This window comes from Donghicola tyrosinivorans, assembly GCF_003003355.1.
GTDB classification, from domain to species: Bacteria; Pseudomonadota; Alphaproteobacteria; order Rhodobacterales; family Rhodobacteraceae; genus Donghicola; species Donghicola tyrosinivorans.
In genome coordinates this window covers 1-57,671 of record NZ_PVTQ01000004.1, presented here as the reverse complement: position 1 = coordinate 57,671, position 57,671 = coordinate 1, and the positions used below count along the sequence as shown (strand labels likewise).

The following is a 57,671-nucleotide window of genomic DNA, read 5'->3' as shown; positions in this document are numbered from 1 at the left end:
GGGCATGGTCGGCTATGGTGGCACGCCGCTGGCAGCCGAGGCCATGGAAGGCGCGGAATGGTGCTTTGACGCGGTCTACACGCCCACAGACACCCAGTTCCTGCAGGACGCCGAGAAGAACGGCTTACAGATCATCTCTGGATGGGAGTTGTTCTTCTATCAAGGCGTACATGCGTGGAAGTTCTTTTGTGGCAAACCTTTGGACGAAAGCGCCCTTCGTGCCTCACTTTTGTCCCAAGCGGCATAATATTACCCCGAAATTACCCCGCCAATACCTGTAAGTGAGATTGACGGGTCAGGGGTAATTTTCCCAACATACACGGACCAGAAGGCGCGGTGTCTGCCACATCGCGGCCTGCTTAAACGGGGTTCGTGTTATGAAGTTACGTTCTACTATTGCCTTGGGACTTGTGCTTTGCGCCGTCGGTCTAAGCGGTTGCGTCCGTATCAGCCACACCACGCAAGCGTCTGAACCTGTTAAACGGGTTTACCTTGCCTCCGAGCTTCCAAGCCAAACCGTTCAGCTTCCTCTGAATCTGGCCCGCGCGCAGGTTCTTAGCCTGATGAACATGCAGCGCATGGCCAATGGCCGCCCGCCGATGGTAATGGACTCGACCCTGACACGCGTCGCCCAGAACTATGCCAACGACATGGAGCGGCGGAACTTCTTCTCACACACCAACCCCGATGGTCTGGATTTCGGCCGCCGCATTCGCAAGGCCGGCGTTACCCAACGCAAGGTCTCGGAGAACCTTGGCAAAGGCCAGCGCACCCCCGAACGCATCGTCGAGGCATGGATGGAATCGGTCGGTCACCGGATGAACCTGCTGGCTCGCAACAACCGGATCGTCGGCATTGGCCGGTCAAATGACAATCGCTGGGTTGCAGTCTTTTCGGGCGGCTAATCCCCGCCCCACGGACCCCCAATGCAAAAACGCCCCGCCAAATGGCAGGGCGTTTTGTCGTTTCTAAGGGGTTAACGCCCGCCAACACTGTCCAGAAGCGCCGTGATATGTGCAGGCCCTTCGGGGCGGATGCCCTTGGGGTTCAGCGCCTTGATTGAATAGTAGCCACGGGTGATGTGATCCATATTCACCGTGTCCTTGATCCCCGGCAGATGGTAGATCCGCTCCATATAGGCTTGCAGGCGCGGATAATCGGCGATCTGGCGGCGGTTGGCTTTGAAAAGACCATGATAGGCCGCATCGAACCGGATCAGGGTCACAAAAGCGCGGATGTCCACTTCGGTCAGATGATCCCCAAGCAGGTAATCACCAGTCAGCCGATCCTCCAGCGCGTCCAGCATGTCAAAGACACCTGCGACAGCCTCGTCATGGGCCTCTTGGCTGCTGGCAAAGCCCGCCTTGTAGACCCCGTTGTTCAGATCATCGTAGATGCGGGGGCTTAACGCCTCGATCTCATCCGCCAGATCGGCAGGGAACAGGCGGACGTCCGAGGGAACCAGCCCTTCAAAAGCGGTATCCAACATGCGCAGAATATCGGCGCTTTCATTGTTCACCATGACGTTGCGCTTCATGTCCCAGAGCACCGGCACCGTGGCGCGGCCCGTGTAGTGAGGGTCGGCCTTGGTATAAAGCTGGTGCAGATACTTGAAGCCGAACAGCGGGTCTTCATCCGCACCGTCATAGCCCCCGAACTGCCAACCTTGATCCCCGATTGTCGGATTGACGATGGTGACAGGGATCACATCCTCCAACCCCTTCAGCTTGCGCGCCATCAGCGTACGCGAGGCCCAAGGGCAGATGAACGCCACATACAGGCGATAGCGGCCCGCTTCGGCGGGAAAGCCGCCCTCGCCCGTGGGGCCAGCGCTGCCGTCAGGGGTGATCCAGTTGCGAAAGCCTGACACCTGACGGACAAAGCGCCCTTTCTCATCAGCCTTCTGGACCGGCTGCCAGTTGTCGGACCATTTACCATCTACAAGCATTGTTGTTCTCCGAAATCAGGCGTGGAACACAAAGGACCGCATGGACACCGATCCCAGATCAATGCTGTCCGTCATCCACGTCAGTTTGTCCTTGGCGTCCGAGGCCCCTGCGATCGTCAGCGCAGGCAGGTAGTGATCCACCGTTGGATGAGCCACTTGCAGCAGCTTGCCCAGACCCCGACGGTCAGCCAGCGCGGCAAAGTTCCGATCCTCCAGCTTGTTCGCAAACAGGGCATCGAATTCCAGCGCGAAGTCCTGCGGTTTGCCGTTCCAGTCCAGACGGCGCAGGTTGTGCACCACGTTACCGGACCCAAGGATCAGCACGCCGCGATCGCGCAACTCGGACAGGATCTGGCCGATTTCCAGCTGGTAATCCAGATCGCGGGTCATATCGATCGAGACCTGAAACACCGGCACATCGGCGTTGGGATACAGGAACTTGAGGATCGTCCACGCACCGTGATCCAGACCCCAAGTGTCGTCTTCCTCGCCATGGTGGCTGGCCAACAGGCTGACCACTTCGCGGGCCAGTTCCGGCGCGCCTTCGGCGATATAGTGTTGGTCGAACAGCTCCTGCGGGAAGCCGTAGAAATCGTGGATCGTGCGCGGAAAGGCCGAGACATCCACCAGCGTGGTGCCTTTGGTCATCCAGTGGGCCGAGACCACAAGGATCGCCTTGGGATGCGGCAGGGTTTTGCCCAGTTCGGTCCACGCGCGGGAATATTGCGTGTCCTCAATGGCGTTCATCGGGCTGCCATGACCCAGAAAGACCAGCGGCATCCGGTCCGAGGGGCTAAGGCGGTCGCGCAGGGCGCTAAGGGATTGGACGGTACTCATAGGGTTTCTCCGGTCAGGCGGGACCGCAACAGGTGCGATCCCGATGGTTGGACAAGGGTTTATGCGAACTGGCCCAAGGCGCGGTTCAGGACAGGGATTTTGACAGCGTAGCGACCCGCACCGATCAGCGCGATAGTTGCTTGGGCTGCGGCCCAGAACAGGGGGAACTCCCACCCGCCGCCTTCATTCGAGAAGGTCCAGCCATTACCGCTATGGGCCCAAGTGGCCCCCAGCAGGACGGGGATCAGGGCAAGGCTGACAAGGCGGGTGCCAATACCTGCGATCAGCGCCAGACCACCGCCCAACTCGGCCAGAATGGTCAGGTAGGCCACAAAGCCCGGCAGGCCGAGGCTTTCGAAATAGCCGACAGTGCCGGGAATGGTGAACACGCTTACTTTCATCCAGCCGTGGGCAAGGAACAGGGCACCGCTGGCAACGCGCAGGATCAGGGCCGCAAGGTCAATCTGTTTGGTCGAGGTCATATCAGTCACTCCGGTCATCAAGTGGGGCGCCTTCTAAGGTCCGGCCCCGTTTGTTTATCTCTGCCACCGAACTTAGAGCTTGCAGCCTTTCCATAAAATGGAGACTTTATGGAATGACTTTCTCTGATTTGTTCGGAATAAGCGATGGACCTTGTCGATGAACTGCGGGCCTTTGTGGCGACGGCGCAAACGGGTTCCTTCACGGGGGCGGCGGACCAGCTTGGGGTTTCGAACCGGTTAACGTCGAAATACGTTGCTGAACTTGAGGCCCGTCTTGGGGTGCGCCTGTTCCAGCGCACCACGCGCAAAGTGGGCCTGACCCCCGCAGGCGAGGATCTGCTGGCCCGCGCCCCTGCCCTGCTGGATGATCTGGACGATCTGCTGACTGAGGTCTCGGAAGGCTCGCGCGGGTTTTCCGGTGTGATCCGCCTGTCCGCGCCGGTGACCTTCGGGGAAATCTACGTGGTCGGGATGCTAGAGCGGTTCGGACAGGCCAACCCTGACCTGACCTTTGATCTACGCCTGACGGACCATTTCACCGATTTGGCCAGCGAAGGCATTGATCTGGCGTTCCGCCTTGGCGCATCGGGCATGCAGTCGCTGAAGACGCGGAGGCTCGGGCAGTTCCAATCCTCGCTGGTAGCCAGTTCCGGCTATCTGGCAGCACGGGGCACACCGCAGATCGTCAAGGACTTGGAGGATCACGCCTGTATCGTAGACACCAACCGGCAAAGCCCCCGTCGCTGGGTCTTTCGCCGTGACGGGACCGAGACCGTGGCGCAGGTGCAGGGGCGGTTCCATGTGAACTCGGCCCGTGCGGCGGTGGAACTGGCACAACAAGGGGCGGGCATTGCTTATGTGCCGGACTTTGCCCTGCAGTGTGTGACAGGGGGCCGCGATCTGGTGCGCCTGCTGGCCGATCACACCTCGGACGGGCACCCGATCACCGCCGCCTATCTTGAAGGACGCACCCTGCCTCGCAAGGTCCGCGCCCTGATAGATTTCGCGGTCAAAGACATCAAAGCCAGCGGCGTAGTGCAAATGGCGCCCTGACCGACACACCACCCAAGATGCCCATAAAAAATGCACGGCGCCCATACCAATAAGAGGTGCGGCATTTCTGGGGCTACGCAAACGCTTGAAATGCGATTATGACGCAGGGGAACCTGCCATCCGTGCCGACAGGCAGACAAATGCGCAAAGCCCTTCTTTGCAACAGCCGCATCGCAGCATCTTGCATCGGAATCGCATTTGGTATACGACGGCATACAGCAAGCTTGTCGCGGCGCGCCAGAACATAGCCCGGCCGGGCGATCAAGCTTATTTCAACCCTCGAAGCGTCGGGATCATCATGAGCTTGTATACAGATTACCTAGCAGAAATCGAAACACGCAAAACCGAAGGCCTGCACCCCAAGCCGATCGATGACGGTGCGCTGGTTGCGGAACTGATCGCGCAGATCAAAGACACTGCCAACGAATACCGCGCGGATTCGCTGCAGTTCCTGATCTACAACACCCTGCCCGGCACCACGAGCGCCGCAGGCGTCAAAGCAGCCTTCCTGAAAGAGATCATTCTGGGCGAAGCCGACGTTGCCGAAATCACCCCCGATTTCGCATACGAGCTGCTGTCGCACATGAAGGGCGGCCCCTCGATCGCGGTTCTGCTGGATCTGGCACTGGGTGATGACGCTGCAACCGCTGCCAAAGCGGCTGAAGTTCTGAAAACTCAGGTCTTCCTCTACGAGGCCGACATGGCCCGTCTGGAAGAGGCCTACAAAGCAGGTAGCGCCATCGCGAAAGACATTCTGGCAAGCTACGCGCAGGCCGAATTCTTCACCAAGCTGCCCGAAGTTGAAGAAGTTGTCGAAGTCGTCACCTACATCGCTGCCGAAGGCGATATCTCGACCGACCTTCTGTCGCCCGGCAACCAGGCGCACTCGCGTTCGGACCGCGAACTGCACGGCAAGTGCATGATCGACGAAGCCGCCCAGAAGCACATCGAAGAGCTGAAGCTGCAGCACCCCGGCAAGCGCGTGATGCTGATCGCTGAAAAAGGCACCATGGGCGTTGGCTCGTCGCGTATGTCGGGTGTGAACAACGTGGCACTGTGGACCGGCAAGCAAGCAAGCCCCTACGTTCCCTTCGTGAACATCGCCCCCGTTGTGGCAGGCACCAACGGCATCTCGCCGATCTTCCTGACCACCGTTGGCGTGACCGGCGGCATCGGCATCGACCTGAAGAACTGGGTCAAGAAGCTGGATGACAACGGCAAACCGATCCTGAACAACGACGACAGCCCCGTGCTGGAGCAGAAGTACTCGGTCGAGACCGGTACCGTTCTGAAGATCAACACCAAAACCAAGAAACTGACCTCTGAGTCGGGCGAAGAACTGGCAGACGTCTCGTCGTCGTTCACCCCCCAGAAGGTCGAGTTCATGAAGGCCGGCGGTTCCTACGCTGTTGTCTTCGGCAAGAAGCTGCAGACATTCGCGGCTGAAACTCTGGGCGTCGAAGCCCCGCAGGTCTTCGCCCCCTCTAAAGAGATCAGCATCGAAGGTCAGGGCCTGACCGCTGTTGAGAAGATCTTCAACGCGAACGCTGTTGGTGTTGAAAAAGGCAAAGTGCTGCACGCCGGTTCCGACGTCCGCGTCGAAGTGAACATCGTCGGCTCGCAGGACACCACCGGCCTGATGACCAGCCAGGAACTGGAAGCCATGGCGGCGACCACCATTTCGCCTGTCGTTGACGGCGCGTACCAGTCGGGCTGTCACACTGCTTCGGTTTGGGACAAGAAGGCTCAGGACAACATCCCGCGCCTGATGAAGTTCATGAACGACTTCGGCCTGATCACCGCCCGTGATCCCAAGGGCGAATACCACGCGATGACCGACGTGATCCACAAAGTGCTGAACGACATCACTGTCAGCGACTGGGACATCATCATCGGCGGCGACAGCCACACCCGTATGTCCAAAGGCGTTGCCTTCGGTGCGGACTCGGGCACAGTTGCTCTGGCGCTGGCCACCGGCGAAGCCACCATGCCGATCCCTGACTCGGTCAAGGTGACCTTCAAAGGCACCATGAAAGACCACATGGACTTCCGTGACGTGGTTCACGCCACTCAGGCACAGATGCTGAAGCAGCACGGCGACAACGTCTTCCAAGGCCGCGTCATCGAAGTGCACATCGGCACCCTGCTGGCGGACCAAGCGTTCACCTTCACCGACTGGACCGCAGAAATGAAGGCGAAAGCCTCGATCTGTATCTCCAACGATGACACACTGATCGGCTCGCTGGAGCTGGCCAAGTCGCGCATTCAGGTGATGATCGACAAGGGCATGGACAACGCAGCCCAGACCCTGCAGGGCCTGATCGACAAGGCAGACAAGCGTATCGCGGAAATCAAGTCGGGCGAAAAGCCTGCCCTGACCCCCGATGACAACGCCAAGTACTACGCCGAAGTCGTCGTTGATCTGGACCTGATCGACGAGCCCATGATCGCTGACCCCGACGTCAACAACGATGACGTGTCCAAGCGTTACACCCACGACACCATCCGCCCCGTTTCCTACTACGGCGGCGAGAAGAAGGTGGATCTGGGCTTTGTTGGCTCGTGCATGGTGCACAAGGGCGACATCAAGATCGTGGCCCAGATGCTGAAGAATCTCGAGGAAGCCAACGGCAAGGTCGAGTTCAAGGCACCTCTGGTTGTCGCGGCACCGACCTACAACATCATCGACGAGCTGAAAGCCGAAGGTGACTGGGACATCCTGCAGAAGTACTCGGGCTTCGAGTTCGACGACATGTTCCCGAAAGCCAAGGCCCGCACCGAGTACGAGAACATCCTGTACCTCGAGCGTCCCGGCTGTAACCTCTGCATGGGCAACCAGGAAAAAGCGGAAAAAGGCGACACCGTTCTGGCGACCTCGACCCGTCTGTTCCAGGGCCGCGTTGTGGCTGACTCGGACACCAAGAAGGGTGAATCGCTGCTGGCCTCGACCCCGGTTGTGGTTCTGTCGGCCATCCTTGGCCGTACGCCCAACATGGAAGAGTACAAGAAGGCGGTTGAAGGCATCAACCTGACCAAGTTCGCGCCGCCGCTGGAAAAGCCCGCAGGCGCACGTTCGGTCCACTTCTAAGACGGCTGGGGCAGCAAACGCTGCCCCTACCCCGCTAAATCACAAAGGGCGCGATGGTCTGACCACCGCGCCCTTTTCTATTGGGTTAGAGGACTTCTGAAGATTTATTACGCTTGCTACCGCTGCTTTCAAATTCCAGCCCGAAGCATACCGACCTTTCCCGGATACTGGGCCTTATCGTTCTCACTCCATTGAAAGCGGACCTCGACAGCCACTCGGTGCTTTTGTGCAAGACGCTCAATCTCGCGCCAAGCATCTGGAGCCGACTGCCCTTGAATTGAAAGGCCAAGGTGAGAGTAGTATTTGTAACCTTCCTCATTAAATTCATAGGGCTTTGAGGGCACTTGCAGCTCTCGCGCAAGGCTATTTGCGTCCATCTTGTGCTTCTTCATAACGGCTGAGATCACTTGCAAGAGGACTACAGACCAGTTCGTTTTTTCTAGCCAGCAGCCATCAACCGAAGCCGCCCGCACCCGCGCGAAAGTCAGACCAGGCGCAGTTTTGAATTCTATTATACTCTCATCCAATGAGGCGCATGATGCCCCAGAAGGCATAATAATTTCATGTGGATCATCACGCTCAAGCCCGAGTTGCGCCATTTTATCTCTAACCAGTTGCTCAATTGTTAGAGCGGGCGTTTCAACGTCGAGCCAAGTAGCGATCGACTTTAAGTCCACGAATGTTGCGTCACTTATTCGAACGACCGGCATTCTATTTCTCCCAGAGTGGCTACACGGGAAATATGTTACATATTTCGCTACACTTCAAGGAAATATGTAACATATTTTCTGTGAATTGCCCTAGGGAGCGTACATTAACTGATGTGCGCCCACAGGCTTTGGCCGATGAGGGATTGAAGAGTTTCTACCGCCCCAAAGTAAAAGCGGCCCCGTTGGGGGCCGCTATGAACGTTAGACCAGTAGATCGACCGTCACATCAAAGGACTGGATCGGCGCATATTCATAGATGAACTCATCATCCAGAACCCGCCCGCTGGTGGGATCCAGCGCCACGTCCACCTCGGAATCCCGCAAGGTGGTACCGCCAAAGCCGTCCCCCGCACCAGGCGAGATAACATCGTCCGCCAGATCCTCGCTGTCGTTCCGGCCCAGATACAGCACGAAGGAATCCGTCAGGTCCTGATCTGCGGTGATCAACACCTGATTGGCACCGACGATCTCGACCGACGTAATGGCGGCCAAAGACCCCGAATAAGTGCCACTGGCATTCGCGATCGAGAAGCCGAAGTTTTCCGGCGGCACCAGCCCCACGCCTTCGCGGTAGGCCGAGTATGGATCATCCACCAACGATCCTTCCAGACCGCTGAAGGTCACCAGAATCTCGTTCCCGTTCTGAACGTCCACGCTAGATATCAGGATCGGGTCATCCCCCGTCCCTTCCAGCGCTTCATACAGTTTCAGGCCGATGGTGCTGCCCATCATGTAATAGCCCTCAGAGCTGAGGTGCGTGTAATCGCCGCCGACGCTGGCAGGCTCGCTGGCTTCGAACTGGAACTCCGGCGCACCGAAATAGGCCGAGGCGTTGTCCGTCACATAGCTGATCTGGTCGAATGCCACATCCTTGGCCGCATAGCCGCGGTGCTGCGACACGATCGAGATCGTCTCGACGTCATATCCAAAGAGGCTGTCCGCATAGTCGTCGGCATTGTCCATCAGGTTCTGCAACAGGAACCGGTAACCGTATTCATCATCGGTCTGGTTCGCATCAGACTGGCCTTGGATAAAGTTGATCACGATGCGGTCTTGCACCGTGTAGCCCTGCGAAATCGCCTCATTATAGGCCAGCTCAAGCTGAACCTTGAAGTTATCGAAGGCATAGGGATGGCTCTGGGTGCCGTAGCTGTAGGTCGTCCCCCCGCCCGAGTTCGCATAATAGCTGTAGGTGGTCCCGCTCTGGACGATGAACAGATCGCCCTCTTGGGTCGCAGCCAAGGCTGCCGACATCGAAGAATAAATCTGATCGCTTTCCGCCGAGAGCGACAGAATGGATTTCCCAGGAATGCCGACGTTAAAATGCAACAAGGTCGGAGCCTCTTGCCCGTTGGCCTCATACTGGGCAGTCAGGGTGTTCAGCATCGCCGAGGCATGAGTCTCGGTCTGGGTTTCGACCCAAGATGTCAGCCCTTGATAATCGGTGACATCCACCGCGCTTTCGCGCCAGCCCCAAGAGTTGTTCTGGCTGTTGCCGAAATCCAGACCCAAAACAGTGTCGGGATAGACGGCCTCGGTCGACAGGACCTCGCGGTTGGCCCAAGTGGTGGTGCCGACGCTCAGGGATTGGCCCATGGTGACAACCAACAGGATTTCCTTGCCAGTGCCGGGTAGGATGACCTCATCCACTCCGACGGTTGCGCTGGCCGTTGCCGTGCCACCGTTCCCGTCTGAGATGGTGTAGTCAAAGCTGTCGACCCCTGTGAAACCGGCATCCGGCGTATAGGTGACCGTGCCGTCACCGTTGTTCACCAAGGTGCCGTTCGCAACGCTGCCAAGGCTGCTGATCGACAAGCTATCGCCATCCACATCGCTGTCATTGGCCACAAGGCTAAAGGTCACCGACGCGCCCGCATCTGTGGTTGCCGTATCATCTACGGCCACAGGCGCATCGTTCACCGCAGCGACCGATACGCTGACAGTGACCGTATCGCTGTTGCCGTTGCCGTCCGCGGCAGAGACTTCAAAACTGTCCGTGCCGTTAAAGTTCGCGTCCGGCATGTAGCTATAGGTGCCATCGGTGTTCACCGTGACCGACCCGCTTGTGGCGTCCGAGACCAATGAGAATGTGACCGTATCCCCATCCGCATCAGTCGCCGTCACAGCGCCCGAGATCGTGGTGTCCTCATTCCCTGAAGGCGCATCCGCCACGGCCACGGGTGCATTGCCCACGGCAGTATAGTCAGCCTCGGTCAGGAAGTCGTCCGCGTCGATCAGGGTCGGGTCCATGTTGTAGAACATCAGACGGTCGCCGTTCGAAGTGCGGAACACCACCGTCGTCAGGCCCGTACCTGTGTAGGTGTCACGAGTTAGATCCGCGTAGGTCAGACCTCCAGCAAGGAAGATCTTGTCGACGCCGTCTTCCCAGTCCGCAATCTTGACCCCGTAATCGCCGACCGAGAACTGGAAGATATCCGCGCCCGAGCCGCCTTTGACCCACCAGTCACCACCCTTGCCCGCGATGATATAGTCATCGCCCGCTCCGGCATTCAGGTTGTCACGGCCATCGCCCGCATCGATCCAGTCGTTGCCAGAGGTCCCAACCAGCGGGTTGTCCCCCTCATCCCCGTAAATCACCGTGTCATACTGATCCGGCGTCGGAACGCCGGTTGACGGGGTGGTGGTTGCTTCGACCGTCACCGTCGCGGTGGCCGTCGCGGTGCCGCCGTTCCCGTCGGATACGGTATAGCTAAAACTATCCGTCCCGCTGAAACCGGAGGTCGGCGTGTAGGTCACCGTGCCGTCGCCGTTATTGACCACAGTGCCGTTGCCCGCAGCCCCCAAGGCGCTGAGGCTCAGGGTGTCGCCATCCGCATCGCTGTCGTTGGCCAAGAGGCTGATGATAACCGATGCGCCCTCGTCCGTCGCAGCGCTATCGTCCACAGCCACAGGCGCCGTGTTCACAGGCGCGGCCGAGACCGTCACCGTCGCAGTGGCCGTCGCAGTCCCGCCGTTCCCGTCCGAGACCGTGTAGCTAAAACTATCCGTCCCGCTGAAACCGGAGGTCGGCGTGTAGGTCACCGTGCCCTCACCGTTATCGACCACGGTGCCGTTGCCCACCGCGCCCAAGGCGCTGAGGCTCAGGGCGTCGCCATCCGCATCGCTGTCGTTGGCCAAGAGGCTGATGATAACCGATGCGCCCTCGTCCGTCGCAGCGCTATCGTCCACAGCCACAGGCGCGGTGTTCACGGGCGCGGCCGAGACTGTCACCGTCGCGGTGGCCGTCGCGGTGCCGCCGTTCCCGTCCGAGACCGTATAGCCAAAGCTATCCGTCCCGCTGAAGCCGGTGGTCGGCGTGTAGGTCACGGTGCCGTCGCCGTTATCGACCACGGTGCCGTTGCCCGCCGCGCCCAAGGCGCTGAGGCTCAGGGTGTCGCCATCCGCATCGCTGTCGTTGGCCAAGAGGCTGATGATAACCGATGCGCCCTCGTCCGTCGCAGCGCTGTCATCCACTGCCGCAGGCGCCGTGTTCACAGGCGCGGCCGAGACCGTCACCGTCGCGGTAGCCGTCGCGGTGCCGCCGTTCCCGTCCGAAACGGTGTAGCCAAAGCTATCCGTCCCGCTGAAGCCCGCGGTCGGCGTGTAGGTCACTGTCCCGTCGCCGTTATCGACCACTATGCCGTTGCCCGCAGCCCCCAAGGCGCTGAGGCTCAGGGTGTCGCCATCCGCATCGCTGTCATTCGCCAAGAGGCTGATGACAACCGACGCACCCTCGTCCGTCGCAGCACTATCGTCCACAGCCACAGGCGCCGTGTTCACAGGCGCCGCCGAGACCGTCACCGTCGCGGTAGCCGTCGCACTCCCGCCGTTCCCGTCCGAGACCGTGTAGCTAAAACTATCCGTCCCGCTGAAACCGGAGGTCGGCGTATAGGTCACCGTGCCGTCACCGTTATCGACCACGGTGCCGTTGCCCGCAGCCCCCAAGGCGCTGAGGCTCAAGGCGTCGCCATCCGCATCGCTGTCGTTGGCCAAGAGGCTGATGACCACCGACGCACCCTCGTCCGTCGCAGCGCTATCGTCCACCGCCACAGGTGCATCGTTCACCCCGTTGACCGTCACGCTAACCGTCACCGTGTCCGTGCCGCCGTTGCCGTCGTCTGCAAGCACCTCAAAACTGTCCGTGCCGTTGAAATCGGCACCGGGGGTATAGGTGTAGGTGCCATCGGCGTTCACCGTGACCACGCCGCTTGTCGCGTCCGAGGCCAAAGAGAATGTGACCGTATCCCCATCCGCATCAGTCGCCGTTACTGCGCCCGAGATCACGGTATCCTCGTCTCCCGAGGGCGCATCCGCCACCGCCACAGGGGCATTGTTGGCGTCAAGGAAATCGGCCTCGGTCAGAAAGTCATCTTCGTCGATCAGCGTCGGGTCCATGTTATAGAACATCAGACGGTCGCCGTTCGAGGTGCGATAAACCACGGTAGTCAGGCCAGTGCCCGTGTAGGTCAGCTTCTCAAGGTCCGCGTAGGTCAGACCTCCGGCAAGGAAGATCTTGTCCACGCCGTCTTCCCAATCCGCGATCTTGACGCCGTAGTCCCCGACCGAGAACTGGAAGATATCCGCGCCCGAGCCGCCTTTGACCCACCAGTCACCGCCCGTACCAGCGATGATATAGTCGTCCCCTGCGCCTGCATCGATATTGTCACGCCCTGCGCCACCCTCGATCCAGTCGTTGCCAGAGGTCCCAACCAGCGGGTTGTCCCCCGCATCCCCGTAGATCACCGTGTCATACTGGTCCGGTGTCGGAACACCGGTTGATGGGGTGGTGGTTGCTTCGACCGTCACCGTCGCGGTAGCCGTCGCCGTGCTGCCATTCCCGTCAGACACGGTATAGCTAAAACTATCCGTCCCGCTGAAGCCGGTGGTCGGCGTGTAGGTCACTGTCCCGTCACCGTTATCGACCACAGTGCCATTACCCGCAGCGCTAATGGCACTGAGGCTCAGGGTATCGCCATCCGCGTCGCTGTCGTTGGCCAAGAGGCTGATGACCACCGACGCGCCCTCGTCCGTCGCAGCACTGTCATCCACAGCCACAGGCGCCGTGTTCACAGGCGCGGCCGAGACCGTCACCGTCGCAGTGGCCGTCGCGGTGCCGCCGTTCCCGTCCGAAACGGTGTAGCTAAAACTATCCGTCCCGCTGAAGCCAGAGGTCGGCGTGTAGGTCACCGTGCCGTCACCGTTATCGACCACGGTGCCGTTGCCCGCCGCGCTAATGGCACTGAGGCTCAGGGTGTCGCCATCCGCATCGCTATCATTCGCCAAGAGGCTGATGACCACCGACGCGCCCTCGTCCGTCGCAGCACTATCGTCCAGCGCTACAGGTGCATCGTTCACCCCGTTGACCGTCACGCTAACCGTCACCGTGTCCGTGCCGCCGTTGCCGTCGTCTGCAAGCACCTCAAAACTGTCCGTGCCGTTGAAATCGGCGCTGGGGGTATAGGTGTAGGTGCCATCGGTGTTCACCGTGACCACGCCGCTTGTGGCGTCCGAGACCAGCGAGAAGGTCACCGCGTCTCCATCCGCATCAGTCGCCGTTACTGCGCCCGAGATCACGGTATCCTCGTCTCCCGAGGGCGCATCCGCCACAGCCACAGGGGCGGTGTTGGCGTCAAGGAAATCGGCCTCGGTCAGAAAGTCATCTTCGTCGATCAGCGTCGGGTCCATGTTATAGAACATCAGACGGTCGCCGTTCGAGGTGCGATAAACCACGGTAGTCAGGCCAGTGCCCGTGTAGGTCAGCTTCTCAAGGTCCGCGTAGGTCAGACCTCCGGCAAGGAAGATCTTGTCCACGCCGTCTTCCCAATCCGCGATCTTGACGCCGTAGTCCCCGACCGAGAACTGGAAGATGTCCGCACCCGAGCCGCCTTTGACCCACCAGTCACCGCCCGTACCAGCGATGATATAGTCGTCCCCTGCGCCTGCATCGATATTGTCACGCCCTGCGCCACCCTCGATCCAGTCGTTGCCAGAGGTCCCAACCAGCGGGTTGTCCCCCGCATCCCCGTAGATCACCGTGTCATACTGGTCCGGTGTCGGAACGCCGGGGCCATCAGCGACCTCGATCGTGATATCAACGCTGGACGAAGCACTGCCCCCTGCGGGTTCGGTCACATCGATGGTGTAGGCAATCGCCGCGCTTGCGCCGGAGGCGGTGCTTTCCGCGGCAGGCTCGAACACAAGCAACTGGAGGGCAGCCGTCATTTCAGCAGCGGTACCACTGTAGGTGTAGGTCCCATCACCCAGATCTGTAAATCCGCTTGCCAGCAAAGAGTCGGCGGTAAAACCACCGTTCGTGGCATCGCTTGCGGTCAGAGTCGCCGTCAGGACCGCGCTTGCATCATCGCTTTCGACCAGCACACTCGGGAACAGAACTATCGTGCTCAGGTTGTCCGTTACTAAATTAACGTCAACACCGGAAATAACGATCACAGCCATCGAATCACCTTCACCACAAACACTCTTTGGTTGTCGCATAAATCAAATAATCAACCTAGGCGGGTATGCCTGAAATCGAGGCCGCTGACAGCCCCCGAAACGCTACTTTCACATTAATTTTTTAAGACAAATCAGTTTTGTAGTGAGGCAAAATGCGCGATTAATTCCTGATTACGAACAATGCGATTGGGTCACTCTAGCGACAACCCGCCACTTTTTCAGGCAAGGACGCGCAAAATTACCGCCTCACCCAACGCAAATTCGCAGCTGGCGCATCTTACAATTCTAGATTGATCTATTCTGGCACAACATTCATGCAAAATGAGGCGGTCCGCCAATGCCTAGGGATGCCCACAGTGCGTCGAAAATAGCAACAAAATGAGTTTGGGAAATTGCCTACAAATGGGGCAGGAATTGCCCTTGGCGCGGCAAGGGCAAGTTTAATTCCGGTGTGTCCTGTCTCGCAATCTTGCGAATTGAACAGGCAAGGACGGTTCCATGATTCAACCCGAGAACCAGAAACACATAACTTCTGCTGACAGTCGGCTGGGTCATTTGGTTTATATCAGAGCCCGCCGCCCCAAAGGGCGACAGTGATGGCAATGGCCGATCAGTGCGAAATCATCCAAGGGCGCTTTGCCGGAAAGCTCTTTGAGCCATCGGGGCGATAGAGCGTTCCAGACGACTTCTTGGAACTGCCCGAGCAGCAGGAACACCCTGCCCCGTGGCCGCTGCGCTTTGGTTCGTGCTGTGCGCGCTCATTGGTCTCAAACGCGGTGCGGCGGGATTTATCCATGCCCGCGATTTTGGGCGCGGTGAACAACACCCGAGGGGCCTCTGCCGCGCAAGAGGGGCACGCACAGGGCTGATCGAAAGCGGCCATGGGGGCGTAATCGGTGAAGGGGCCGCAGTCTTCGCAGAGGTAATCATAATAGGGCATGGCGTCCTTTCAGGGATGAGAGGGGGCAGCCGCGCAGGCCAAGCCCGCGCGGCTGCAGTTGCTCTGGGGTGTTGGGCGGCCCCAGAACCGGCAGGCTCAGAGATCGGGCGCCAGCGGGATGTCGATGGACCCGTCCAGATATTTCTTGGGGCCGTCTTTCCCCAGCTTGATGTCGAAGTCGAAGATATCCGTTGGCAGCCACAGCGTGGCGCAGGCGTTGGGGATATCCACCACGCCCGAGATATGCCCCTGCACCGGTGCGGTCCCGAGGATCGCGTAGGCCTGCGCGCCGGTATAGCCGAACTTCTTCAGGTACTCGATCGCGTTGAGGCAGGCCTGACGGTAGGCCACATGCACATCCAGATAATGCTGGGTGCCGGTTTCATCGACAGAGATGCCCTCGAAGATCAGGTAGTCATCATATTTGGGCGTGATCGGCGAAGGCTTGAAGATCGGGTTTTTGACCCCGTATTTGCTGACCCCGTCCTTAATCAGGTCCACCTTGATGTGCAGCCAGCCCGCCATTTCAATGGCGCCGCAGAAGGTGATCTCGCCATCGCCTTGGCTGAAGTGCAGATCGCCCATCGAAAGGCCCGCGCCGTCCACATAGACGGGGAAGTAGATTTTACAGCCACGGCTGAGATCTTTGATATCGCAGTTGCCGCCGTGTTCGCGGGGCGGCACGGTGCGGGCGCCTTCTGCAGCAGCCTTGTCGCGTTCGTCGCCTTTCAGCTTGCCCATGTGAGCAGACTGGGTGTTGGGCAGCGCAGCCAAGGGGGGCGTGCGGTCGGGGTTGGTGTCGAACAGCGCCTTCTCTCGGCTGTTCCACATGTCCAGCATCTTGCGGTCGGGAAGACAGCCGATCAGACCGGGGTGAATAAGGCCCGCGTATTTCACCCCCGGCACGTGACGGGACGAGGTGAACATGCCGTGAAAATCCCAGATCGACTTTTGCGCCTCGGGAAAATGTTCGGTCAGGAAACCGCCGCCGTTCTGTTTGGAAAAGAAGCCGTTGAACCCCCAGTTCATCTCTTCCTTGGCGCCGATATCCAGAATTTCGACGATCAGCAGATCGCCCGGCTCGGCCCCTTTGACGCCGATGGGACCGGACAGATAGTGGACCTGCTCCAGCTCCACATCACGCACGTCCGCTGCGTCGTCGTTGTTTTTGATCTGACCACCGGTCCAATCGTAGGTCTCGATCTTGAAGTCGTCACCGGGTTCGACCCAGACCGCGAGGGGGATGTCCGGATGCCAGCGGTTGTGCACATTCTCATTGGTGTGCGGGCTTTCGCTGAGGTCTACGGAAATCAGTGTATCAGCCATGGGGTTACCTCCTTGTTGTTGGAAATCAGACAGATAGAAATTTCGACACCTTCGCCGCGTCGATGCCGTCGCGGGGGCTGTCATGGACGAATTGGCCGTTCTCGATCACCATCACGCGGTCGGCCACATCCAGCGCAAAGCTGAGGACCTGTTCCGAGACGATGATCGACAAGCCCCGTTCGTCGCGGATACGGCGCAGGGTGCGGGCCATTTCGCGGATGATCGAGGGCTGGATGCCTTCGGTCGGCTCGTCCAGCAGCAGCACCTTGGGGTTTGAGGCCAAGGCGCGGGCAATCGCCAACTGCTGCTGTTGCCCGCCCGAGAGGTTCCCCCCGCGCCGTCCCTTCATTTCCAGCAGCACGGGGAACAGCTCATAGATATCTGGCGGGACGGTCTTCTTGCCGGTCACGGTCAGGCCGGTTTCAACGTTTTCCTGCACCGTCATGGCGGAAAAGATCATCCGGCCCTGCGGCACATAGGCGATACCGTTGGCGACACGCTTGTGCGACTTCATCGCAGTCACGTCCGTATCCCCGACCGAGACCGCGCCGTAAGACGCAGGCACGATCCCCATCATAGTCTTCATCAGGGTGGTTTTGCCCATCCCGTTGCGGCCCATGATGGCGACAATCTCGCCGGGCTGGACGTTCAGGTTCAGGCCGTGCAGCACCTCGGATTCCCCATAGGCCGCACGCAGGTTGGTCAGGTTCAGCATATCAGTGCTCCTTCAGTGGCCGAGGTAGACTTCGATGACTTTGGGGTCGTTCTGCACCCGCTCCATCGAGCCTTCGGACAGAACCTTGCCCTGATGCAGAACCGTGACGCGGGTGGCGATGTCAGCGACAAAACCCATGTCATGTTCGATCACGATGACCGAGCGATCAGCGATGATGCGGTTCAGAAGCTCTGCCGTTTTCTTCCGCTCGGCCACAGACATGCCCGCGACGGGTTCATCCAGCATCAACAGCTCGGGGTCCTGGATCAGCAGCATCCCGATTTCGAGCCACTGCTTCTGCCCGTGGCTGAGGAAGGCCGCCTTTTCTTGCAGCAGTTCCTCGAGAAAGATCATCTCTGCGATCTCTTGGATGCGGTCCTTCACCGTGTCATCACGGCGGAAAAACAGCGCGCCAAAGACGTTGTGCCCCTTGGGATAGCTCAGTTCCAAGTTCTCAAAGACCGTGAGGTCTTCGTAGACAGAGGGCGTCTGGAATTTGCGGCCAACACCCGCGTGGACGATCTGGTCCTCACGCATGTTCAGCAGTTCCTGCCCTTTGAAGTTGACCGACCCGCCGGTCGCCTTGGTCCGTCCGCAGATCAGATCAAGCACGGTGGTTTTGCCCGCCCCGTTGGGGCCGATGATCACGCGGCATTCGTTCGGCTCGACGTAAAAGCTCAGGTCATTGACCGCTTTGAAGCCATCGAAAGAGACCGTCAGATCCTCGACCATCAGGACAAAGTTGGGATTGTTCTGGACCATCTGATCACCTCATTCCGCAGGAGTTTTCGGGGCCGCCGTGCTGTCATCGCCAGTCTTCCGGCTGAACAGGCTGCTCAGGCGGGGCTCGACCCAATCGGCCCAGATGCCCGCCAAACCACGGGGGAAGGCCATGACCACAGCGATGAACAAAGCGCCAAGTCCCAGCAGCCAAACCTCGGGGAAGCTTTCCGAGAATGTGGTCTTGGCAAAGTTCACCAGCAGCGTGCCGTAGACCGCGCCGATGATGGACAGACGCCCGCCGACTGCGCAGAAGATCACCATTTCGATCGAAGGGACGATGCCGACCAGCGTGGGTGACATGAAGCCGACCTGAAGGGTGAACATAGCCCCGCCAATGGCCGAGAACGCCGCGCCAAGGCAAAAGACAAAGATCTTGAAGCTGGCCACGTCATAGCCCGAAAAGCGCACGCGATCTTCTTGGTCCCGCATTGCGATCAATAGGCGGCCTAGTTTGGACTTGCGCACATAATGGGCCGCGAAGAGGACCGCGAACAGCAGGATGCCGTTGACGAAATAGAGGATGTTCTTGGCCTCATCGGTGCGGATGTCCCAGCCGTGCAGGGTCCGCAGATCGGTGATGCCGTTGACGCCGCCGGTAAAGCCTTGCTGCCCGATGATCAGGATGGTCAGGATCGCGGCAATCGCTTGGGTGATGATCGCGAAGTAAACCCCGCCCACACGCCGCCGGAACATGGCGAAGGCGATAATGAAGGCAAAGACCACAGGCACTGCAATGATGGCAATCAGGGTCAAGCCAAAGCTGTGGAACGGCTCCCACCACCATGGCAAAGCGGTGATCTGGTTCCAGTCCATAAAATCGGGAATGCCGGGGGTGGACTGGATCGCGGTATTCTCGGGCGTTGAGGCCTCCAGCTTGAGGAACATTGCCATGCAATAACCCCCAAGACCGAAGAAGACCCCTTGGCCAAGGCTCAGGATACCCCCTGCCCCCCAGCACAGCACAAGGCCGACAGCCACAAAGGCATAGGTCAGGTATTTGCCGAATAGGTTCAGGCGAAAGGTGTCCAGCGCCAGCGGCAGCACCACAAAAATCAGGGCCGCAAGGATCGCAAAGCCGATCATCTCTTTCGGGGTCAGAAACGCGGTTTTCTTGGTCGGTGTCATATCTCGCGCTCCTTATTTCCGCAGCTTGAGGGCAAAGAGGCCTTGGGGACGCAGCATCAGGATGCCCACGACCGTCAGCAGGGTCAGAACCTTGGCCATTGAACCGGACAGGAAGAACTCAAGGATCGACTGCGCCTGAGAGATGCTGAACGCGCTGGCGATAGTGCCCAGTAGGCTGCCCGCGCCGCCGAAGACGACCACCAGGAAAGTGTCCACGATATAAAGCTGACCCGCCGTCGGACCGGTCGAGCCGATCATAGTAAAGGCCGAACCCGCAACGCCCGCCACACCGCAACCGATGCCAAATGTCAGGCGGTCGGTCCATTCGGTGTTGATCCCCACAGCGCCCGCCATAATGCGGTTCTGGTTGATCGCCCGCACCTGCTTGCCCCAAGTGGACCGGAACATGAGCACATAGATCGCGATGGAAATTCCGACGGCCAGCACCATGACAAACATGCCGTTAATCGGCACCTCGATCATGTCCGTGAGTGGTAGCGAGCCCATCATCCATTCGGGAATTGTCACACCGACTTCGCGCGCACCAAAGACACTGCGATAGATCTGTTGCAGGATCAGGCTAAGGCCCCATGTGGCCAGCAGCGTATCCAGCGGGCGCTTGTACAAATGCCGGATCATCGCCCATTCAACGAACATCCCCAGCGCCCCCGTCACCACAAACGCCAGCGCCATCGCGACGAAAAAGTAGATCGAGAACAGAAACGGCAGGTAGTCCGAGAAAACGTTCGAGACCAGATAGGTCACATAGGCGCCAAGGATCATAAACTCGCCATGGGCCATGTTGATCACGCCCATCTGGCCAAAGATGATCGCCAGCCCCAGCGCCATCAGGACGAATACGGAAAAGAGGATCAGCCCCGCAAACCCTTGCATCGCAAAGATCGCAGTCAGTTCCCCCATGGAATAGTCGGCAAACATCAGTGTTCCTTCCTGTCAGCAGCCGCAGGGAAAAAAGCCCGTGCCGTGCAGCGCATTGGCCAGTGGCACGGGCAAGTCAGGTTAAGGGAACGGTGGCCCCGAATTTGCGCCGCGGGATCGTTCGGCGATCAGGCCTTACTGATAGCCTTCGGGGAAGGGGTCGGGCTCGACCAGATCGGCGGTCTCGAAGACCACTTCGTACTGACCGTCCGCCATCGCCTTGCCGACACGGGTTTTGGACCAGAGGTGATGGTTGGGATGGACCTTGACGTAACCTTCGGGCGCAGTCGGCAGTTCAATATCGGGCGAGGCTTCGCGGACCTTATCCACGTCAAAGCTGCCAGCTTTCTCGACAGCGGCCTTCCACAGCCACGGGCCCAAATAGGCGGCTTGCGTCACGTCACCGATCACCATGTCATCGCCCCACATCTCTTTGAAGGCGGCCACGAAGTCGGCGTTGTTGGGATTCTCCAGCGACTGGAAGTACTTCATGCAGGCATAGGCGCCTTCGATATTCTCGCCGCCGATGCCGCGGATTTCATCCTCGGTCACAGAGATGGTCAGCAGCACGGGCTTTTCCTTGGTCATATCGATGCCCGCAGCCTTCAGCTGCTTGTAGAAGGCCACGTTCGATCCGCCCACAACGATGGCGTAGATCACGTCTGGCTTCTTCAGTTTGATCTTGTTGATGACCGAGTTGAACTGGGTGTGACCCAGCGGATAATACTCTTCGCCCACAACCTTCAGGCCCAGCTTTTCGATGTGCTTGCGGGCGATCTTGTTCGAGGTGCGCGGCCAGATGTAATCGGAGCCCAAGAGATAGAAGCTTTTCGCGCCCTTCTCTTTGGTGACCCAGTCGATGCCCGCGATGATCTGCTGGGTTGCTTCCTGACCGGTGTAGATCACGTTCGGCGACTGCTCTAGCCCTTCATAGAAGGTCGGATAGTAGAGCATGCCATTGTACTGTTCGAACACGGGCAGAACCGCCTTGCGGCTTGCCGAAGTCCAGCACCCCATGACCGAGGCGACCTTGTCGTTCACCAGCAGCTTCTTGGCCTTTTCCGCAAAGGTCGGCCAGTCGGATGCGCCGTCTTCCTGAATGAATTCGATCTTGCGGCCCAGAACACCGCCTTGCGCGTTGATCTGTTCAATCGCCAGCTTTTCGGCCTGGACCGAGCCGGTCTCGGAAATTGCCATAGTACCGGTGACCGAATGCAGGATGCCGACGGTCACGGTATCATCTGTAACCGCAAGGCCGGTCGTGTTCACTGCGGCCGTGGGATAGTCCTGCGCCCGCAGGTTCTTGGGTAGAAACAATGAGGCAGACAAGGCCGCGCCACCGGCCAGAACGGCGCGGCGGCTGACAGTCGACTTCGGGGAGTTACCATTGGATTTGGTCATTGTGCCCTCCTTGTTGGCTTAATTCTTGAGCAGGTTGGCACCCGCTCTTGAGGACAAGGCTGACAAAATTTTCTGCAGCGCAGTATACGTCAAATAACGTATTTGAGTGCGCCTTTTTCCCCCTATGCTCGAAGACCAGAAGAGCGCGACGCAAAACCGCAATTTTGGAATCACGTTTTTGACGCGCAGGCTGCGCAGACCGAAACGTGATGGCCCCGTCATTGCCGAGAGCCGCGCATCCTGACGAGTGATGAGGTTAAATATGGCGTATATTCATGCATATACCATATAGCGCGACAGGAAATCGCCGCAGCTATAACCGCTGGGTCGCCAATGAGACGATGGAAGATTTCGCCCTGCGCTTTACCGCGCGACGGGCGCGGCGGTTCGGCTACGGGCGCATTGCCAACACGGCGATCGGGTCGATCTCGTTCCTTGCGCTTGAGGCCATCGGCGGCACCATCACCCTGACCTACGGCTTTGATGCTGCGCTTGCAGCCATCCTGATTGTTGGCCTCATCCTGATGCTGACGGGCTTGCCCATCTGCTACTACGCCGCACGTTACGGGGTGGACATTGACCTGCTGACCCGCGGGGCCGGATTTGGGTACATCGGGTCAACAATCACCTCTCTCATATACGCCAGCTTCACTTTCATATTCTTCGCGCTTGAGGCATCGATCCTCGCCTTCGCGCTAGAGTTCTGCTTTGGCATGCCCGTCTCGCTTGGCTATCTGGTGTCGGCTTTGGTGGTCATTCCGCTGGTGCTGAACGGGTTCTCGAAAATCTCGGCGTTTCACACGTGGACCCAGCCCCTGTGGATCGCGCTGCATATCCTACCCTTCGCGATCTTGCTGCTTCAGGGCCAGTTTGATCTGCAATTCTGGACCAGCTACGGCGATGCCCCCGATGCAGCGGGGCTGAACTGGATGTCGGTCGGGTTTGCATCGGCCATCGTCTTCTCGCTTGCCGCCCAGATCGGCGAGCAGGTGGATTTCCTGCGCTTCCTCCCCGAACCCCAAACCCGCAAAGAGCAGATGAAATGGTGGCTGACCCTGCTGGCCTCGGGGCCCGGATGGTCGGTGATCGGGGTCGTGAAGATGCTGGCAGGCTCGTTCCTGACTACCTACGCCTTGCTTCAGGGCGAAATGCTAGAGGACAGCACCGACCCCACGCACATGTACTTTGTCCTCTTTGATCTGGCTTTCCGGTGGGAGTGGTTGGCCGTTGCGGTGACCGGCATCTTTGTGGTTCTCAGCCAGCTTAAGATCAATGTGACCAACGCCTATGCCGGATCTATCGCGTGGTCGAATTTCTTCTCGCGCCTGACCCACAGCCATCCGGGCCGCGTGATCTGGCTGGTGTTCAACGTAGCCATTGCCGTCATGCTGATGGAACTGGGGGTCTTTGCCGCCATCGGTCATATCTTGGGTCTCTATTCCCACGTGGCTGTGGCTTGGATTGGCGCAATCACCGCTGATCTGGTGATCAACAAACCCCTTGGCCTTAGCCCCAAGGGGATCGAGTTCCGCCGCGCCCACCTTTACGATCTGAACCCCGTTGGCGTCGGCTCGATGGTGTTGGCGGTGGTCTTTTCCCTGATCGCCCATAGCGGCGTGGTCGGCCCTTGGGGACCGGCCTATTCGTCAGGGATTGCGCTGGTCACGGCGCTGGTGGTCTCGCCCCTGATCGCCTTTATCACAAAAGGCAAATATTACATCGCCCGCCCCTGCCCCGAAGGCAAAGCACAGACCGAACAGACCTGCTGTGTCTGCGAATACAGCTTTGATCCCGAAGACATGACCGACTGCCCGTTCTACGCGGGGCCGATCTGTTCGCTGTGCTGCACGCTAGACAGCTCTTGCCGTGACACCTGCAAGCCTGAGGCGCGGCTGGATGCCATGACCCTAGGCGCCCTGCAAAACGCCCTGCCCGCGCGGATTTTCGATGCGCTGACGTCGCGCCTGTCGTTTTTTCTGGTGGCCACATCGGTGCCTGCCGCTGCGTTTGGATCATTGCTGTGGATCATCCGGTCCCACGCGGACAGCCCTGATCTGGATGCGATCATCACGCTGATTTTCTGTTCCGTGCTGGTCTGCATCGGCATCATCGCGTGGACCCTTATTCTGGCGCGGGAAAGCCAACACAAAGCGCGGGATGAGGCTGACCTGCAAACCCAACGCTTGCTGCGCGAAGTCCGCGCCCACGAACGCACCGACGCCAAACTACAACGGGCCATGGAAAAGGCCGAGGCCGCCAATCTGGCCAAGACCCGCTATATGGCAGGCATCAGCCACGAATTGCGCACGCCCCTGAACGCCATCTACGGCTATGCACAAATCCTTGAAGGGGATGCCGCGCTGCCCCTGCGCCGCCGCGAGGCTGCCCGCTCGATCCGCCGCAGTTCCGAGCATCTGGCAGGCCTGATTGAGAACCTCTTGGACATCTCCAAAATCGAGGCAGGCCGGCTGGAGATTTCACGCGACCGCATCAATCTGCGGGCCTTTCTGGCGCAGGTCACATCAATCTTTGAAGGACAGGCCAAAGCCAAAGCACTCGAGTTCCGCATCACCACCCGCGGCAACATCCCCACTTGGGTCGACTGCGATGAAAAACGCCTGCGGCAAATCCTGATCAACCTGCTGTCAAACGCCTTGCGTTATACAGAAAAAGGCCGCGTGGATATGGAGATCGCCTACCGCAACGAAGTGGCGACCATCACCGTCACAGACACCGGCATCGGCATTCCCCCCGACCAAATCCACCGCATCTGGAAACCGTTCGAGCGGCTGTCCCGTGCGGGCGCGGGCGGCTCTGGTTTGGGGCTCACGATCACCCGCCTCTTGGTAGAAATTCTGGGCGGCGACATTTCCGTGGACAGCGAGCTTGGCAAGGGCAGCCGGTTCACCCTGCGCTTGATGCTGCCATCGGTGCGGCCCTCGGTCATCTCGCGGATGCCAGAGGCCCATGACGCCCGAAAGGTCCATGCGACCGGCTATGTTGGCCCGCGCAAAGCCATTCTGGCCGTCGATGACGATCTGGACCATCTGGGCCTGCTGGAAACCCTGCTGAAACCAATGGGCTTTTTGATCCAGTGCCAACCCAGTCCGGTCACCGCTCTGGCCAGCCTAGAAGACATAGCGCCCGATCTGTTCATTCTGGACATCGACATGCCCGAGATGGACGGCTGGAGCCTTGCACAGCGCCTACGTGATGACCCCAAGTTCCGCTCGACCCCGATCATGATGGTCAGCGCCCACGCGCTAGAGGCCCGTAGTCAGGTGCAGCGCGAGGGGCTGTTTGATGCCTTCATCATCAAGCCCTACTCGCTGGAAGACCTGCTGCTGCGCATTGCCGAGTTGTTGCGCGTGCCCCTTTTGCATGACGCCCCAGATCATGCGACGCCGCCCGCCCGAGAGGTCGATCGCGACACTTTCAAGAAAATCCGAGATCTGGCCCTGCTGGGGCATGCAGCCCCCTTGCGCCGGATCATCGACACCCTAGACGACATCCCCAATCAATCCGGCCCCAACCTGCGTCAGATGATGGCCGAATTCGACATGAGCGGCATTCTGAAATATGCCGAAGAGGTCCTGTCCCATGATACCTGAAACCTCTCAGTCCAACGCCTTTGGCGCGCGCGCCATTGCGCTGGTGATCGACGATGCGCCCGAAACCCTCGGGGTGATCTCCGAGGCGCTGGAAGCCAACGGAATGACCGTTCTTGTGGCCCGCAGTGGCCCCGAAGGGATTGCCTTGACCCACCGCGTCCAGCCTGACGTCATCCTGCTGGATGCCCAGATGCCCGGTATGGACGGGTTTGAGACCTGCCGCGCCCTCAAGGCCAATCCTGCCTCGGCCGATGCGCCGGTGATTTTCATGACCGGCTTGACCGATGCGGAATATATCCTGAAGGGCCTGCAATCGGGCGGGGTCGATTACATCACCAAGCCGGTTGTTCTGGATGAACTGGTCGCCCGCATCATCACCCATGTACTGAACGCCCGCGCGATCTCTTCCGCGCGTCATGCCTTGGATGAAACCGGCCAGTCACTATTGGCCTTTGGCAAGAACGGCGGCTTTGTCTGGGGCACCCCGAAGGCGTTGGACTTGGTGGAAACGACAGAAGCAACCAAAGCCCTGCTGTCCGCCGCCCCGCCCCGCGCCCTTGGCGACTGGCTGAAGGGTTTGGGACAGACGGCCCTGTCCCGTTCAACCCCGCTGATGATCGGCCAGTTGGTTCTGAAATATGTGGGCACCACCAAAGACCAAACCCTGATCGAAATCCACGAAATGCGTGAAAGCTCTCCGATCATGCCGCTGATACAGGCCCACGGCCTGACCGAGCGTGAAGCCGAGGTACTGCTATGGCTGAGCCAAGGGAAAACCAACAAGGACATCGCGGAAATCCTTAGCCTCAGTGCGCGCACCGTGAACAAGCATCTGGAACAGGTGTTCTACAAAATGGGCGTCGACAACCGCACATCCGCCGCCGTGATGGCGGACCGCCTACTGCATCGGGTCTGAAGGCCCTTCTCAGCAAGCGGAGGGATCAATCAGAACCTTGCATTGGGTCGTCCGATTGCGCAGAGCCTCAAAGGCATCGGGCATAGCCGCCAGCGATACTGTGTCCGAGATCAGATGCTGCGGCGCATAGGTGCCTGCATCCAAAGCGCGGATCGCCAGTTCGAATTCAGGCATGGTGAAGAACACCGACATCACGATCTCCACCTCTTTCGAGATGGCGCGAAAGCTGTCCATGTGATCGGGCCCGGTGCAAAGACCCAGAACCACCACACGGCCCCGTGGCGCGACCAGCCCGATGCAGTGATCAATCAGGCCCGGCTTTCCGACGCATTCAAAGACGATCTCGGGGGCCGCACCGCAGGCCTCGGTCACGCGGGCCTCAAGATCGGGTCCGGAAATCAGGAACTCGGTCGCGCCCAAATCCATCGCCCGTTCCCGTTGGTGATCGTGCATGTCGACCACCACCACTTTGGCAGCTCCCATGCGCCGCGCCCAAAACGCAACCGCCAGCCCGATAGCCCCTGCCCCGACCACCACCACATTGGCCCCCGGCTGCATCCGCGCCCGCATGATCCCGTGCAGCGCCACGCCCAAGGGCTCGGCCAAGGCGCCATCTACGGCAGAAATCCCCCAAGGCAGCTTGCGGCATTGAAAGACGTCTACGGCGGCGAATTCCGCATATCCTCCACCGATCAGCGAGAAGTTGACGCACCACGCAGGCTCTCCCCTCAGGCAGGACGCACATCTCCCGCAGCCCCGCAACGGGGCGGCAGAGACCTGATCGCCCACCTTCAGGCCGGTCACACCCGCGCCCACGTCGATGACCTCGCCCGAGAATTCATGGCCGATCACCTCGCCCCCTTGGAGGCCGAAGGTCGGGTCTTCGGTCATATGCAGGTCCGATCCGCAAATCCCGCAGCGACAGACTTTCAGCAGCACTTGGCCAGCGGTGGCCTCAGGCGTTTCGACCGTGCCGACCCGCAAAGGTTGGCCCATGGCATCAAAGATGGCCGCTTTCATCGCTTGTCCTCCAGCACCAGTTTCCGTTGCACAGGGAACCAAGGGTGATCCCCCAGCTTTTGCAGCAGCCCCCAGACGCCGCCACGGGCATAGAGCGCGATGATCAGGGTCAGCAGGCCAAGGACAATCAGATAGGCCGAGCCATATTCCCCGAACAAACGATCCGCAAAGAAGTAGATCAGTGCGCCGACGATGGCCCCTTCGATGGCTCCGATGCCGCCAACCATCACGATGAAGATCGACATGCTGGCCCAGAAGGGATCAAAGCCTGCCGCCGGCGTGATCCGCAGCTGCGCCATGTAGTAGATCGCCCCCGCAAAGCCGGTCCCCACCGCCGCGGCGATAAAGATCGCAAAGCGCAAACGGCCCACATTCACTCCTTGGCTGGCCGCCGCAACGGGGTTGTCGCGCATGGCCGTCAGCGCCAAGCCGATGCGTGAGCGTAGCAGCCAGTAGCTGCCCCCGATGGTCGCCACCAGCAGCAGCGCGCATAGGATCACAAAGGCCACTTCGCGTTCGTGTTGGCTGTATTGGGTCATCACCCGCAGGGTCAGACCCGCGCCCGCGTTCAGATAGTCGATGTTGGAGGTGGCCAGTCGCACGGCCTCGGCCACCACCCAGGTGCCGATGGCAAAGTAAGGCCCGTCCAGACGGCGCAGCAGCAGATAGGTTGGCACGGCCAGCACCGCAGGGGCGATCAGCGACAGGATCACCGCCACAAAGGGGTTCACGCCAAAGTTCTGCGCCAGCACGAACAGCATATAGCCTGCGACCCCGATGAAGGCCTGTTGACCGACGCTGACCAGACCCGCGTAGCCTGCCAGCAGATTCCACATCTGGGCAATCGCCAGATAGCAGCTTAGCTCGATCGCCCAACGGATATTCCCCGACGAGGCCCACCACGGCATGGTCACAAGGCCCACCAGCACGATCACGCAAAGGCTCATGGCGATGCGGCTGGATGGAGTGGCCCGTTGGACGCGGGCATGTTGAAACGGTTGTGTCATTGCAAAGCCCTTATTTCTTGCGTGCCATGATGCCCTCGGGGCGCGTTGCCAGCACCGCAAGGAAGACAAGGTGACCAAAGAGAATGCCCAAACCGGGATCGATCCGCAGACCGATGGCCTGCGCCACACCCAGCACCATCGCGCCAAGGAATGCCCCCCAGAGCGAGCCCATCCCGCCGATGATCACTGCCTCGAACGCGTAAATCAGTTGGGCAGAACCGTCAGACGGAGACACCGTGGCCCGCAGCGCCGCAAATACAGCCGCCAGCCCCAGAATGCCCACGGCAATGGCGGTGGCGATGGCGTAGATGCGTTTGGGATCAACGCCGGTCATTGCGGCAGCCTCGGTATCGGCTGCGGCTGCCCGCAGACCCCGCCCGAACCGCGATGTGCGCAGCACCATATCCAGCCCGAAAGTCAGAACGATAGCGCAGATCAGCACCAAGACCGGCAGCACCCCCATATAGATGCCGCCCAGTTCAAAACTGGCGCTGGCAATGCCGGAATTTGGCAGGCTGCGGGTGTCAGCAGACCAGACCTCTAGCATCAGGTTTTGCAGGGCAATCGACAAACCGAATGTTGCGATCAGGGATGGCAGTGGATCAGCCCCCACCACCTTGTTCAGGATGAATTTTTGCAGGACCCACCCCAAGAGCACCGCTATCGGGACGATCACCACAATCAGACCGATATTGCCGAGGGGCAGTACGCCCGCCAGCGTAATCACCGTCAACGACAGCAGGATCATCACATCCCCATGGGCGATGTTCACGATCCGCATGACACCAAACATCAGCGCCATGCCTAGGGCGTACTGTGCGTACATCCCACCCAGCAGGACCCCTTGGATAATTGCATCAAGCCACTGCATGTCACGCTGCTCCGAAATAGGCCGCGGCGATTGCCTCGCGCGAGATGTCATGGGATGCGCCGGCCAGGGTGATCCGCCCTTCCAGCATGCAGTAAAGCCGGTGCGAGGCTTCGCGGGCCAGACTCACGTCCTGCTCGACCAACACGATGGATGTCCCTGCCGCGCTGATCTCTGGCAGCACGGCGTAGATTTCGCGGATGACCTTGGGCGCAAGGCCAAGGCTGATCTCATCGCACAGAAGCACCTTGGGCTGGCACAGCAAAGCGCGGGAAATCGCAACCATCTGCTGCTGCCCGCCGGACAGGTTCTCGATCGGCTGGCGGCGCTTTTCCTTCAGGATCGGGAAAAGCTGGAAAAGACGATCACGGGACCACGGACCTTCGGCCTCGGACATGCGGGCGTTGTCGATCGCCACGCGCATATTTTCCTCAACGGTCATACCGGTGAACAGGCGCCGCCCTTCTGGCACCATCGAGATGCCCTTGCGGACCATCTGGTGTGCTGGCGTGCCGCCCACAGGTGTGCCTTCGAACCGGACCATATCGGGGGCAACGGGCAGAAGGCCGAAGATGGATTTCAGAAAGGTGGATTTCCCAGCACCATTCGCGCCGATCAAAGAGATCACCTCACCCTTGTCCAGATGCAGGTCTATCCCGAAGAGTGCCTGAAAATCCCCGTAGCCGCCCGTCAGGGCATGTGTGGAAAGGATTGGCGTCGTCATGCCTCGATTCCCATGTAAACGCGCTGGACTTCGGGATTTTGCATCACCTCGTCGGGGGCCCCTTCGGCAATCTTCGCACCAAAGTTCAGCACCAGAATGCGGTCTGCCACGGCCATCAGGGCGTGCAGCACATGTTCGATCCAGATGATGGTGACGCCTTGGTCACGAACACGGCGGATCAGGGCCACCAGTTCCGCCCCTTCGGCATCTGTGAGACCGCCCGCGATTTCATCCAGTAGCAGTAGTTTCGGTTTTCCCGCCAAAGCCCGCGCCAGTTCCAGCCGCTTACGGTTCAGCAGCGTCAGGCTACCGGCCGGGGTATTGGCATGGTCCCACAGACCACAATCCCGCAACACCTGCGCACAGTGATCATAGGCCTCAGTTTCGCGCAGATGGGCGCTCATCATCGCAGGGACCAAAAGGTTTTCAAAGGCCGTCATCGCGCCAAAGGGTTGGGGCACCTGATAGGTGCGCCCGATCCCCCGTTGGCACCGCCGGTAGGGCGGCTCGGCCGAGAGGCGAGAGCCGTCCAAAGACAGCTCTCCTCCGTTGGCGGCCAGATCGCCGCTGATCAAGTTGAACAGCGTGGTCTTCCCTGCCCCGTTCGGGCCAAGAATTCCCAGCACTTCGCCTGCCGCCACCGAAAAGCTGACATCGTCCACCACGGTCACGGCGCCGAAACGCTTGGTCAGCCCTTCGGCGACAAGGATTTTACGATCGGGCATAGGGCCTTAGCTCCAGCTGATCGGAGTCATCTGGATTTCGGGCGACAGCACGTCGGGGTTCAGACTGCTGTCCACGATCTTCAGATCGAAGGGCCATTTTTCACCCTTCACCCACTGGCCGCCGAAGATCGGCGTCTTGCAGATATTGGCGTGCGGGCCATCCCCGAAGCGGATGTTTCCGACGATAGTGTCCAGATTGGTGGCCTTCAGCGCATCGCGATTGGCCATGCGGTCCAGCGGGTTCTCCGACCGCTTGAGGGTGTCCAGAACCACCTCCCACAGGGCGTGGGCATACCCTAGCGGCTGGGTCCACTGCTTTCCGGTCTCGGCTTCCCAGATGTCTGCCAGATCGCGACTGGTCTGACCGGTCAGCGAAGATTTGTAGGGGAACGCAGGGGTCCACCACACCTCAGAGGACATGCCTTCACCCAGATCGCCCATCGCCTCGATCCCCGAGGGGAACAGCAGCGCAGCGGCCACGGTCACCACTTTGGGGTGATAGTTCTGCTGGTTGCACTGGGTGATGAAGGTCTTGAGGTCCGCAACATAGGTGATACCGCCGACGATCTCGCAGTTGTTGTTCTTGAACTCTGCGATCTGGGCCGAGAAATCGTTGGTGCGCGGCTCAAACATCGAAGGGGCAAAGGCCTCAAAGCCCGCATCGCGCACGGCGGGGGGCAGACCGTAATCGTTGTTACCCCATGTTTCGCCATCGGCGTTACGAGGGAACAGCATTCCGACCTTGCCGTTGGTCTCGATGGATTTCCACATGCCTGTGAAAGTGCCGAGCACATCCTCCAGCCCCCAGAAGAAATGGTAGGTCCATTCAAAGGGCTGATCCGCACCGCCGCGCGGCATCACAAACGCCTGCCAGGGCGAGTTCGACGAGATGCAGGGCACGCCATACAGTTCGCACTGATCTGCGGTCGGGTTGTTGATGTCCGTGGTCGAGGCAGGCAGCATGATGCGCACCTCGTCATTCAAAATCAGATCGCCCGCGATTTCCGCCGCCTTGTTGGGGTTGGATTGCGCGTCCCGCAGCAGGATTTCGATGTTGTAGGTCTCGCCGCCGATTTCGATCCCGTCTTTGACCAGATCCATGATCTTGTTGGCGGTGTAGTCATCCGTGTCACCGAACAGGGACAGAGGGCCGGTCATGGGGCTGATCACCCCGACCTTGATGGTCTTTGCCGCCGCCCGCACGCCGCGCGGCAGGGCAATGGTGGCCGCAGTGACCGCGCCCAAACCCTTCAGCAGGCTACGGCGGTCCATATTCAGCGGATTGATCGTTAAAGTCATTTCCAATTTCCTCCCGTTAAAACAAGCGCATCTTCGGGCTTCCTCCTTGCCCGTTTGGCAGATGCGCCAACCCGAGGGGCGACACTGCCGCCCCGAACCATTCCTTGAAATCTCAGTCCACTTCCTGCGCGGGGCGCAGGATCAGACCCCCGTCGATCACCAGTTGCGAGCCCGTCACGTAGTCCGACGCACCAGAGGCCAGATACAGCGCCATGGGTTTGATCTCGTCCGTTTCGGCCACACGGCCCAGACAGGACCAGCGGATAAAGGCTTGCCGATCCTCGACATTGGCCATGCGGCCTCCGGCGATGTTGGTGATGAACGGCCCGGGACAGATGGCGTTGACGCGGATTTTGTAGCGTCCCAGTTCCATCGCCAGTTGCCGCACCAGATGGCTGACACCGGCCTTGGCAGGCATGTAGGGCGTACCCACGATGCCATCGGCGTAAAAGGCCGCAATCGACGAGGTCGCGATGATCGAGCCCCCCCGCCCCTGCCGCTTCATATGCCGCGCGCCCAGCTTCATGGTGTAATAGATCGAGGTCAGGTTTACCCCGATCACCTTGTCCCAATGGGCGTCGTCCAGATTGTCGATCTCGCCTTCAGGATTGCGGCGGCCTTCGGGGGTCAGAAACCCCGGTCCGGCGTCCACACCCGCATTGGCAAAGACCACATCGATCCCGCCCTGATGGGCCGCGATCTCGTCAAAGGCGGCGTCCATGCCTGCGCGATCCGTCACGTCACAGACGATGCCATGCACCTTGCCAAAACGGTCCGTGATCTCGGCCACGGTCTTGGCCAACTGGTCCGCATTCACGTCGATCAGGGTTACCTGCGCGCCCTGCTGCGCCATGATCTCGGCGTAGGCGCGGCCCAGACCATAGGCGGCACCGGTGACCACGACTGATTTGCCAGTCACATTGAACATCGTCTCCAACGACATGCGTTTGTCTCCCTGAACCATGGGCCTCACATGAACATGTCTTTGTTGACGGGGATGTTGTTCGCCTCGCAGTAGCTGACGTAATGGTCGATGAACCAGAAGACGTCGGCGGTGAATTCGTAGTTCGCCTCATCGTCAAAGAATTCAATCGCGCCGTTCAGCCAGAACAGGGCCTTCATGCCGTTCGGATCGTCCGAATAAAGCGTATGGGCGGTGCCGGGCAGCTCATAGACAAAGTCACCGGGACGGGCGACCCAATCGTATTCGTAGTACCCCCACGACCCCTCTAAGGTCACGGCCGAGACAACGCCCCGATGGCGGTGCGTTCCGATGCGGCCACCCCCCTTGACCCACAGGATATTCGCGGCCGAGTTCTGGCGGATGTCAAAGGCCAGATGCTTGATCGCTGCGTGCTCGCCGAAGGGCACCCAAGGGTTGTTCTTGTCGTCGCCCGGAATGAAGGCGCCTTCCTTGCCAAAGCGGTGAATCATCGCCTCATGAGGCTCTGGCGGCAGCTTGGTGATCAGTCGCTGTTCAGTCATTTTTCCTCCCTAACCCCCTTAATCAAGGGCACATTCAGCAGATCGGGAGGGCCGTATTTGCGTCAAAATAAAAAATCGTCGCTGCTGTGCGGCAAAGGTGAAAATCGCCAGATTGTCGGTCAATATCAGGGCCAAATTTTTTCCTGACTACACGGGAAACCTTTAAAATCAGGCATGCTCGCTGCGGTGCGGCTTCTTTATTTGGTGAAATGATTTCATGAAATGCGCAATCTGGCCCCATGAAAACACCTGATGACGAAGAACGCCTGCTCCACCGTGGGGGCCGCCCCACTCTGGCGGACCTGATGGACACGCTAAAGTTTAGTCCCGCCAAAGGGGCGATCGAACTGAACGGCGCGCGGATGGTTCTGGCGCGGGCGACCTTTGGCGCGGATCTGCAAGACGAACTGGTCCGCCGTTTTGGCGATCACGAGGCCATGGTTCTGATGATGCGGCTGGGGTACCGGAACGGCCGCGAGGATGCAGAATTCATCCGGCAGGAATGGCCCAATCTGGATGTGGGCGATGCGTTCACCGCAGGCACGCGGCTGCACATGATGACCGGCACCGTGCGGGTCGAGACCCTGCACAACGACTTCGATTTCAAGAACGACCGGTTTTCCGGGGATTTCCTGTGGCACCAATCGGTCGAAGCGACCGAATATTCCCGCCGCCACGGGCGGGCGTTTGCCCCCGTTTGTTGGGCACAGACCGGATACGCGGCGGGGTACGCCAGCGTCTTTTTCCGCAAGCTGGTACTGTACAAAGAGGTCAGCTGCGCGGCCATGGGCGACAAATCCTGCCGCGTAGTGGGGAAAACCGTGGACGGCTGGGGTGAAAATGACCCCTTTGTCCGGATGTTTCTGGACGAGGTTCTATCCACCCGCGCCGAAAGCCCCGCACGGCGCAAGGCCAGCGAACGGCAACAGGACACGATCCAAACCCGCACTCTCGAAGAACTGGTGGTTGCGCCGGTCCGCTCCGATCTGGAGAAAATCGCCCGCGCCCGCCTGAATGCACTGATCACAGGCCCCGAAGGCTCGGGCTGCCGGATCGCCGCCGGATGGCTTCACGCGGCGCGGTTCGCCCCTGGCAAAATCCACCGCGCCCATGCAACCTCGGACCGCTTGCCGGATCTGCTAGAGGACGTGCGCAAGGCGATCTCGGCCACTGGGACCACGGGACACACGCTGATCATCGAAGGCGTCGACGCCCTGCCCGACGATCTGCAACTGACGTTGATCGAGATGATCAAGACCTTTGGCACCGGCCCCACGAACCTACAAGTGATCGGCCTATCCACCAATGGCCTGCGCGACCTGCATCGGGCGGGACCACTACGGGCAGAGCTGCTTTATGCCCTGTCGGTGCTGCCCGTTGCCATGCCCCCACTGGCCGCGCGGAAGGCGGATTTAGCCGATCTGGCGCAGGCCCATCTGGCAAGGATGCGCCCCACCGAAGAGGACCAAGTCTATCACCTGACGCCTGCCGCTTTGGACGTACTAGGCATGGGCAATTGGCCCGACAACCTGCCTGAGCTACGCGCCACATTGATGCGTGCCGCCATCTGCGCGGCGAGCCCGCCCGTGATTGACGCGGGCGACATTACTTTTGCCCGCAGCGCCGCCACGGGCGCAGAGCCGGAACGCGTCACCGCGGATGATATAGACAGCCTATGGCAAACCCTACTGCCCTACTTTGAAGGGGGCCTTGGGATTGACCGGCTGGTGAGCCAGGAGGAAGCCCAAGCCCTGACCCACGCGGCGGGCAACATCTCGGCCGCGGCGCGACTTCTGGGTCTGAGCCGAGCAAAGCTGGACTACCGGCTCAAGCAAGGTGGCAAGGACAGCAACGTCTGATCCGCAAGCCTCACCTTGCGCCCTGTGTCCCAAGGGGGGGCTGGACAGACGCCATAGCACCACTACTCTGCCCTCTGAAACAGGACTGCAAACGGGAAGCCTTCGGATGGAAAAATTCGGCAAAAGCCAATCGGTCACACGGCGCGAGGACCTGCGTTTTCTGACTGGCGAAGGGCGCTATGTGGATGACATCGCCCCAGATGGGGCTTTGCGTGCCGCCTTCCTGCGTAGCCCCGTGGCCCACGGGGTGATCACCGGCCTTGATGTGTCGGATGCCGCCAGCGCCGAGGGGGTGCATTGTGTCCTAACTGCCGCCGATCTGGAGGCAGCGGGCATGAACATCGCCATGCGCGGCATGGTCGCAAAGAACCGCGACGGCAGCCGTGCAGCCGCGCCCATGCGCCCCATGCTGGCCAAGGATCGCCTGCGCTTTGTGGGCGAGCCGGTGGCGATCATCGTCGCCGACACGCTCCAACAAGCTCGTGATGCGGCCGAGTTGATCGCGCTGGACTATGACGAATTGCCCAGTTCTCTGGACTATGCGCCAGGCGGACCGCTGATCCATGTCGAAGCCCCCGACAACCGCGCCTTTGATTGGGCAATGGGCGATGAGACGGCGACCGAGGCCGCCATCAACAGCGCCGCCAAGGTCGTCTCCCTAGAGGTCGATGACAACCGCATCATCGTCAACTCTCTAGAGCCGCGCGGCTGCTTTGCCGAATGGGACGGCCAGCGCATGCACTTTGCCTTTAACGGCCAAGGGGTGTGGGCGATGAAGAAGGACCTGTCCAAAGCCATGAGTCTAGAGCCGGACCAGATCCGCGTCACCAACCCTGATGTGGGCGGCGGCTTTGGCATGAAGGCGATGGGCTATCCCGAATATTTCGCCGTCGCGCAGGCCGCCCGCGCCTTGGGCCGCCCCGTCCGCTGGATGGCCGAGCGGACAGAGTCCATGCTGTCGGACAACGGGGGTCGCGATCTGGTCTCGGTCGCGGATCTGGCCTTTGACGAGAACAACAAGCTGACCGCTTACCGCGTGCGCAGCCGCTGCAACCTAGGGGCCTATAATTCAGAAAACGGGCAGATGATTCAGGCCGCCCTTTTCGCCAAGGTTCTGACTGGCACCTATGATGTGCAAACCGTCTGGCTGCACGTCGAGGGGTATTACACCAACACCGCCCAAGTAGATGCCTATCGCGGCGCAGGCCGCCCCGAGGCAATCTATCTGCTGGAACGCTGTATGGACCGCGCCGCCCGCGAGCTTGGGGTTGATCCATGGGAGCTGCGGCGCATCAACTTTATCGCCCAAGATGCCTTCCCCTACCGCTCGGCCACGGGCGAGACCTATGACGTGGGCGATTTCCACATGGTGCTGGAGAACGCCGCGACAAAGGCAGACCTGCAAGGCTTTGCCGCCCGTAAAGCCGCCAGCGCCGCGGCGGGCAAGCTGCGCGGCATGGGTCTGTGCTATTACATCGAAAGCATCCTAGGCGATCCCTCTGAAAGCGCCAAAGTGGTCTTTAACGACGATGGCACCGCCAGCATCTATGTGGGCACCCAGTCGAACGGCCAAGGGCATGAAACGGTCTACGCCCAGTTCCTCAGCGATCAGACCGGCATCCCCGTTGACAAGATTACCGTTGTTCAAGGGGACAGCGACCTGATCGCCACGGGCGGCGGCACGGGGGGCTCTCGGTCCGTGACCACCCAGAACACCGCCACCTTGGCCACCGCCACCAAGATGATCGAGGCCTTTGGTGGCTATTGGGCCGAGAAAGAGGGCTTTGACCCCGCGGAGGTGCAGTTTGATGATGAACGCTTCCGCAAGGACGGCTCAAATCTTGCGCCCACCATGTTGGAGCTGGCCGAGATGGCCCGCAGCGACGGGCGGGATGATCTGATGGTCCATGAGGCCCGCACCACACTGGACGCCCGCAGCTATCCCAACGGCGCCCATGTGGCCGAGGTCGAAATTGACCCCGACACCGGCGAAACCCGCGTGGATCGCTACACGGTGGTCGATGACTTCGGCAACCTGATCAACCCGCTGCTGGCAGAAGGTCAGGTTCATGGGGGTGTGGTGCAAGGCATCGGTCAGGCCCTGACCGAGCGGGTCGTCTACGACGGCGACGGCCAACTTCTGACCGCCAGCTTTATGGACTATGCCATGCCCCGCGCGGCCGATTGCCCTTGGGTCGGGTTTACCTCTTGCCCCGTTCCCTCGACCGGCAACCCGATGGGTATGAAAGGCTGTGGCGAGGCAGGCACTGTCGGCGCTTTGGCCGCTGTAACCAATGCTGTTCAGGATGCTCTTTGGGAGCGTGGCATCAAACGCGTGGACATGCCGCTGACACCGCTGAAGGTGTGGTCCCTGCTGAACAAGGCCCCGATCGCGGCGGAATAGGAAAGGGCGGCCCTGAGCCGCCCCTTTGCATCACGCGCAGGTCACATCCCGCACCGCGCGGATCAGCCACGGCACATCCCCGTCACCAAGGCGCGCCACGTTGATCCGCCCACCTTGCACAACATGGATACCGTGATCGCGGGTCAGCGCGGTCTCTTGCGCCTCGGTCAGGGGCAGCAGCGAGAACATCCCCACCTGCCCGCCTAAATAGGCCAATTGCCCTGTGCCGTAGGTCTCTTGCTCGACCCTGACGACGGTCTGCCGCATCTGGGCGACACGCAGGCGCATCTGCTCCAACTCGCGCAGCCAGAGCGTTTTCAGTTCCGGATCCGTCAGGATGGTCCGAACCACCGACGGCCCGTGGTCGGGCGCGTGCGAGGCCCCAGACCGCACGATCGCCGTCACCGCCCGCCGGATGCGCTGTTGGTCCGGTGCACGAGTCTTCACGAACAACGCCCCCGCGCGGTCGCGGTAAATGCCGAAGGACTTGGACAGGGTGATGCAGACAATGCATTCGTCAAAGCGCGCTGCGATCTGGCGAGCCATTGCGCAGTCGGCCTCAAAGCTTTGGGCAAAACCCAGATAGGCCAGATCGATCCACGGCACGATGCCCCGCGCCTCTAGCACATCCAGCAGGGCCGCGAATTGCTCGGGCGACATATCTGCGCCTGTGGGGTTGTGACAGACGCCCTGCATCAAAAACACATCACCCGCATTGGCCGCCTGCAATCCATCCAGCATCTGGTCAAAGGTGATCTTGCTCTGGATCGGATCATAGTAAGGCAGCGCTTGGAACCGCGCGCCCGCCGCCGTCAGGATCGGAACGTAATTTCCATAGGTCGGCGATTGCAGCCAGACCGTGGGCTGCTGCGGCATCTGCGCCACGAGGTCAGCCATGACCCGCAGCGCCACCGCCCCGCCCGAGGTCTGCGCCGCCACCCAATCGGTGCCGTAGCTGTTGCCCATGATCGCCTGCCCCAGCACCGCGCAATAGTCGGCGTCCCCGGTCAGCGCGAGGTAAGATTTGGTGGTTTGCTGCTCGACCAGACGCTGCTCGGCCAGCTTGACGGCCTTAAGGACCGGCGTGCGCCCCTGAGCGTCCTGATAAATCCCCACGGTCAGGTTCAGTTTGTCCGCTCTAGGGTCCTGCGCGAAATAGTCCGCCCCGATCATGATCGGATCGACAGGATAATCTTGTACCTTCTCAAACATTCTTCGCCCTTGCCAAATGCATCAGGGCGATCAAGGCAGACGGTGATCATGATGGTCAACCGAAGAAAAGCGGCCAGCCCCGCCTGCATCGCGATTTTTACTGTCACCACGGGGGGCCTTGGACGGGCCTCACAGCCGCCCGAGATCCATCCCCCCCCAAGCAGACAAAACGCCCGAATCGCACCCCAAAATTCAGCAAGATTGCCGGAATGCAGAGGCGTATTTGTAAGAATATATATTGAAAAATCGGTCCAAACCCCTGCTCGCCGCGCCCTTGGTGAAAGTTTTTCTTTACTATCTTCCGAGAGCGGGAATCCACGCGAAATTGAGGCGAAAAAAAGGAACTATCGTAAGATAGTAAATAATCTCAAAAAGTTGTCGCCTGACCTTAGGTCACACTCTTCGCATAAGCCGCCAAAATACCAGCAAAATATTTGCACAAATGGATACATGCAATTTCGTAAATATTAAGTTTCATTTACGAATTAAGCCAGTTTTGTGTAAACACAGGTGTGGCGTTGATAGCCGAAAGTGTGGGCTTACGCCCAAACGCGGCGGTTTTGGACGCAGTTTATTGAGGATCAAAAATATGAAAAAGTTGATGATTGCGTCCGCATCGTTTGCCCTGCTGGCAACCACCGCGCTGGCAAACGACGTAACCTATTCGAGCCAAGGCGGCACCAACACCCTGTTTCTGGAGCTGGACGGCACCGGCAACCGCGTAGGCAACAAAGCACCCGCCAGCGGCACCCGCTACGATGGTCAAGGCACCCAGTATTACAGCAACTACTACAACCCCTACTATTATAACTATTACTACTACAACGATTACACCTACGTGTACTGGAACCAGACCACCACGACCTCGTACCCGACCGACTACAGCGCGGCGAAACAGGTCGGTGACGGCAACGTTGTCCGCGCCAGCCAGACCGGCACCGGCAACGCGCTGGACTTTAGCCAAGGTTCGGACACCCAGTTCACCGAAACCACCCGCCGCCAAGCGTACAACTCGTACCGTTATAGCTACTACAACTACTATTACGGCGGTTATTACTATGGCCGCGACTACAACGCCGAAGCCCGCTACAATGCGCAATACGGCTTTGACCAGACCTATACCCGCGGCGCCTATGCCGAAGCAGTTGGCAACCAGCTGGACGTAGATCAGGCTGGCGCAAACAACGGCGCGACCATCAACCAGCTTGGTGATTACAACGTCGTTGACCTGTACCAGAGCGGCGCAGACAACGCGGCCGACATCATGCAGGGCGGCTCGAACGGGCTGGTCGAAGCGCAGCAGTCCGGCAGCGCCAACGCAATGACCGTGCGGCAGTACAGCAGCAACAACGCCTACCTGTACCAGTACGGCAGCGACAACAACTACGCCATCTATCAGGGTGACGTGAACGGTGGCACCGCAGCGGCCAGCACCTTGACTGTGACCTCGAACGGTGACGGCAACTACGTGAATATCACGCAGGAAGGCCTCTACGGCGGCAACAACATGACTGTGACCCAGAACGGCAACAACAACGATGTCATCTCGGTCCAGTCGGGCAGCAACAGCGGCATCACCCTGACCCAAACCGGCAGCGACAACATGTTCAATGCGGTCCAGACCTCTCAGGGGCGTGACGTTCAGGTCGCCATGTACGGCACAGGCGGCAACATCTTCCTGGTTCAGGAATAAGAACGCCACCTGATCGGACATTGGCTTATCCAAGGATAAGTTGGCCGATTTTGTAGTGAAAACTAGTGTCAGCGGGTGGAGACCACAGTCTCCACCCGTTTTTCGAGGGAAAAGAATGAAACGAGTGATCGTCCCGGCTTTGCTGGTACTTCCTGTTTGTGCGCAGGCATCGGATCTGCGTTTCTCCTATGACCTGCCCGCCTTTGGCGGCAGCGGCATGAACAACAGCTATTACATGACCATGCTCGAGAACCAGAAACAGGTTTTCGAAGAGGAAGAACCCGAACAGACCCAGTTGGAACGCTTTCGCGAAGACCTTGAGCGGCGCTTGCTGACCACTCTGGCCTCGCAGATCACCCAGCAGATCTTTGGCAGTGACGCCGCCCCCGGCGGCAGCTTTGAGATCGGTGATCTGGCGGTGAACTACACCACGGATGCGGACGGGAATGTGATCATCACACTGAATGATGGCAATTCGACCACGGAAATCATCGTGCCGGAGGTGGCCGATGCGTCATAAGACCCAGACCGCGCTTGGGATTGTGGCGTTCTTTCTGGCTGGCTGTAGCGCTGCCTATCACGAAGCAGATCTGACCAAGACGCAAACCGGCGGAGAAGACGTGGCAGTCCAATCGGCCGCCTACACGCCCCTCAAGGACTTTCCCCAGCGTTCACAGCGCACCAGCATCGCGGTCTACGAATTTCCCGACCTGACCGGCGCACTTGCCAAGAACGACAGCTTTTCCGAACTTGGAAAATCCGTCTCGCAAGGGGCGGATGCCTATGTGGTTGCAGCGCTGCGCGAAGTCGGGAACGGCAGCTGGTTCCGTGTGGTCGAACGCCGCTTTCTGGAACCCGTCCTGCAAGAGCGCCGTCTGATCACCGGTCAGGCCACTGAGGACGCACAACGGGCCCACACCCAATCCGAACGCGCTCGCATCAAGACCGAGACCGACGGCATCGAAAAAGACGTCGAAGGCCTGCGCGCCAACATCTATCGGGACTACGGCGTTGATGGCCTGCAAGCCGCCAAAACCAACCTGCCCCCGATCGAGCAGACCTTGGACAATCTGGACCGCTACCGCGCACGCCGGATTTCCGAGATCGGCAAAGAGATCCCCTTCTCGGCCTTTGTCCTTGGCAAGCCGGTTCAGGACATCATACCCGCTGATTATCTGATCACCGGCGCGATCGTGTCTTACGATCATGACGTAATCAACGGCGGCGGCGGCCTGCGACTGGCCAACTTTGGCGTGAAAGAGCGGGTCCGCCGTGACATCATCACCGTGAACCTGCGTCTGGTCGATGTGTCCACGTCGGAGATCATCGCCGAAGAGACCGTGACACAGGCCGTGGAAAGCCGCCTCGTGCAGGGCAACACGATGACGTACGTGACACTGGATCGTATCCTTGAGGCCGAGGCAGGCACCGCGATCAACGAACCTAAATCCTTCGCTTTGGACGCAGCCCTCCGCGTGGCACTTAGCTCTGTATTGCGGCAATGGACGGCAAGCTATCGCGGCTGAGAACGGCTGGCCCCTGCATTCGCAAATCCCTGCGGCGGTTTCTATTTGGTTAAAGCAACCAAACACGTTCGGGCATCAAATTGCCCGAACCGAAATCCGCTTGAGCATCTGGAATTGCGCCACAATAAGCACAATGCCGACCTCGACCCCTATTGTGAAGCTCTATGATTAAACCGCTGCACCGGGTATGCGAATTCGCAATTCATCAAGCAGATATGCATTGGTTCTCGAAGAGCTTAAAGCGTCAGACCGCTTCAAACGTGGAAGAAAAGACACGTAGAGTTCTCTTGAGAAACAAAATTTCCGCCGGAAATTTAATGGCGGAGACGAAGGGCTTCATGAGGACCAGAAAGTAACACTTAAGTGACTGTAAAATAAATATATTAACATTTCACCTGTTAACAAATGTGAACCAAAATGTGAACCAGTTTCTCCACCCGCTTTTGTGCTCAATCGAAGAGTCCACTCAGACCAAAAGCCGGTACCGACCTTTCCGGAAACAAAGTGTTTTCTTCGAAAACCCTCCTTTGACACCCTGCGACTTTCGTTCAAAATGCTTCGATTTTAGGAGCACATTTTGACCGCGATCAGCCATTTCCAAACCTACTCCCAGCGCGAAAACCACGTAACGAACAATACGATGCTTATGCTACGGCATGTGTATCGCACTTCGCCAATATTACTGGAAAACGTGCTTCAAGCCCTACTCGAAAACGCCGATATTGAAATCGGACCGCGCTTCAAGCAGCAGTCCGTTGCTGGACATTCAGTCCCCGACGCTGTCCTCAGCCAATTCGCGCTTCACATCTACGTTGACGCAAAATAAGGAGATGGTCTCTACGAACCGCTTCTCGTTTGAAATATTCACTGTGTTTGGGTGCCATATCCGATCCCCTTTATGGCGAGTAGTCCTCGCAGAAAACCGGAACACAACCGTTACACGTCCATCCCTTGCTTTCGCAAATGGCGTGAAGCTTCGTGTTCATGCCGCCCTTGGCTCGCCTGATCAGGGGACCACGCCCCCTCCCCTTTTTGACGCCCAGACTGGACGCCGTTCGGTGGGCCTGCAAATAGGTAGCATCGATCATCTCCGTCTTCTTCTCGCCGTGCTCGTCTGCCAGCCCGGCCAGCATCTGTGCGAAAATGATTTTTTCGCTCCAACGCTTCCAACGGTTGTAGAGCGTCTTATGCGGACCATATGCCTTCGGCGCATTCCTCCAGCGCAAACCATTGCAGTTTATGAAGATAATTCCGCTCAGGACACGCCGGTCATCGACCCGCGGCTTGCCGCGGGACTTTAGGAGGCAGGACTCCAGCCGCACCATCTACGCATCGTTCAGCCAGAAGAGATCAGACACATCACCGCTCAGTTTTCGCGCGGTGAATCATGCCCTGCCGCTGAAATCAATGGTTACTGAACCGAGCCCCTCCTCCAACGTTGCGGTGAGGCTGGAAAGCTCTTAAGACACGCGCAGCAAACAGGCCAGAACAAGAGGCATGCTGACTGTGACCAAAAAAACGACTTTCCTTGGGCATGACATACCCCGACCGCACTACATCCCGCTAACGGCCTGGTTGCGGCATGGTCCCTTTGCCATGTGGCTGGTCAGCGCAGCACGCCCAAAGCAGATTGTCGAATTGGGGTCGCATTATGGTTATTCCTATTTCGCCTTTTGCCAGGCGGTGAAGGAGAGTGGGCTTCACAGTACCTGCGTGGCGGTCGATAAATGGCAGGGCGATGAGCACGCCGGGAACTGCGGCGAAGAAGTATATGAAGCCGTCCGTGCCGAAAACGCTTCTTACGAAGGGTTCAGCACGCTCCGGCGCAAAACCTTTGCAGAGGCGCTGGCTGACGTGGAAGATGGTTCTGTCGATCTGCTGCATGTGGACGGCCGGCATTTCTACGACGACGTGAAGGAAGATTTCGAAAGCTGGATTCCGAAACTCGCCGAAAACGCCATCGTGCTGTTTCACGATACGATGGTACGCGAACGCGGCTTTGGTGTCTGGCGGTATTGGGAGGAATTGGAGCAGACTTGGCCAAGCTTCAACTTCACGTACCAGCACGGGCTGGGCATGCTCTTCAAGGGACAGGCCCTGAGCCCGGAGATGGAAACCTTTCAGCGCATGACCGAAGATACCGCCGGTCGCGACGCGCTGCTTGCGTTGTTCGGGGCTGAAGGCGAGGCGCTTTCCATTGATCATACCGCGGCCGTTCTGGCAGAGCGCGGAGCGGAGGGACTTACGCCGCTCGCAGATTTCATCACGGTCCTAAAAAGCGGCGAATTGGCGTCGGAAAGCCAGATCCGTAAACTGGATACAGGCGGCATGGCGTTGGCAGAAACCCTGCTGCAAACGGCGCACGCCCGCGCACAAGTCGCGGCTGCGCAAGCCGACCTTGTCACGGCCCAGCGCGAAGAAATCCAGCTGCTAAGTGAGAAATTGGCCAAGGCGCGCAATAAGCCTAGTATGATCTGGAAAGATCGAACTTCCTGGCTGGTCTTGAAGGCTCTTGCGTCGAGCAAATTGCTGCCTCTGAGCCCGCGGACCCGCAATCGCTTTGCTCGTAGCGCGGCAAAGCGCGACCCAAACCGCGGTCTGCAGAAAGGCTTGATCGAAAAGCTCGCCGAAACAGCACCACGCGATCAAGTCGTCGCATTTGACGGGCGGCAGACCCGGCGGGCTGACCTCAGCAATGTACTGGTCGTGACCCATGAGGCATCACGCACCGGGGCACCGATCCTAGCGTACAACATCGCCCGTGAGCTAAACAACCGCTACAATGTCACAGTGCTGAGCATTCGGGGCGGCGACTTGATCGACGCCTTCCGGGATGTGGCAACCGAGATGATCGTCACAGGACCACACCCCGCACGCAACAAAACGGTCATGAAATGGCTGCGCAAGACGCTCTCAGGGAAACCCATTGAGTTTGCGGTGGTCAATTCGTTAGCCTCTTCACCGATATTGCCGATCTTGTCGCAGATGGATATTCCGACGGTGTCGCTGATCCACGAGTTTGCCTCGTCCTTTCCCGCCCCCGAAGGCCCTTTTCACGACGTCATGAAACATTCCGATAGCGTAGTCTTTTCCAGCCCGCTGACGCTGGAAGACGCGGGTAGCAGTGCCGCCATCGAGGCGTCGCCAAAGATCCGTATCCTGCCGCAGGGAAAGTGCCTCGTACCCGCCGATGGGAGGATGTCAAACGATGAGGCCGCCGAACGGGAGCGCAAAAGTCTGGCCGCGAAGTTGCGTCCGGCGGGGTCAGAGCATGCCTTTGTCGTGATCGGCGCTGGCCGTGTGCAGCACCGCAAGGGCACCGACCTGTTCATCGAAGTGGCACGCTATGCGCTGGCCAAGGCGCAGGCGGCTGGGCGCAAGCTGCGCTTTGTCTGGATCGGCGACGGGTTCGATGACACGAACGACCCAGCGTTTTTTCTGGCGCTGAAGGACCAGTTGAAACGCTCCGGAATGGAGGATGACGTCCTTTTTCTGCCTCCAACCAGCGAGATCGACCATGCCTACTTACTAGCCGATATGCTGATGTTGCCGAGCCGCCTTGATCCGTTGCCCAACGTGGCGATAGATGCGATGATGGCTGGACTGCCGGTGCTGTGTTTCGAACGTGCCACGGGCATAGCCCGTACTTTGATAGAGGCCGGGGTGGCTGAAACTTGTGTGGCCGACTACATCGACACTGCCGCGATGGCGGACAAGCTATTGGCACTAGCCGAAGACGTCAAATTGTATGACCGCGTTTCGGCCGCCCTTCGCGACCGGGCCCCAGCGATGTTCAACATGGCGACCTATGTCGCTGAGTTGGAGGCACAGGCTCTGACCGCCCGGGCGCGCCGCGAGGCCCGCAAGGCGGATGCCGCAATCATCGCCGCCGAGGAGCGCTTTGAAGAGGGGTATGTCCGTTTTCCTGTTGTCGCGCCCGAAAGCCGGGCGTCGGCTGCAAAGGACTACCTCGAACGGTTGTCGCGTGCCTCGACCCCGAGGCGGCCAGAACCGGGCTTTAACCCGCATCTTTTCCGCATGCACCAGCGCGCTGAAGGTCAGCCAGAGACAGCCGACCCCTATGCCGATTTCCTGCGTCGGGGCCGCCCCGACGGCCCTTGGGCGTTACAGGTGATCAGCAGCAGCGGCGAGGCCGCCCTGACAGAAGCTGCGCGCGGGCTGCGCACGGCACTGCAGATACACGCCTATTACATAGACCTGCTGCCACGCATCAGGGCCCATTTGGATGCCAATCAGCTGCACCCGGATCTGTTCGTCAGCACCACAGAGGAAGAGGACGCCGCCGAAGCGCGCCGCCTGCTGGACGGCTACGGTGCCAAGGTTGAGGTCCGCGTGCTGCCCAACGTCGGGCGCGACATTGGGCCGCTGCTGACCGGCTTTGGCCCCGAACTGGTGCGGGATTATGATGTGATCGGTCACGTCCACACCAAAAAGAGCCTATTTTTGGGCAAGAGTGACGTGATCGAGGCCTGGGTGAGCTTCCTCTATGAAAACATTCTGGGCGGAGCGCAGGGCGGTCCGATGATCGACCGTGTGCTGAACGCTATGGCAGAGGCGCCAGACATCGGCATCGTTTTTCCGGGGGATCCGAACCTGATCTCCTGGTCACGCAACCGCGATCAGGGCGAACGCTTAGCAAAGCGGCTGGGTGTGCAGGATCTACCAGATATCATCGACTTTCCCATCGGGACGATGTTCTGGATGCGCGCCGACGCGCTGCGGCCCATTGTGGACCTAAGGCTGCGCCCTGAGGATTATCCGGCGGAACCCATTGCAGACGACGGCACATTGCTGCACGCGCTAGAGCGGATGCTGGGCGTAGTGCCGGTTCAGCGGGGGTATCGTGCCGCAGTCACCCATGTGGCCGGGCTGACGCGCTGATCCGAGACGGGCAGGAAGAGAGGTATCATGCAGGCATTGGTTCTGGGCGGTTGCGGTTTTATCGGGTCGCATGTGGTCGACGCGCTGGTCGCGGCAGGGCACAAGGTAGTCGTGCTCGACCGGGCGATGGAACGCTATCGCGCGCCGCTGCCCGGGGTGGAATATGTGGTGGGCAACTTTTCCGACAAGATGCTGCTGGCGGAGCTGCTGGCAGGCAAGGATGTAGTATTCCATCTGGTCAGCACTACCTTTCCCGGCACGGCGAACCTTGATCCAACGGCCGACGTAACCGGCAATCTAGTCAGCACGCTGGCTCTTTTGGAAACAATGACTGCTCTCGGGGTGTCGCGGCTTGTCTACCTGTCCTCTGGCGGCACGGTCTATGGCCGAGCACCGAACTATCCGATCCCAGAGGATTTCCCTCTCAACCCAATTAACTCCTACGGCATCGTCAAGGTTGCAATCGAGCATTACCTTGAGATGTTCCGCACCATGCATGGCCTGCTGCCCATCGCGATCCGCGCCGCTAACCCCTATGGCCCGCGCCAGGGACATATCGGGGTCCAGGGCGTGGTGGCGACATTTATGCGGCGGCTTTGCGACAGTCAGCCGCTGGAAATCTGGGGCGACGGTCGTGTGGTCCGCGATTACCTTTATGTGGGGGATTTAGCGGCGCTCTGTCTCGCAGCCGCAGAGAGCGATCATTGCGGCGCACTCAACGCTGGTTCTGGGCAGGGACTGTCCCTGCTCGACTTGATCGCGCTCCTATCAGAGATTTCTGGGCAGGACATCCACCCGCTATTCAAGCACGGCCGCAAGGTCGACGTGCCTTATTCTGTGCTGGATATCACTCGCGCCCGGAAAACGCTGGGCTGGCAGCCACAGACCAGCTTCCACCACGGGCTGCAAAACACCTGGGACTGGACGCAGGCGGAGAGGGGTGGTCGCGGCATTTCGGAGCAAATGTAAAGCTGCAAAGCCTCGCGAAGATTGCCCTAAGACGGCGAAATGGAAACGCTATTCAGCGGAATTTAAGGCCGAAGGCGTCATGGCGCTCGTTGGATTCAATCCGACATACTGTCTTCCGTCAGCGCGAATGGGACAGTTTAGGTTGATTCGAGAAGAGAGGGTTTCTGGCACATCGTAACCACCAAGGAGTGGATCTATGGACGCCCCCCGCGCAAGGTGTTTTTCACGATAGTAGCAGCGGCATTGGATGCGTGAATCTATCCGGCCTTTCTTGAAGCATTTCGGTTGCTTCTGGCCTCGATGGGATCCGCGTGGTTTCAGTGCCTTCTAAGATGACCGGCCTTTGATGGCCATCACTCCTCACAGGCTTAGAATTGGCGGCCCCTGCCGTTACACCATCGTTTTTCACCTCGCATTCCTAGAAGCCGGAACGCCCGGCACCTATTGCTGCGAGTATACAGCTTTGTAGTCTTCTCCACTGCGCAACACTGCCCAAGCGATGCGCGCGGTCTTGTTGGCGATGGCTACAAGAGTTTTGTTGTGGCCTGCCCGTACAAGTAGGTTTTGCGCCCACTTCGCGCGTTGATCATTTCGGCTAGCTATCCGGATCAAGACGGATCTGGCACCGTGGATGAGCTGGCGCCGCAAGTATTGGTTCCCCCGTTTTCCTATGCAACCGAGCCGAGGCTTGCCACCAGTCGTATACTGCCGTGGAACCAGCCCTATCCACGCCGCAAGAGCCCGACCCGACGAGAAGTGCCGTCCGTCATCAACGGCAGCGACCATTGCGGTTGCGATCACCGGTCCGACACCGGGAAGGGTAGATAGGCGTTTACAGCGTGCATCCTTTCTGCAGATCGTGACAAGCTTTCGGTCAATCTCATTGACGCGCCTGTCCAGCGCTTCGAATTCGGAGATCAAGGCAGTGAAGTTCTGCTTTGCCAGAGTTGACAGGCCTGCTTCAGCGACGGCATTTCTGATGTCTTTCCGGAACCGACAAGCACCAACCGGAATGACTACGCCATATTCCGCTAGAAGGCCGCGGATGTGGTTTATCAATCCTGTTCGTTGTGTAATGAGCCGATCACGTGTTCGATGTAACATTTGCAAATCCTGTTGATCGGTCGTCTTTACTGGAACGAAACGCATGGTTGGACGCAACGCGGCTTCGTGGATCGCCTCCGCATCTACCGCGTCATTTTTAGAGCCTTTGACAAATGGCAGCACAAAACGGGGGTGAATGAGTCGCACTGGAAAACCTGATTCCTCGAAAAACCGACCCCAATGATGGGCACTGGCGCAGGCTTCCATGGCTACAGCTTCCGGGGAAATCTCTTGTACCACGGATTTGAGTTTCGAACGGGTTACTTTCTTCGAGATCACCTTGCCTTCACTGGTGATGCCGTGGATGTGAAAGGACTGTTTTCCCAAATCGATCGCAAGTAACTGCATTTTTGAACTCCTTCTACTTGCTGCGTCTGCCGAAAACTATCGGCTTGGGTGCAAGGGGCGTCCATTCCATAAGATGAGACAGAAACCCGGAACCAAACAGAGCCCCGGCGAGAATGGACCTGTCCCGTTGGCATTCCGATCAGGACGCGAGTTTGCCGCCTGGCTTGGCTTGACACCCAGACAGAACTCATCTGGGGGCAAAAAACAGGCTTGGCGGCATCACCAAACAAGGTGACCGGTATCTCCGCCATCTCCTCGTATTGGGGGCTCGAACTGTCGTACGATATCCAAAGGCACGTTCCCGTGTGGATGGCCCATGGATCGAGGCATTGCTCGAGCGACGCAAACCTATGGTTGTTGCTGAGGCCGTTGCAAACAAGTTGGCTCGAGCCATCTGGGCCATACTCACGACCGGGGAGGTGTTCCGAACCGCATAACGTACAGTCTAAAATCAACTCAGTTAAAACGAGATGGCACAAGTGCAATGACAGCTTGATGGCAAATCGGCAGAACTGAAGATCGAGAAAGCCTGAAGAGCTTTAAGTGTGCCCTACCGCGTCCTGTTGATAAGGCCTCGATCCGCGGACACCATCAGGGCCAGCAGTCATGTTAGGGCTGCAAAAACAGGCCGAATACATGAACGCACCCGCCGAAGAAAATCACTATCAAAACACTTGCGCCCCCGGGGCCGTCTAAACATGAAGCTCTCGACGAAGCCAAGATCATCATCGAGGATTGGAGAAATCACTACAATACGAAACGTCCACACAGTGCATTGGGATATAGACCACCAGCTCCCGAGGCCATTGTTCTATTGGATCAGAGGCCGACAATGCACTAACATTTATCATGGACCAGTCAGATAAGGCTTCTCAGCCGGCCAGATTGTGCCCTTGCGATTCCGCAGGACCGCACGCAACCATCCGCGGGGCAAAGCGTTTTAATGGAAACAAAGCTTGTTCCAAACATTCGTCATCCGGCTGCCCATTCGAAGATGATGGTCCGGTCCCCGAAGCGGCTCAGTTGCGGCTTAAAGCCCGCGATCGGGATTGTACTTGGCCGCCTTGCGCCCAAAACGAGCGGTCGTGCGCGACGAGAGCAGTGGGCTTGCCTTTGCCAGCGCCCGCAGCATCTTAAAAACTAATTTATCTCGCAGGCCCGCCAGCGGATAGCGCCGCGCACGCCGCAGCGCCTTTTGGGCCTGCTTCGTGCGGTCCTCGGCAAGCGCCACGCGCGCCTCGAGCTCTGTGACCTGCTCGGAAAAAGCAGCCTGCGCCTCAAGACGCGGCGCCAGCGGGCCGAAGGGATTTCCAGTCTGATTGGTACGCGCAAAATGTGTGCCGTTCAGCGCAAGGCTGACGCGCGGCTCAACCAGAGTCTCGGTCCCGGCCACAACACGCGGCCCAATCGCATTGCCCCCAGCCGCGCCCTTAACAATCGCGCAGATCGAATTGCGGAAGCGTACCTCGGTGATCCGTCCAAGCGCACCAGCATCGAACACCGCACCATAGGTCTCCGCAAAATATCCCAAAATCGCATCAGCATCGAGCGATGCACCCCAATGTTCACGATTCACCAGATCCGCCAGCCGCTTGAAGAAGGTCATCGACGCGAACGGCGCCTCGAGCCCGCCTTCGAATTCCTGCCAATAGGAACAATGCAAATCCTCGGCGATATAAAGCCCGCCTTCGGCTAGAAGCGGAAAATACAGCCCGAAGCTGCGTACGATATCACCCGAACGATGAGAGCCGTCGTCGATAATGATATCAAACCGATCCGACAGTGCAGCGATCTGAGCGAAGGTCTCGGGCTGGTTTGCGTCGCCCACGATCACCTGAATACGCGGATCGGCAAAGCACAGCTTTGCCGCGGCTGGCGCAATGTCGCAGCCCACAATCTGCTCAGCCTTGTCGAAGTAACGCGCCCAGATCTCCAGGGAACCGCCGTTCTGAATCCCGATTTCCAAAATCCTCAGAGGTCGATCTCGGCGAGGGGCAAAAATCTCTTCGTAGAAATCTAGGTAAGAGCTCCATTTGTCGCTGATCTTTCCTTTATTGCAGGCATAAAGATCACGCACGTACCTTTTAGGTTCAGTCTCGATGGAAGTATCGCGCTTCATATGTTTCTCCTCCTCCAAAGCAGGCCAGAAGTTGGGCGCTACACTAGCCCACCAAAATGTCGGCGAAGCCCGATCCGAAGTGGCTGGTTATTGCCGGAAAAAGCAGGGTAAATCAAGCCCTCAGATTAACTTTTGATAGCACTCAGCAATCACACAAAATAACCCCTATACATCGAGAAGAACTGGCACCTCTGACCTTCCACCGGATTTTTCCTCCAGCATCGATTAGAACCTGCCCCAAATTTGCTGTGCCTACTAACTCTGGACCACCCGAAGCTGGAGTTTCAGGCCTTTGATCACGATGACGAGCTGGTGACGTCATCTGGAATGCAGTGCGCTCGGGACGTTGTATCCGATGGCGCTGTGTGGTCGGTCGTCGTTGTAGTGTCTACGCCAATCCTCCAGCTTTTCGCTGGCATCCGCAAGGCTCATAAACCAATGTGCGTTCAGGCACTCGGACCGGAGCTTGCTGTTGAATGCCTCGATGAAGCCGTTATCCGTCGGTTTTCCCGGTCTTGAGAAGTCCAGCGTGACGTCTTTTGCGTAGGCCCACAGATCGAGGTCGCGAGACACGAACTCACTGCCGTTATCGACTCTTATGGTTTTCGGAAAGCCCGCTTTTGAGCAGACCTTTTCCAGTGTCTGGACAACATCTTCGCCGCGGTAGCTGAAGCGGGCATCCAAAACAGGGCAGAACCGCGAGTGGGTGTCGACGACCGTCAGAATGCGCAACTTTTGCCCCAGGGCCAACTGGTGGTGGACAAAATCCATCGCCCAAACGTCGTTTGGGCCGACAGCTTCAGCACGATCTTCTCGTAGCTTCGCTTTCACACGCCGCTTCGGTGTCTTGTTCCGCAATTGCATGCCCATAGACCTGTAAACACTATAGGTTTTCTTGATGCTGTGGCACCAGCCCTCGCGATCAAGGACGACGTGCACGCGCCGGTAACCATACCGGACACGCGTTTCGCAGATCTCTTTGATCCGCGCCTTCAGCGCTTCCGGATCCGTGCGGCGGGATTTATAGTGGTAGCTCGAGCCGTCAAAACGCAGGGCCCCACAAGCCTTGCGGATCGAGACCGCCCAATCTGCGCACATCCCGCGAACGAGTTCACGCGACCGTTCCGGCTTCAGAGCTTTCGGCGAATAACATCCGTTCACGGGGTCACTCAGACCGGTGGCGTTCCCCCGCTCACCATTTCACGGTCCAGCGTCAGGTCCGCGACAATCTTCTTGAGACGCGCGTTCTCGTCTTCAAGCAGCTTCAACCGTCGCATCTCGTCGGGCAGCAACCCACCATATTTTTTCTTCCAATTGAAGTAGGTCGCCTGAATAATCCCAGCCTTGCGACAGATTTCGGCAACAGGCATTGCATCTTCACCTTGCCGCAAGATGAACGCCTTCTACGCGTCCATAAACTTCGATGCTTTCATGCGTTTCCGCTCTTCTCCCAACCAGGAAAGAGTAGCCGAAAACCCCAACTGCAAATGGTCCGGCATTCAGTAGCTAGAGCAGAAATCTGCCGCGCCACACGCAAGCAACACTCAGCAGAAGAAAAGATCAGGATCGTGCTGGACGGCCTGAAAGGCGAGGACAGCAGCGGAGAGCACGCAGCCGGGCGACCAGAATCGCGGTGCCGAGGCATCCGTAGAGGATCGCAAAGGGGTATGCCGGACCAAGGTAGCCGGTGTTCACTGCGTTCCAAGATGTAACCGAGATGTAGCCGATGATCGCACTTCGACCTAGGACGGCAACTAGGGCAGCCACTGCTAGAATCGCAAGCCAGTCTTGCTCCCGTGATCTGCGAAGAGCCACCAGCCAGACTAGGAGGCCTAAGGTGCCTAAGACGCAGATCGAGGGCACGACGACTTGAGCAACGCGCGACGCAACCTGGGCGACCGCAACGCGCAGGTCGGACCCGCTCGGAGGCTGCAGATCCGGCGACTGCTTATTCAGTATCTGATCAAGATATCCTCGGAAGGGGGCGGGCAGTCCCATTTCGCCCCGGTCGATCGCCCGAAAATCGACCGTCGTCTCCCCCCTTGACCCGTCCACTAGGCTCAGGGTGCAGGTAAGTTCTGGACATTTTAGTGACAGGCTGAAGCGGGTAGCAGCCATGTCCGGCTGACCCAGTCCCTTGAAATAGGCGACTACGTCCGGAGCAGGGGCGTAACTGGCCTCGCGGACAATGGCGGTGAAATCGCCTTGCGCGGACAGTTCGAATGCCCCGGCGTGGCCTGGCGCGGCGATCCAACCGCTGGCGTTGATATCCTCCTCTAGCGAGACCACGACCGGGCCGATCCGTCGTGACCAGTCCTCGAGTCCGGCCGCCGCAGGGTCGCTGAACAGAAGTGCCGGATCCGCGGCCTTGACCGACACGGTGTGAAGGAGCGCGTGCCAGGAGCGGGTAATGAGTTTGGGGAGCAACGCGGGGGTCAATTCGGGGCGCAGCGTTTCGCGGCGCGCGCGACAGCTTAAGCGGCCATCGTCGCACGCGGAATTCACACCGTCAGCGAACCTGACCATAAATGCGCGTGCGTCTTCTGGCGTGCCGAAGTGCCCACTTGCCGCGACCGCGTCTCTGAAGGCCCAGATGAACCAGCCGCCGGCAATCTGTTCGGGGTCGTCCGGGATCAGAGATCGCCCGTGCAGAGACCAGCCGGCGGCGATCTCGGGCCACGATTTTTTGAGCGGCGCGGCTTCGGGCACGGTCTGTAACACTGTCTGCATCGCTGCGTTTGTGACCGGCACGAAGCCCGACGGATGCGGTCTTCCGACGCGCATCAGGCTGCCCACGGCGGCCACGAATTCCGGGGCGCGCGTTTCCGAAACAATCGCTCTCCCGTACTCTGCCTTGTTCATCAGCAGGACCGGCCCGACGCTTCCCACCAGACCAGCCACGAAGCAAACGACGACGATCATCTTATGCACTGCGGCATCTAGCAGCCTTCTCGGGCCAAACCGGACCATGGTTCTGATCGCCGCACCGACCACCAGGGTTAGCAGGATTGCCACCAGCCAAATGTCTTCTTCCCGGGTCATGTAGGCGCACCCGGTCGTCAAGCCGCTTGCGGTCGCTAGAAGGCCCGCCCTAGGACGACGGCGCTCGATAATGGCGCAAAGGGTAAGGAGCAATGTCGCCAGCACTAGCGAGCCATAGAGCCCGTCGCGCAGGAAACGGCGGCCTGGCTCGCTCCAAATGTAAGGACAGCTCAGGAGCAGCACGAAGCTCACGCAGGCCGTGATACGACTGGCACCGATCCGCCGCAGACTTACGGCGGCGAGCAGCGATACGACCAGGTAGAGCACGGCCTCAGCGGATTTTTCTGCAGATCCGAACAAATTAGCGACTGCTCCGAAGATCGATACAAAGGGCCCCTTGACCAAGGTCCGATTATCATATGCGCCGAGCCAGTCGCCGCGTTCCAACGCTTTCAGCCCGCGATAAAATAGAGCATCGTCATGGGCCGCTTGCGGAATGGCAACGATGGGATAGCCGATCGTCGCGAACAGGTAGAGTAGACTTGCGGCAAGCATTACCACATAGATCAAGCGGCGGCGCGAGAGGGTCTTTGTCAGTGGCATAAAAAAGCTTTCAAAAGGGCGCTTCGTAGTGGCTCTGGACGCTGGGGGTCGGGGCAGCCTCGGGTAGGTCAGTCGCGAAACACCCAACGGGCTGAGGTAATATAGCTCACAGCGCTGAGGACCAGGGTCGTGATCGCGGCCACGACTGTTGGGGTCGAAATCGCGAGCCTCGCGCAGAGCCAGGCGGAGAGTACGGCCGAGCCGGCACAGCATGCCTGCAAAGCGGCGTATCTGGGCAGGCTGCGCGAATGGCCAGTTTCAGAACGAAACGCGAAGCGCTTTTGGCTGAGGTAGCCGATGCAGAAGGCGATCGCGTGGGCTGCTAGGGCAGCGAGCATGTTGGGAAACCCTAGGTTCAAGAAACCCAGCATCAGCAGGAAATAGATGCCTGCCGTGAACGAACCCGCTATGATGAAGCGCAGTGTCTGGCCGATATCCATTTCGATGCTGGTCCCCTGAAGCAGACTGAACCTATCGGGTAGGGATCGCCACGATGCCTGACAGGAAGGCGGTGAAGGCAAGCTGTCCCCCAATGATCATTGCGGTCATCGAAGCGATCAGGACGCGCAGCATCTGCGAATATTCCAGCGGCCCGAATCCGGAAGAAGACCATTGTAGTGTACAGTTCAGCAGTCCCGCTAGTCCACCGAAGAACAAGATGGCGGCGACGATCAGAAGCCTCTCGAGCGTGAGAGCGTTCAGGATGCTCGAAAGCTGCGAGGGTGGCATCATCTGGTGACTCGAAACGAACTTTCGGGACAGGACCGCGAAGGAGATCGCCTGCACGCCAAGTACGAGCAAGAAACTGGTAACGATGAAGGTGTGAATATCGAAGGTAACCGATCCGACCGAGAAGTGGCCAGGAAATAGTAAGAAGCCAGCTAGCAAGCCGATCGCCGAAAGCGCAAGGCCCGGATATAGAAAAAGCCAACGTGGGCTGTACATTAGCAGGAAGCTGAGGTGCCGCCATCCGTCACGCCAAGTCCGCAGATGCGGCGGACGGCTTCGACCATCCTTCGCTAAAGTCGTGGGCACCTCCTCAATCCGGTATTTCTCGAGCGAGGCACACACAACCATCTCCGAGGCAAATTCCATCCCCGTGGTCCGTAGATTCAAGGCCCTGACCCGCTCACGTGAAAAACCCCGCAGCCCACAGTGGAAGTCGCCCGTTGGAACCTTGAAGAACAACCGTCCCAGCCAGCTGAGTACCGGGTTTCCTAGATACCGATGGAGGAAAGGCATTGCACCCTCCGCTATCCCACCCTTAAAGCGGTTCCCCATTACGATATCGGCACCGCCGCGCAAGCGCTCAACGAAGGGCATTAGGGCCGAAAAGTCATAGGAGTCGTCGGCGTCGCCCATGATCACGTATTTGCCTTGAGCGGCCTCAATTCCACCGATCAGAGCCGCGCCATAGCCCCGCCGTGGCACCGCGACGACACGTGCCCCCTCGGCCTCAGCAATGGCCTGCGAGCCATCCGTTGAACCGTTGTCCGCAATTACTACCTCTCCGGACACAGCGGAATTGGACAAGAAAGCCTTTGCTTTCTGAATACAGATCGCGAGTGTCTCTGCCTCATTTAGACAGGGGATAACGATCGAGAGCTCGAGTTGGCTGGTCGATAGGTCATACATTTCAGGGCCCCTCACTCAGGCAAATGTCTCTCGAGCTAACGAGTATATTAATTGGAGCCGGCTCATAATTGATCTGTTATCTTTTGTATAGCCCTGCTGAGAGCATTGAATATCCGAAAGAACGTGAACCCTGTTGCGGGGTTTGCGACGCCAAATCGCCATCAGGAGTCCTGCAGAGCCACATCGGTCGTCTGCCGACTTTGCGTCGACCAACCAATGATCCGTCTGGAATAAAAGTCAATGACGACAGTCAGATAGGCGAAGTCTTCATGAGGCCGAGTATAAGTGATGTCTATCACCCAAACATTGTCTACTGCGGCCATGTCAAATTGCCGATCCAGTGTGCTATCCACGATGATTGATGGCTTTCCACGATACTTGCTGGGGCGGCGTTTGTAGCCAATCTGCGCTGTGATCCCGGCCAGACTTATAAGGCGAGCCAAACGGTTCAGGAAGATGCTCTCTCCTCCTTGAGAAGGCGGTTCTCACGGCGAAGTCGCTCATTCTCACGGGTAAGGTCCAAATCCTGGTCTGACACAACCTCAGTGTCACGATGCGCCGTCACCCATTTGTTCAAGGTCGATAGCCCAACCCCTAAATCAGATGCCGCCTGCTTACGTGTTAGGCCACTCGTCGGCGCGATCCGCACCGCGTCAGCTCGGAACTTGTCCTTTTGTTTCAGTCCCATAGTTCGTCTTCCTAGCTGTAATAAATGCTATCAAAGGAGCGGCACTAAAACCGCGACACGTCCAATTTGCACCCCCGACCTACATCGGCTCAAAGCTCTCCGGCGTTGCGTCTTTCGCGCCGGAGAGCTTTTTGCAGATCAGGTGTCCTCGTGATCCGGATCGAGGGCT

40 protein-coding genes and 6 pseudogenes (1 of these 46 running past the window's edge) are annotated in these 57,671 nt (G+C 59.1%); 16 read left to right on the top strand and 30 right to left on the bottom strand.

All coding sequences use genetic code 11. The features are described from left to right. Positions 1 to 247: the final stretch of a shikimate dehydrogenase family protein gene (locus tag CLV74_RS07220; protein WP_106263567.1), read on the top strand. It extends 602 nt beyond the left edge of the window; only the last 247 of its 849 coding nucleotides appear in the window; its start codon lies beyond the left edge, outside the window; its stop codon occupies positions 245 to 247. A 130-nt stretch (positions 248 to 377) separates the two neighbouring features. After that, entirely contained in the window at positions 378 to 905 is a 528-nt protein-coding gene (locus CLV74_RS07215) for a CAP domain-containing protein (protein ID WP_106263566.1), read from the top strand. A gap of 71 nt (positions 906 to 976) precedes the next feature. Here the strand turns inward: CLV74_RS07215 and CLV74_RS07210 are convergent, their stop codons facing one another. From CLV74_RS07210 to CLV74_RS07200, 3 genes are read right to left on the bottom strand one after another with little or no spacing between them, the layout of a single operon-like run. Next, positions 977 to 1,948 carry a glutathione S-transferase family protein gene (locus CLV74_RS07210; RefSeq protein WP_106263565.1) on the bottom strand — a complete coding sequence of 324 codons (972 nt, stop codon included), beginning with the start codon at positions 1,946 to 1,948 and terminating at the stop codon, positions 977 to 979. Between the two features lie 15 nt (positions 1,949 to 1,963). Next, a complete protein-coding gene (ygiD, locus tag CLV74_RS07205; protein WP_106263564.1) occupies positions 1,964 to 2,785 on the bottom strand; it encodes a 4,5-DOPA-extradiol-dioxygenase in 822 nt (273 codons plus the stop codon). 59 nt (positions 2,786 to 2,844) lie between these two features. Beyond that, positions 2,845 to 3,285, bottom strand: coding sequence for a DoxX family protein (locus tag CLV74_RS07200; RefSeq protein WP_245888482.1), 441 nt, complete (start codon positions 3,283 to 3,285; stop codon positions 2,845 to 2,847). Between the two features lie 126 nt (positions 3,286 to 3,411). Here CLV74_RS07200 and CLV74_RS07195 point away from each other — a divergent pair, with 126 nt between their 5' ends. Both CLV74_RS07195 and CLV74_RS07190 read left to right on the top strand, forming a co-directional pair. Then, a complete protein-coding gene (locus tag CLV74_RS07195) occupies positions 3,412 to 4,320 on the top strand; it encodes a LysR family transcriptional regulator (RefSeq protein WP_106263563.1) in 909 nt (302 codons plus the stop codon). A 298-nt stretch (positions 4,321 to 4,618) separates the two neighbouring features. Continuing rightward, positions 4,619 to 7,408, top strand: a complete 2,790-nt coding sequence (locus tag CLV74_RS07190; protein WP_106263562.1) for a bifunctional aconitate hydratase 2/2-methylisocitrate dehydratase — start codon at positions 4,619 to 4,621, stop codon at positions 7,406 to 7,408. A gap of 128 nt (positions 7,409 to 7,536) precedes the next feature. On the opposite strand, the gene CLV74_RS07185 is transcribed toward CLV74_RS07190, so the two are convergent. From CLV74_RS07185 to urtA, 9 genes are all read right to left on the bottom strand, one after another. Further along, positions 7,537 to 8,118, bottom strand: a complete 582-nt coding sequence (locus tag CLV74_RS07185; protein WP_106263561.1) for a T4SS efffector SepA family protein — start codon at positions 8,116 to 8,118, stop codon at positions 7,537 to 7,539. Positions 8,119 to 8,319: 201 nt separating this feature from the next. Next, positions 8,320 to 14,574 (bottom strand): beta strand repeat-containing protein, encoded by a 6,255-nt coding sequence (locus tag CLV74_RS07180; RefSeq protein ID WP_170108000.1) that lies wholly within the window; start codon positions 14,572 to 14,574, stop codon positions 8,320 to 8,322. A 610-nt stretch (positions 14,575 to 15,184) separates the two neighbouring features. After that, on the bottom strand, positions 15,185 to 15,514 hold the full coding sequence (locus CLV74_RS07175) for an FmdB family zinc ribbon protein (RefSeq protein ID WP_106263559.1): 330 nt from the start codon (positions 15,512 to 15,514) through the stop codon (positions 15,185 to 15,187). A gap of 96 nt (positions 15,515 to 15,610) precedes the next feature. After that, positions 15,611 to 16,840, bottom strand: a complete 1,230-nt coding sequence (gene fmdA, locus CLV74_RS07170; RefSeq protein WP_106263558.1) for a formamidase — start codon at positions 16,838 to 16,840, stop codon at positions 15,611 to 15,613. Positions 16,841 to 16,865: 25 nt separating this feature from the next. Next, positions 16,866 to 17,555 (bottom strand): urea ABC transporter ATP-binding subunit UrtE, encoded by a 690-nt coding sequence (gene urtE, locus CLV74_RS07165; RefSeq protein WP_106263557.1) that lies wholly within the window; start codon positions 17,553 to 17,555, stop codon positions 16,866 to 16,868. A gap of 12 nt (positions 17,556 to 17,567) precedes the next feature. After that, positions 17,568 to 18,317, bottom strand: coding sequence for an urea ABC transporter ATP-binding protein UrtD (gene urtD, locus CLV74_RS07160; RefSeq protein ID WP_106263556.1), 750 nt, complete (start codon positions 18,315 to 18,317; stop codon positions 17,568 to 17,570). Positions 18,318 to 18,326: 9 nt separating this feature from the next. Continuing rightward, the gene (gene urtC, locus CLV74_RS07155; protein WP_106263555.1) at positions 18,327 to 19,463 is read right to left on the bottom strand and encodes an urea ABC transporter permease subunit UrtC; all 1,137 of its coding nucleotides are present in this window, start codon (positions 19,461 to 19,463) and stop codon (positions 18,327 to 18,329) included. A 12-nt stretch (positions 19,464 to 19,475) separates the two neighbouring features. Then, positions 19,476 to 20,402 carry an urea ABC transporter permease subunit UrtB gene (urtB, locus tag CLV74_RS07150; RefSeq protein ID WP_106263554.1) on the bottom strand — a complete coding sequence of 309 codons (927 nt, stop codon included), beginning with the start codon at positions 20,400 to 20,402 and terminating at the stop codon, positions 19,476 to 19,478. Positions 20,403 to 20,537: 135 nt separating this feature from the next. Further along, positions 20,538 to 21,803, bottom strand: coding sequence for an urea ABC transporter substrate-binding protein (gene urtA / locus CLV74_RS07145; protein ID WP_106263553.1), 1,266 nt, complete (start codon positions 21,801 to 21,803; stop codon positions 20,538 to 20,540). Positions 21,804 to 22,078: 275 nt separating this feature from the next. Here urtA and CLV74_RS07140 point away from each other — a divergent pair, with 275 nt between their 5' ends. Both CLV74_RS07140 and CLV74_RS07135 read left to right on the top strand, forming a co-directional pair. After that, positions 22,079 to 25,414, top strand: a complete 3,336-nt coding sequence (locus tag CLV74_RS07140; protein WP_106263552.1) for a hybrid sensor histidine kinase/response regulator — start codon at positions 22,079 to 22,081, stop codon at positions 25,412 to 25,414. Continuing rightward, entirely contained in the window at positions 25,404 to 26,330 is a 927-nt protein-coding gene (locus CLV74_RS07135; protein WP_106263551.1) for a response regulator transcription factor, read from the top strand. Before CLV74_RS07140 ends, CLV74_RS07135 begins: the two co-directional genes overlap by 11 nt. A gap of 9 nt (positions 26,331 to 26,339) precedes the next feature. Here the strand turns inward: CLV74_RS07135 and CLV74_RS07130 are convergent, their stop codons facing one another. From CLV74_RS07130 to CLV74_RS07095, 8 genes are all read right to left on the bottom strand, one after another. Continuing rightward, on the bottom strand, positions 26,340 to 27,350 hold the full coding sequence (locus tag CLV74_RS07130) for a zinc-dependent alcohol dehydrogenase (RefSeq protein ID WP_106263550.1): 1,011 nt from the start codon (positions 27,348 to 27,350) through the stop codon (positions 26,340 to 26,342). Further along, on the bottom strand, positions 27,347 to 28,357 hold the full coding sequence (locus tag CLV74_RS07125) for a branched-chain amino acid ABC transporter permease (protein ID WP_106263549.1): 1,011 nt from the start codon (positions 28,355 to 28,357) through the stop codon (positions 27,347 to 27,349). The genes CLV74_RS07130 and CLV74_RS07125 overlap by 4 nt, the downstream gene beginning before the upstream one ends. A gap of 10 nt (positions 28,358 to 28,367) precedes the next feature. Next, positions 28,368 to 29,228 carry a branched-chain amino acid ABC transporter permease gene (locus CLV74_RS07120; protein WP_106263548.1) on the bottom strand — a complete coding sequence of 287 codons (861 nt, stop codon included), beginning with the start codon at positions 29,226 to 29,228 and terminating at the stop codon, positions 28,368 to 28,370. A gap of 1 nt (position 29,229) precedes the next feature. Further along, a complete protein-coding gene (locus tag CLV74_RS07115) occupies positions 29,230 to 29,949 on the bottom strand; it encodes an ABC transporter ATP-binding protein (protein ID WP_106263547.1) in 720 nt (239 codons plus the stop codon). Beyond that, positions 29,946 to 30,674, bottom strand: coding sequence for an ABC transporter ATP-binding protein (locus CLV74_RS07110; protein WP_106263546.1), 729 nt, complete (start codon positions 30,672 to 30,674; stop codon positions 29,946 to 29,948). Before CLV74_RS07110 ends, CLV74_RS07115 begins: the two co-directional genes overlap by 4 nt. A 6-nt stretch (positions 30,675 to 30,680) precedes the next feature. Next, on the bottom strand, positions 30,681 to 31,973 hold the full coding sequence (locus tag CLV74_RS07105; protein ID WP_106263545.1) for an ABC transporter substrate-binding protein: 1,293 nt from the start codon (positions 31,971 to 31,973) through the stop codon (positions 30,681 to 30,683). A 112-nt stretch (positions 31,974 to 32,085) separates the two neighbouring features. After that, positions 32,086 to 32,916, bottom strand: coding sequence for an SDR family NAD(P)-dependent oxidoreductase (locus CLV74_RS07100; protein ID WP_106263832.1), 831 nt, complete (start codon positions 32,914 to 32,916; stop codon positions 32,086 to 32,088). 26 nt (positions 32,917 to 32,942) lie between these two features. Further along, positions 32,943 to 33,458, bottom strand: a complete 516-nt coding sequence (locus tag CLV74_RS07095) for a 2,4'-dihydroxyacetophenone dioxygenase family protein (RefSeq protein ID WP_106263544.1) — start codon at positions 33,456 to 33,458, stop codon at positions 32,943 to 32,945. Between the two features lie 239 nt (positions 33,459 to 33,697). On the opposite strand from CLV74_RS07095, the gene CLV74_RS07090 reads away from it, so the two are divergent. Both CLV74_RS07090 and CLV74_RS07085 read left to right on the top strand, forming a co-directional pair. Beyond that, positions 33,698 to 35,317, top strand: a complete 1,620-nt coding sequence (locus CLV74_RS07090; RefSeq protein ID WP_106263543.1) for a XylR N-terminal domain-containing protein — start codon at positions 33,698 to 33,700, stop codon at positions 35,315 to 35,317. Positions 35,318 to 35,423: 106 nt separating this feature from the next. Further along, positions 35,424 to 37,721, top strand: coding sequence for a xanthine dehydrogenase family protein molybdopterin-binding subunit (locus CLV74_RS07085; RefSeq protein WP_106263542.1), 2,298 nt, complete (start codon positions 35,424 to 35,426; stop codon positions 37,719 to 37,721). A gap of 30 nt (positions 37,722 to 37,751) precedes the next feature. On the opposite strand, the gene CLV74_RS07080 is transcribed toward CLV74_RS07085, so the two are convergent. Further along, the gene (locus CLV74_RS07080) at positions 37,752 to 38,933 is read right to left on the bottom strand and encodes an aromatic amino acid transaminase (protein WP_106263541.1); all 1,182 of its coding nucleotides are present in this window, start codon (positions 38,931 to 38,933) and stop codon (positions 37,752 to 37,754) included. A gap of 589 nt (positions 38,934 to 39,522) precedes the next feature. On the opposite strand from CLV74_RS07080, the gene CLV74_RS07075 reads away from it, so the two are divergent. From CLV74_RS07075 to CLV74_RS07060, 4 genes are all read left to right on the top strand, one after another. Beyond that, the gene (locus CLV74_RS07075; RefSeq protein WP_106263540.1) at positions 39,523 to 40,626 is read left to right on the top strand and encodes a hypothetical protein; all 1,104 of its coding nucleotides are present in this window, start codon (positions 39,523 to 39,525) and stop codon (positions 40,624 to 40,626) included. Positions 40,627 to 40,741: 115 nt separating this feature from the next. Further along, positions 40,742 to 41,146 carry a curli assembly protein CsgF gene (locus CLV74_RS07070; RefSeq protein WP_106263539.1) on the top strand — a complete coding sequence of 135 codons (405 nt, stop codon included), beginning with the start codon at positions 40,742 to 40,744 and terminating at the stop codon, positions 41,144 to 41,146. Beyond that, the gene (locus tag CLV74_RS07065; protein ID WP_170107999.1) at positions 41,136 to 42,152 is read left to right on the top strand and encodes a CsgG/HfaB family protein; all 1,017 of its coding nucleotides are present in this window, start codon (positions 41,136 to 41,138) and stop codon (positions 42,150 to 42,152) included. Before CLV74_RS07070 ends, CLV74_RS07065 begins: the two co-directional genes overlap by 11 nt. Before the next feature lie 577 nt (positions 42,153 to 42,729). Further along, positions 42,730 to 42,978, top strand: coding sequence for a hypothetical protein (locus tag CLV74_RS07060; RefSeq protein WP_106263537.1), 249 nt, complete (start codon positions 42,730 to 42,732; stop codon positions 42,976 to 42,978). A 121-nt stretch (positions 42,979 to 43,099) separates the two neighbouring features. On the opposite strand, the pseudogene CLV74_RS07055 reads toward CLV74_RS07060, so the two are convergent. Beyond that, positions 43,100 to 43,477 (bottom strand): annotated as a pseudogene (locus tag CLV74_RS07055) (transposase); the annotation flags it as partial. 172 nt (positions 43,478 to 43,649) lie between these two features. On the opposite strand from CLV74_RS07055, the gene CLV74_RS07050 reads away from it, so the two are divergent. Together CLV74_RS07050 and CLV74_RS07045 are read left to right on the top strand one after the other, a co-directional pair. Continuing rightward, a complete protein-coding gene (locus CLV74_RS07050; protein WP_106263536.1) occupies positions 43,650 to 47,054 on the top strand; it encodes a rhamnan synthesis F family protein in 3,405 nt (1,134 codons plus the stop codon). 27 nt (positions 47,055 to 47,081) lie between these two features. Then, positions 47,082 to 48,023, top strand: a complete 942-nt coding sequence (locus CLV74_RS07045; RefSeq protein WP_106263535.1) for an NAD-dependent epimerase/dehydratase family protein — start codon at positions 47,082 to 47,084, stop codon at positions 48,021 to 48,023. A 441-nt stretch (positions 48,024 to 48,464) separates the two neighbouring features. On the opposite strand, the gene CLV74_RS07040 is transcribed toward CLV74_RS07045, so the two are convergent. Further along, the gene (locus CLV74_RS07040; RefSeq protein WP_106263534.1) at positions 48,465 to 49,475 is read right to left on the bottom strand and encodes an IS110 family RNA-guided transposase; all 1,011 of its coding nucleotides are present in this window, start codon (positions 49,473 to 49,475) and stop codon (positions 48,465 to 48,467) included. 118 nt (positions 49,476 to 49,593) lie between these two features. Between CLV74_RS07040 and CLV74_RS07035 the strand changes: the two are divergent. After that, positions 49,594 to 49,912 (top strand): annotated as a pseudogene (locus tag CLV74_RS07035) (transposase); the annotation flags it as partial. 266 nt (positions 49,913 to 50,178) lie between these two features. Then, positions 50,179 to 50,316 (top strand): annotated as a pseudogene (locus CLV74_RS07030) (integrase core domain-containing protein); the annotation flags it as partial. A gap of 189 nt (positions 50,317 to 50,505) precedes the next feature. Here CLV74_RS07030 and CLV74_RS07025 read toward each other — a convergent pair. From CLV74_RS07025 to CLV74_RS23450, 7 genes and pseudogenes are all read right to left on the bottom strand, one after another. Further along, entirely contained in the window at positions 50,506 to 51,594 is a 1,089-nt protein-coding gene (locus CLV74_RS07025) for a class I SAM-dependent methyltransferase (protein ID WP_106263533.1), read from the bottom strand. Between the two features lie 318 nt (positions 51,595 to 51,912). Beyond that, positions 51,913 to 52,988 (bottom strand): annotated as a pseudogene (locus tag CLV74_RS07020) (IS3 family transposase). Between the two features lie 166 nt (positions 52,989 to 53,154). After that, on the bottom strand, positions 53,155 to 55,179 hold the full coding sequence (locus CLV74_RS22760) for a hypothetical protein (RefSeq protein WP_170107998.1): 2,025 nt from the start codon (positions 55,177 to 55,179) through the stop codon (positions 53,155 to 53,157). Positions 55,180 to 55,247: 68 nt separating this feature from the next. Next, complete coding sequence (locus CLV74_RS07010) at positions 55,248 to 55,619, bottom strand: GtrA family protein (RefSeq protein WP_106263531.1); 372 nt, start codon at positions 55,617 to 55,619, stop codon at positions 55,248 to 55,250. Between the two features lie 31 nt (positions 55,620 to 55,650). Further along, on the bottom strand, positions 55,651 to 56,814 hold the full coding sequence (locus CLV74_RS07005; RefSeq protein WP_106263530.1) for a glycosyltransferase family 2 protein: 1,164 nt from the start codon (positions 56,812 to 56,814) through the stop codon (positions 55,651 to 55,653). A gap of 111 nt (positions 56,815 to 56,925) precedes the next feature. Continuing rightward, positions 56,926 to 57,281, bottom strand: a pseudogene (locus CLV74_RS23130) (DDE-type integrase/transposase/recombinase); the annotation flags it as partial. Then, a pseudogene (locus CLV74_RS23450) lies at positions 57,275 to 57,502 on the bottom strand (transposase); the annotation flags it as partial. The pseudogenes CLV74_RS23450 and CLV74_RS23130, both read right to left, overlap by 7 nt. Positions 57,503 to 57,671: the final 169 nt, after the last annotated feature.

Bases quoted from the DNA above. Each gene is read 5' to 3' on its own strand.
- CLV74_RS07005 (WP_106263530.1), bottom strand. From the start codon at position 56,814: ATGTATGACCTATCGACCAGCCAACTCGAGCTCTCGATCGTTATCCCC.
- CLV74_RS07115 (WP_106263547.1), bottom strand. From the start codon at position 29,949: ATGACGACGCCAATCCTTTCCACACATGCCCTGACGGGCGGCTACGGG.
- CLV74_RS07065 (WP_170107999.1), top strand. From the start codon at position 41,136: ATGCGTCATAAGACCCAGACCGCGCTTGGGATTGTGGCGTTCTTTCTG.
- CLV74_RS07185 (WP_106263561.1), bottom strand. From the start codon at position 8,118: ATGCCGGTCGTTCGAATAAGTGACGCAACATTCGTGGACTTAAAGTCG.
- CLV74_RS07010 (WP_106263531.1), bottom strand. From the start codon at position 55,619: ATGGATATCGGCCAGACACTGCGCTTCATCATAGCGGGTTCGTTCACG.
- urtE (WP_106263557.1), bottom strand. From the start codon at position 17,555: ATGCTGAACCTGACCAACCTGCGTGCGGCCTATGGGGAATCCGAGGTG.
- CLV74_RS22760 (WP_170107998.1), bottom strand. From the start codon at position 55,179: ATGCCACTGACAAAGACCCTCTCGCGCCGCCGCTTGATCTATGTGGTA.
- CLV74_RS07215 (WP_106263566.1), top strand. From the start codon at position 378: ATGAAGTTACGTTCTACTATTGCCTTGGGACTTGTGCTTTGCGCCGTC.
- CLV74_RS07195 (WP_106263563.1), top strand. From the start codon at position 3,412: ATGGACCTTGTCGATGAACTGCGGGCCTTTGTGGCGACGGCGCAAACG.
- CLV74_RS07085 (WP_106263542.1), top strand. From the start codon at position 35,424: ATGGAAAAATTCGGCAAAAGCCAATCGGTCACACGGCGCGAGGACCTG.
- CLV74_RS07175 (WP_106263559.1), bottom strand. From the start codon at position 15,514: ATGCCCTATTATGATTACCTCTGCGAAGACTGCGGCCCCTTCACCGAT.
- CLV74_RS07045 (WP_106263535.1), top strand. From the start codon at position 47,082: ATGCAGGCATTGGTTCTGGGCGGTTGCGGTTTTATCGGGTCGCATGTG.
- CLV74_RS07025 (WP_106263533.1), bottom strand. From the start codon at position 51,594: ATGAAGCGCGATACTTCCATCGAGACTGAACCTAAAAGGTACGTGCGT.
- CLV74_RS07110 (WP_106263546.1), bottom strand. From the start codon at position 30,674: ATGCCCGATCGTAAAATCCTTGTCGCCGAAGGGCTGACCAAGCGTTTC.
- CLV74_RS07090 (WP_106263543.1), top strand. From the start codon at position 33,698: ATGAAAACACCTGATGACGAAGAACGCCTGCTCCACCGTGGGGGCCGC.
- CLV74_RS07180 (WP_170108000.1), bottom strand. From the start codon at position 14,574: ATGGCTGTGATCGTTATTTCCGGTGTTGACGTTAATTTAGTAACGGAC.
- CLV74_RS07210 (WP_106263565.1), bottom strand. From the start codon at position 1,948: ATGCTTGTAGATGGTAAATGGTCCGACAACTGGCAGCCGGTCCAGAAG.
- urtA (WP_106263553.1), bottom strand. From the start codon at position 21,803: ATGACCAAATCCAATGGTAACTCCCCGAAGTCGACTGTCAGCCGCCGC.
- fmdA (WP_106263558.1), bottom strand. From the start codon at position 16,840: ATGGCTGATACACTGATTTCCGTAGACCTCAGCGAAAGCCCGCACACC.
- CLV74_RS07100 (WP_106263832.1), bottom strand. From the start codon at position 32,916: ATGTCGTTGGAGACGATGTTCAATGTGACTGGCAAATCAGTCGTGGTC.
- urtC (WP_106263555.1), bottom strand. From the start codon at position 19,463: ATGACACCGACCAAGAAAACCGCGTTTCTGACCCCGAAAGAGATGATC.
- urtD (WP_106263556.1), bottom strand. From the start codon at position 18,317: ATGGTCCAGAACAATCCCAACTTTGTCCTGATGGTCGAGGATCTGACG.
- CLV74_RS07050 (WP_106263536.1), top strand. From the start codon at position 43,650: ATGCTGACTGTGACCAAAAAAACGACTTTCCTTGGGCATGACATACCC.
- CLV74_RS07135 (WP_106263551.1), top strand. From the start codon at position 25,404: ATGATACCTGAAACCTCTCAGTCCAACGCCTTTGGCGCGCGCGCCATT.
- CLV74_RS07200 (WP_245888482.1), bottom strand. From the start codon at position 3,285: ATGACCGGAGTGACTGATATGACCTCGACCAAACAGATTGACCTTGCG.
- CLV74_RS07140 (WP_106263552.1), top strand. From the start codon at position 22,079: ATGCATATACCATATAGCGCGACAGGAAATCGCCGCAGCTATAACCGC.
- ygiD (WP_106263564.1), bottom strand. From the start codon at position 2,785: ATGAGTACCGTCCAATCCCTTAGCGCCCTGCGCGACCGCCTTAGCCCC.
- urtB (WP_106263554.1), bottom strand. From the start codon at position 20,402: ATGTTTGCCGACTATTCCATGGGGGAACTGACTGCGATCTTTGCGATG.
- CLV74_RS07075 (WP_106263540.1), top strand. From the start codon at position 39,523: ATGAAAAAGTTGATGATTGCGTCCGCATCGTTTGCCCTGCTGGCAACC.
- CLV74_RS07080 (WP_106263541.1), bottom strand. From the start codon at position 38,933: ATGTTTGAGAAGGTACAAGATTATCCTGTCGATCCGATCATGATCGGG.
- CLV74_RS07040 (WP_106263534.1), bottom strand. From the start codon at position 49,475: ATGCAGTTACTTGCGATCGATTTGGGAAAACAGTCCTTTCACATCCAC.
- CLV74_RS07130 (WP_106263550.1), bottom strand. From the start codon at position 27,350: ATGAAAGCGGCCATCTTTGATGCCATGGGCCAACCTTTGCGGGTCGGC.
- CLV74_RS07125 (WP_106263549.1), bottom strand. From the start codon at position 28,357: ATGACACAACCGTTTCAACATGCCCGCGTCCAACGGGCCACTCCATCC.
- CLV74_RS07070 (WP_106263539.1), top strand. From the start codon at position 40,742: ATGAAACGAGTGATCGTCCCGGCTTTGCTGGTACTTCCTGTTTGTGCG.
- CLV74_RS07095 (WP_106263544.1), bottom strand. From the start codon at position 33,458: ATGACTGAACAGCGACTGATCACCAAGCTGCCGCCAGAGCCTCATGAG.
- CLV74_RS07120 (WP_106263548.1), bottom strand. From the start codon at position 29,228: ATGCAGTGGCTTGATGCAATTATCCAAGGGGTCCTGCTGGGTGGGATG.
- CLV74_RS07190 (WP_106263562.1), top strand. From the start codon at position 4,619: ATGAGCTTGTATACAGATTACCTAGCAGAAATCGAAACACGCAAAACC.
- CLV74_RS07105 (WP_106263545.1), bottom strand. From the start codon at position 31,973: ATGACTTTAACGATCAATCCGCTGAATATGGACCGCCGTAGCCTGCTG.